The 54,653-nt window shown below is 74.2% G+C and carries 54 protein-coding genes (1 of these 54 cut by a window edge); 34 read left to right on the top strand and 20 right to left on the bottom strand.

The features are described 5' to 3' along the window. Positions 1-432 carry the 5' portion of a sigma-70 family RNA polymerase sigma factor gene (locus ACZ3TI_RS16035; protein ID WP_465726805.1) on the bottom strand. 141 nt of this gene lie to the left of the window's left edge, so only the first 432 of its 573 coding nucleotides appear in the window; its start codon is at positions 430-432; its stop codon lies off the left edge, out of view. Between the two features lie 34 nt (positions 433-466). Continuing rightward, a complete protein-coding gene (locus ACZ3TI_RS16030) occupies positions 467-1,069 on the bottom strand; it encodes a hypothetical protein (RefSeq protein ID WP_465726804.1) in 603 nt (200 codons plus the stop codon). 183 nt (positions 1,070-1,252) lie between these two features. On the opposite strand from ACZ3TI_RS16030, the gene ACZ3TI_RS16025 reads away from it, so the two are divergent. The 6 genes from ACZ3TI_RS16025 (at position 1,253) to ACZ3TI_RS16000 (ending at position 7,546) form a co-directional block, all read left to right on the top strand. Continuing rightward, on the top strand, positions 1,253-1,642 hold the full coding sequence (locus tag ACZ3TI_RS16025) for a thioredoxin family protein (RefSeq protein ID WP_465726803.1): 390 nt from the start codon (positions 1,253-1,255) through the stop codon (positions 1,640-1,642). A gap of 172 nt (positions 1,643-1,814) precedes the next feature. Further along, on the top strand, positions 1,815-2,549 hold the full coding sequence (locus ACZ3TI_RS16020; RefSeq protein ID WP_465726802.1) for an alpha/beta fold hydrolase: 735 nt from the start codon (positions 1,815-1,817) through the stop codon (positions 2,547-2,549). Between the two features lie 247 nt (positions 2,550-2,796). Then, positions 2,797-4,239: a dihydrolipoyl dehydrogenase family protein gene (locus ACZ3TI_RS16015; protein WP_465726801.1), complete on the top strand. Its 1,443-nt coding sequence runs from the start codon at positions 2,797-2,799 to the stop codon at positions 4,237-4,239. Positions 4,240-4,369: 130 nt separating this feature from the next. Further along, complete coding sequence (locus tag ACZ3TI_RS16010; RefSeq protein WP_465726800.1) at positions 4,370-5,464, top strand: WD40/YVTN/BNR-like repeat-containing protein; 1,095 nt, start codon at positions 4,370-4,372, stop codon at positions 5,462-5,464. A gap of 206 nt (positions 5,465-5,670) precedes the next feature. After that, positions 5,671-6,426 carry a GNAT family N-acetyltransferase gene (locus ACZ3TI_RS16005; protein ID WP_465726799.1) on the top strand — a complete coding sequence of 252 codons (756 nt, stop codon included), beginning with the start codon at positions 5,671-5,673 and terminating at the stop codon, positions 6,424-6,426. Between the two features lie 82 nt (positions 6,427-6,508). After that, the gene (locus ACZ3TI_RS16000; protein WP_465726798.1) at positions 6,509-7,546 is read left to right on the top strand and encodes a LacI family DNA-binding transcriptional regulator; all 1,038 of its coding nucleotides are present in this window, start codon (positions 6,509-6,511) and stop codon (positions 7,544-7,546) included. Positions 7,547-7,787: 241 nt separating this feature from the next. Here ACZ3TI_RS16000 and ACZ3TI_RS15995 read toward each other — a convergent pair whose 3' ends face one another. Next, positions 7,788-8,306, bottom strand: a complete 519-nt coding sequence (locus ACZ3TI_RS15995; RefSeq protein ID WP_465726797.1) for a GNAT family N-acetyltransferase — start codon at positions 8,304-8,306, stop codon at positions 7,788-7,790. A gap of 88 nt (positions 8,307-8,394) precedes the next feature. Between ACZ3TI_RS15995 and ACZ3TI_RS15990 the strand changes: the two genes are divergently transcribed. Further along, positions 8,395-9,507 (top strand): hypothetical protein, encoded by a 1,113-nt coding sequence (locus ACZ3TI_RS15990; protein ID WP_465726796.1) that lies wholly within the window; start codon positions 8,395-8,397, stop codon positions 9,505-9,507. Between the two features lie 72 nt (positions 9,508-9,579). Here the strand turns inward: ACZ3TI_RS15990 and ACZ3TI_RS15985 are convergent, their stop codons facing one another. After that, a complete protein-coding gene (locus ACZ3TI_RS15985) occupies positions 9,580-9,984 on the bottom strand; it encodes a hypothetical protein (RefSeq protein WP_465726795.1) in 405 nt (134 codons plus the stop codon). A gap of 200 nt (positions 9,985-10,184) precedes the next feature. Between ACZ3TI_RS15985 and ACZ3TI_RS15980 the strand changes: the two genes are divergently transcribed. Further along, a complete protein-coding gene (locus ACZ3TI_RS15980) occupies positions 10,185-10,550 on the top strand; it encodes a YciI family protein (protein ID WP_465726794.1) in 366 nt (121 codons plus the stop codon). 157 nt (positions 10,551-10,707) lie between these two features. Continuing rightward, positions 10,708-11,958: an RNA polymerase sigma factor gene (locus ACZ3TI_RS15975; RefSeq protein WP_465726842.1), complete on the top strand. Its 1,251-nt coding sequence runs from the start codon at positions 10,708-10,710 to the stop codon at positions 11,956-11,958. On the opposite strand, the gene ACZ3TI_RS15970 is transcribed toward ACZ3TI_RS15975, so the two are convergent. Further along, on the bottom strand, positions 11,955-12,422 hold the full coding sequence (locus ACZ3TI_RS15970; protein WP_465726841.1) for a MarR family winged helix-turn-helix transcriptional regulator: 468 nt from the start codon (positions 12,420-12,422) through the stop codon (positions 11,955-11,957). The genes ACZ3TI_RS15975 and ACZ3TI_RS15970 overlap by 4 nt on opposite strands. 144 nt (positions 12,423-12,566) lie before the next feature. Between ACZ3TI_RS15970 and ACZ3TI_RS15965 the strand changes: the two genes are divergently transcribed. Next, entirely contained in the window at positions 12,567-13,349 is a 783-nt protein-coding gene (locus ACZ3TI_RS15965; protein ID WP_465726793.1) for a dioxygenase family protein, read from the top strand. A gap of 5 nt (positions 13,350-13,354) precedes the next feature. Here the strand turns inward: ACZ3TI_RS15965 and ACZ3TI_RS15960 are convergent, their stop codons facing one another. The 4 genes from ACZ3TI_RS15960 to ACZ3TI_RS15945 form a co-directional block, all read right to left on the bottom strand. Further along, positions 13,355-14,005, bottom strand: coding sequence for an NAD(P)-dependent oxidoreductase (locus ACZ3TI_RS15960; RefSeq protein ID WP_465726792.1), 651 nt, complete (start codon positions 14,003-14,005; stop codon positions 13,355-13,357). A 147-nt stretch (positions 14,006-14,152) separates the two neighbouring features. After that, positions 14,153-14,539, bottom strand: a complete 387-nt coding sequence (locus tag ACZ3TI_RS15955; protein ID WP_465726791.1) for a VOC family protein — start codon at positions 14,537-14,539, stop codon at positions 14,153-14,155. An 11-nt stretch (positions 14,540-14,550) separates the two neighbouring features. Further along, the gene (locus ACZ3TI_RS15950) at positions 14,551-15,150 is read right to left on the bottom strand and encodes a GNAT family N-acetyltransferase (RefSeq protein WP_465726790.1); all 600 of its coding nucleotides are present in this window, start codon (positions 15,148-15,150) and stop codon (positions 14,551-14,553) included. After that, positions 15,147-15,611 carry a group II truncated hemoglobin gene (locus ACZ3TI_RS15945; protein WP_465726789.1) on the bottom strand — a complete coding sequence of 155 codons (465 nt, stop codon included), beginning with the start codon at positions 15,609-15,611 and terminating at the stop codon, positions 15,147-15,149. Before ACZ3TI_RS15945 ends, ACZ3TI_RS15950 begins: the two co-directional genes overlap by 4 nt. A 124-nt stretch (positions 15,612-15,735) precedes the next feature. Here ACZ3TI_RS15945 and ACZ3TI_RS15940 point away from each other — a divergent pair, with 124 nt between their 5' ends. From ACZ3TI_RS15940 to ACZ3TI_RS15930, 3 genes are read left to right on the top strand one after another with little or no spacing between them, the layout of a single operon-like run. After that, positions 15,736-16,500 carry an SDR family NAD(P)-dependent oxidoreductase gene (locus ACZ3TI_RS15940; RefSeq protein WP_465726788.1) on the top strand — a complete coding sequence of 255 codons (765 nt, stop codon included), beginning with the start codon at positions 15,736-15,738 and terminating at the stop codon, positions 16,498-16,500. 17 nt (positions 16,501-16,517) lie between these two features. Then, complete coding sequence (locus tag ACZ3TI_RS15935) at positions 16,518-16,907, top strand: MerR family transcriptional regulator (protein WP_465726787.1); 390 nt, start codon at positions 16,518-16,520, stop codon at positions 16,905-16,907. A 51-nt stretch (positions 16,908-16,958) separates the two neighbouring features. After that, positions 16,959-18,494, top strand: coding sequence for an AMP-binding protein (locus tag ACZ3TI_RS15930; RefSeq protein WP_465726786.1), 1,536 nt, complete (start codon positions 16,959-16,961; stop codon positions 18,492-18,494). 22 nt (positions 18,495-18,516) lie between these two features. Here the strand turns inward: ACZ3TI_RS15930 and ACZ3TI_RS15925 are convergent, their stop codons facing one another. Beyond that, positions 18,517-19,446: a LuxR C-terminal-related transcriptional regulator gene (locus tag ACZ3TI_RS15925; protein ID WP_465726785.1), complete on the bottom strand. Its 930-nt coding sequence runs from the start codon at positions 19,444-19,446 to the stop codon at positions 18,517-18,519. A 146-nt stretch (positions 19,447-19,592) separates the two neighbouring features. Between ACZ3TI_RS15925 and ACZ3TI_RS15920 the strand changes: the two genes are divergently transcribed. Then, complete coding sequence (locus tag ACZ3TI_RS15920) at positions 19,593-20,402, top strand: TIGR03084 family metal-binding protein (protein ID WP_465726784.1); 810 nt, start codon at positions 19,593-19,595, stop codon at positions 20,400-20,402. A 47-nt stretch (positions 20,403-20,449) separates the two neighbouring features. Here ACZ3TI_RS15920 and ACZ3TI_RS15915 read toward each other — a convergent pair whose 3' ends face one another. Next, positions 20,450-23,671 (bottom strand): error-prone DNA polymerase, encoded by a 3,222-nt coding sequence (locus ACZ3TI_RS15915; RefSeq protein WP_465726783.1) that lies wholly within the window; start codon positions 23,669-23,671, stop codon positions 20,450-20,452. A gap of 23 nt (positions 23,672-23,694) precedes the next feature. Here ACZ3TI_RS15915 and ACZ3TI_RS15910 point away from each other — a divergent pair, with 23 nt between their 5' ends. After that, on the top strand, positions 23,695-23,904 hold the full coding sequence (locus ACZ3TI_RS15910; RefSeq protein WP_465726782.1) for a hypothetical protein: 210 nt from the start codon (positions 23,695-23,697) through the stop codon (positions 23,902-23,904). On the opposite strand, the gene ACZ3TI_RS15905 is transcribed toward ACZ3TI_RS15910, so the two are convergent. After that, positions 23,901-25,652 carry a DNA polymerase Y family protein gene (locus ACZ3TI_RS15905; protein WP_465726781.1) on the bottom strand — a complete coding sequence of 584 codons (1,752 nt, stop codon included), beginning with the start codon at positions 25,650-25,652 and terminating at the stop codon, positions 23,901-23,903. The genes ACZ3TI_RS15910 and ACZ3TI_RS15905 overlap by 4 nt on opposite strands. 1 nt (position 25,653) lies before the next feature. Next, positions 25,654-26,454, bottom strand: coding sequence for a hypothetical protein (locus ACZ3TI_RS15900; protein ID WP_465726780.1), 801 nt, complete (start codon positions 26,452-26,454; stop codon positions 25,654-25,656). Positions 26,455-26,732: 278 nt separating this feature from the next. Here ACZ3TI_RS15900 and ACZ3TI_RS15895 point away from each other — a divergent pair, with 278 nt between their 5' ends. The 7 genes from ACZ3TI_RS15895 to ACZ3TI_RS15865 all read left to right on the top strand — a co-directional run bounded on the left by ACZ3TI_RS15895 (position 26,733) and on the right by ACZ3TI_RS15865 (position 32,523). Beyond that, positions 26,733-27,401 carry an ArsR/SmtB family transcription factor gene (locus ACZ3TI_RS15895; protein ID WP_465726779.1) on the top strand — a complete coding sequence of 223 codons (669 nt, stop codon included), beginning with the start codon at positions 26,733-26,735 and terminating at the stop codon, positions 27,399-27,401. Continuing rightward, positions 27,398-28,141 (top strand): SRPBCC family protein, encoded by a 744-nt coding sequence (locus ACZ3TI_RS15890; protein WP_465726778.1) that lies wholly within the window; start codon positions 27,398-27,400, stop codon positions 28,139-28,141. Before ACZ3TI_RS15895 ends, ACZ3TI_RS15890 begins: the two co-directional genes overlap by 4 nt. 125 nt (positions 28,142-28,266) lie before the next feature. Continuing rightward, positions 28,267-28,839: a dihydrofolate reductase family protein gene (locus ACZ3TI_RS15885; protein WP_465726777.1), complete on the top strand. Its 573-nt coding sequence runs from the start codon at positions 28,267-28,269 to the stop codon at positions 28,837-28,839. Positions 28,840-28,961: 122 nt separating this feature from the next. After that, positions 28,962-29,552 carry a DinB family protein gene (locus ACZ3TI_RS15880; RefSeq protein WP_465726776.1) on the top strand — a complete coding sequence of 197 codons (591 nt, stop codon included), beginning with the start codon at positions 28,962-28,964 and terminating at the stop codon, positions 29,550-29,552. Positions 29,553-29,617: 65 nt separating this feature from the next. Beyond that, the gene (locus ACZ3TI_RS15875; RefSeq protein ID WP_465726775.1) at positions 29,618-30,106 is read left to right on the top strand and encodes an Imm21 family immunity protein; all 489 of its coding nucleotides are present in this window, start codon (positions 29,618-29,620) and stop codon (positions 30,104-30,106) included. Between the two features lie 112 nt (positions 30,107-30,218). Beyond that, the gene (locus ACZ3TI_RS15870; RefSeq protein WP_465726774.1) at positions 30,219-31,154 is read left to right on the top strand and encodes a hypothetical protein; all 936 of its coding nucleotides are present in this window, start codon (positions 30,219-30,221) and stop codon (positions 31,152-31,154) included. Between the two features lie 223 nt (positions 31,155-31,377). Beyond that, a complete protein-coding gene (locus ACZ3TI_RS15865; protein WP_465726773.1) occupies positions 31,378-32,523 on the top strand; it encodes an SUKH-4 family immunity protein in 1,146 nt (381 codons plus the stop codon). A gap of 318 nt (positions 32,524-32,841) precedes the next feature. Here the strand turns inward: ACZ3TI_RS15865 and ACZ3TI_RS15860 are convergent, their stop codons facing one another. Beyond that, a complete protein-coding gene (locus ACZ3TI_RS15860; protein WP_465726772.1) occupies positions 32,842-33,042 on the bottom strand; it encodes a hypothetical protein in 201 nt (66 codons plus the stop codon). A 119-nt stretch (positions 33,043-33,161) separates the two neighbouring features. On the opposite strand from ACZ3TI_RS15860, the gene ACZ3TI_RS15855 reads away from it, so the two are divergent. From ACZ3TI_RS15855 to ACZ3TI_RS15845, 3 genes are all read left to right on the top strand, one after another. Beyond that, positions 33,162-33,599, top strand: coding sequence for a DUF2332 family protein (locus ACZ3TI_RS15855; protein ID WP_465726771.1), 438 nt, complete (start codon positions 33,162-33,164; stop codon positions 33,597-33,599). An 82-nt stretch (positions 33,600-33,681) separates the two neighbouring features. Then, positions 33,682-34,251, top strand: a complete 570-nt coding sequence (locus ACZ3TI_RS15850) for a DUF2332 family protein (protein WP_465726770.1) — start codon at positions 33,682-33,684, stop codon at positions 34,249-34,251. Between the two features lie 191 nt (positions 34,252-34,442). Continuing rightward, positions 34,443-35,201 carry a MerR family transcriptional regulator gene (locus ACZ3TI_RS15845; protein WP_465726769.1) on the top strand — a complete coding sequence of 253 codons (759 nt, stop codon included), beginning with the start codon at positions 34,443-34,445 and terminating at the stop codon, positions 35,199-35,201. A 193-nt stretch (positions 35,202-35,394) separates the two neighbouring features. Here ACZ3TI_RS15845 and ACZ3TI_RS15840 read toward each other — a convergent pair whose 3' ends face one another. After that, positions 35,395-37,788 (bottom strand): FtsX-like permease family protein, encoded by a 2,394-nt coding sequence (locus ACZ3TI_RS15840; protein WP_465726768.1) that lies wholly within the window; start codon positions 37,786-37,788, stop codon positions 35,395-35,397. Positions 37,789-37,900: 112 nt separating this feature from the next. Beyond that, positions 37,901-38,614: an ABC transporter ATP-binding protein gene (locus tag ACZ3TI_RS15835; RefSeq protein ID WP_465726767.1), complete on the bottom strand. Its 714-nt coding sequence runs from the start codon at positions 38,612-38,614 to the stop codon at positions 37,901-37,903. A 401-nt stretch (positions 38,615-39,015) separates the two neighbouring features. On the opposite strand from ACZ3TI_RS15835, the gene ACZ3TI_RS15830 reads away from it, so the two are divergent. The 4 genes from ACZ3TI_RS15830 to ACZ3TI_RS15815 all read left to right on the top strand — a co-directional run bounded on the left by ACZ3TI_RS15830 (position 39,016) and on the right by ACZ3TI_RS15815 (position 43,643). Then, positions 39,016-40,416, top strand: a complete 1,401-nt coding sequence (locus ACZ3TI_RS15830) for a sensor histidine kinase (protein WP_465726766.1) — start codon at positions 39,016-39,018, stop codon at positions 40,414-40,416. Then, entirely contained in the window at positions 40,368-41,015 is a 648-nt protein-coding gene (locus ACZ3TI_RS15825; protein ID WP_465726765.1) for a response regulator transcription factor, read from the top strand. Before ACZ3TI_RS15830 ends, ACZ3TI_RS15825 begins: the two co-directional genes overlap by 49 nt. 344 nt (positions 41,016-41,359) lie before the next feature. Then, the gene (locus ACZ3TI_RS15820; protein ID WP_465726764.1) at positions 41,360-42,403 is read left to right on the top strand and encodes an isopenicillin N synthase family dioxygenase; all 1,044 of its coding nucleotides are present in this window, start codon (positions 41,360-41,362) and stop codon (positions 42,401-42,403) included. Positions 42,404-42,893: 490 nt separating this feature from the next. Next, positions 42,894-43,643 (top strand): MerR family transcriptional regulator, encoded by a 750-nt coding sequence (locus tag ACZ3TI_RS15815; protein ID WP_465726763.1) that lies wholly within the window; start codon positions 42,894-42,896, stop codon positions 43,641-43,643. A gap of 90 nt (positions 43,644-43,733) precedes the next feature. On the opposite strand, the gene ACZ3TI_RS15810 is transcribed toward ACZ3TI_RS15815, so the two are convergent. The 4 genes from ACZ3TI_RS15810 to ACZ3TI_RS15795 form a co-directional block, all read right to left on the bottom strand. Beyond that, on the bottom strand, positions 43,734-45,968 hold the full coding sequence (locus ACZ3TI_RS15810) for a 3-hydroxyacyl-CoA dehydrogenase NAD-binding domain-containing protein (protein WP_465726762.1): 2,235 nt from the start codon (positions 45,966-45,968) through the stop codon (positions 43,734-43,736). Positions 45,969-46,000: 32 nt separating this feature from the next. Next, positions 46,001-47,215: an acetyl-CoA C-acetyltransferase gene (locus ACZ3TI_RS15805; protein WP_465726761.1), complete on the bottom strand. Its 1,215-nt coding sequence runs from the start codon at positions 47,213-47,215 to the stop codon at positions 46,001-46,003. A gap of 92 nt (positions 47,216-47,307) precedes the next feature. After that, complete coding sequence (locus tag ACZ3TI_RS15800) at positions 47,308-48,450, bottom strand: acyl-CoA dehydrogenase family protein (RefSeq protein ID WP_465726760.1); 1,143 nt, start codon at positions 48,448-48,450, stop codon at positions 47,308-47,310. Positions 48,451-48,452: 2 nt separating this feature from the next. Next, positions 48,453-49,640 carry a CaiB/BaiF CoA transferase family protein gene (locus ACZ3TI_RS15795; protein WP_465726840.1) on the bottom strand — a complete coding sequence of 396 codons (1,188 nt, stop codon included), beginning with the start codon at positions 49,638-49,640 and terminating at the stop codon, positions 48,453-48,455. Positions 49,641-49,905: 265 nt separating this feature from the next. Here ACZ3TI_RS15795 and ACZ3TI_RS15790 point away from each other — a divergent pair, with 265 nt between their 5' ends. The 5 genes from ACZ3TI_RS15790 (at position 49,906) to ACZ3TI_RS15770 (ending at position 54,388) form a co-directional block, all read left to right on the top strand. Further along, positions 49,906-50,439: a GNAT family N-acetyltransferase gene (locus ACZ3TI_RS15790; RefSeq protein WP_465726759.1), complete on the top strand. Its 534-nt coding sequence runs from the start codon at positions 49,906-49,908 to the stop codon at positions 50,437-50,439. A gap of 88 nt (positions 50,440-50,527) precedes the next feature. Then, on the top strand, positions 50,528-51,550 hold the full coding sequence (locus tag ACZ3TI_RS15785) for a hypothetical protein (protein ID WP_465726758.1): 1,023 nt from the start codon (positions 50,528-50,530) through the stop codon (positions 51,548-51,550). Further along, positions 51,547-52,818 carry a sensor histidine kinase gene (locus ACZ3TI_RS15780; protein ID WP_465726757.1) on the top strand — a complete coding sequence of 424 codons (1,272 nt, stop codon included), beginning with the start codon at positions 51,547-51,549 and terminating at the stop codon, positions 52,816-52,818. Before ACZ3TI_RS15785 ends, ACZ3TI_RS15780 begins: the two co-directional genes overlap by 4 nt. 76 nt (positions 52,819-52,894) lie before the next feature. After that, complete coding sequence (locus tag ACZ3TI_RS15775; protein ID WP_465726756.1) at positions 52,895-53,584, top strand: response regulator transcription factor; 690 nt, start codon at positions 52,895-52,897, stop codon at positions 53,582-53,584. 153 nt (positions 53,585-53,737) lie between these two features. Beyond that, positions 53,738-54,388 (top strand): Pr6Pr family membrane protein, encoded by a 651-nt coding sequence (locus ACZ3TI_RS15770; RefSeq protein WP_465726755.1) that lies wholly within the window; start codon positions 53,738-53,740, stop codon positions 54,386-54,388. The last annotated feature ends 265 nt before the right edge of the window (positions 54,389-54,653 follow it).

Below are 54,653 nucleotides of genomic sequence, written 5' to 3'. Positions count from 1 at the left end.
GATGATCTCGCGGTGCGTCACCGAGAGGTCGCCGAGCGCGTCCGCGACGGTCATCATCCGCAGTGCCCGGTCGAGTTCGTCCTCGGCGGGCAGCGCCTCCAGGACCGCCGCGTCCACCTCGCGCGGCCTGGCCAGGGCGCTGCGGTGCCCGTCGATCACGATCCGCCGGGCGACGGTGACCAGCCAGGGCCGCAGCGAGCCCGCCGCCGGGTCGAGCCGGTGGATGTTGCGCCAGGCGCGGACCAGGGTCTCCTGGACCACGTCCTCGGCCCGCTGTCGGTCGCCGGCGACCAGGTGGAGCACGAAGCCGAACAGCGGACCGGCGTGCTCGCGGTACAGGGCGCGCATCAACTCCTCGTCCGACGCCCCCGTGCCGTGGTCGGCCGTGCCGCCGACGGGGTGCTCCTCGGTCACCGTTTCATCGTTGCGCACCCGGGGCCTCCCGGTCGAGGGCGGTCGGCACCGGTCAGTAGCCCGGGGTGCTGGGCATCGGGGTCGCGGGGCTGGGGGTGGCGGGGCTGGGGGTGGCGGGGCTGGGGGTGGAGTTCGTGGTGCCCGCCTTGTCGCCGCTCGGGGTCACCGCGAACCAGGTGCCGCCCACGCCCTGGCCCTTGGTGTCGCCGGGCTTGGTGTCCGGCGAGTAGCGGTAGACCGGCCAGCCGTTGACAGTGACCTGCTTGGTGCCGTCGGAGCGGGTGACGCTGCCGACCAGCTTGCTGTCGATGCCCTTGGCCGTGACGTCGCCGTTGACGTGCTCGGGCGGCCAGATGGCGGCGCAGCTGCCGTTGCAGGAGGACTCCGGCGGGTTGTTCCGGTCCTGGTCGAAGCGGTAGAGCGTGAAGCCCGCGCTGTCGGTGACGATCGTGCCCAGCTTGGGATCGGTGGCGGTCTGCAGGGTGGCGCTCGCCGGTGCGCTCGGGCTGCTCGGGCTGCTCGACATGCTCGGCGCGCCGTAGTTGCCCCCGGACGACCCGCAGCCGGCGACCAGGGCGGCCGCCGCGATGCCGGAGGCAGCCAGCACGGCGGCCTGGCGGGTGCGGGTCCGGTGGGTACGGGGCATTCTGCGCATGGGGTGCCTCCCACAGTCTCAACGGCTGGACACCCTTCTGTACGGGCGGCGGCCGCCGGCTGCTCAATCCCGGCGCCGGACACCCGCGGCGTGCCGGACACCCCCGGAATACGGCGCCGATCAGCACCGTTGTCGCGGGCACATGGCCTCTACCGCCACCTCCGGAAGGGAAGGAATCGCGAGATGAGCAGCACGGTCGAGCTGACCAAGGAGAACTTCGACGACATCGTCCCCGGCCCGGAGGGCAAGGACTTCGTCTTCATCGACTTCTGGGCCGGCTGGTGCGGTCCCTGCCGCCAGTTCGCCCCGGTCTACGAGAAGGCGGCCGAGCGCCACTCGGACCTGGTCTTCGCCAAGGTGGACACCGAGGCGCAGCAGGAGCTGGCCGCCGCGTTCGACATCCAGTCGATCCCGACGCTGGCGATCATCCGTGAGGGCGTGCTCGTCTTCTCGCAGGCCGGCGCGCTGCCGGAGGCGGTGTTCGAGGACCTGATCGGCCAGGCCCGCAACCTCGACATGGCCGAGGTGAAGCGCAAGGTCGCCGAGGAGCAGGCGGCCGAGGGCCAGGCCTGAGCCGACGCGCCCGCGGCACACGGCCGTGTCGCGGGCGCCGGGGGGGGTGTCAGGGGATGTCGGGGCGTGTCGGCGGGGGATCGGACACGCCGTTGATCTCGGCGACGTGCGTGCGCCCCCTTTCCTAGAGTCGTCGGTGACAGCGGCCCCACCGACGAAGGAGCGTTCCACCATGAGCACGTTCGTACTGGTCCCCGGGTTCTGGCTCGGCGCCTGGGCCTGGGACGAGGTGGCCGCCCCGCTGCGCGCCGCCGGGCACCGCGTGTATCCCGTGACCCTGCCCGGGGTGGCCGAACGGGCGGGCGAGCCGGGCGAGTTCGGCCTGGAGGAGCACACCGCCGACCTGGCCGACCTGCTGGTCCGGGAGGACCTGTGGGAGGTCGTGCTGGTCGCCCACAGCGGCGCCTGTGCCGCGGTGGGCGGGCTCGCCGACCGGATGCCGGAGCGGATCCGCCGGGTGGTCTACCTGGACAGCGGCCCCATGGTCGACGACTCCGCGGTGTTCGACCTCTGGCCGCCCGACTACCAGCAGATGGCCGAGTCCTCGGTGGTCGACGGGCGGCTCCCGATGCCGTCCTGGGAGTACCTGGGCGCGCACGGCGCCAGTGTGGAGGGCATGGACGGGGACACCCTCGCACGGGTCCGCTCCCTCGCCACCCCGCACCCGGCCGGGGTGTACCGGGACAAGCTGCGGCTGACCGGTGCCGGGGCCGCGCTGCCGCACGCGCTGGTGTCCTGCTCCTTCCCGCTCTCCCAGGTCCGCGAGCTGATCGCGGCCGGCCACCCGTACTTCGCCGGACTGGACGGGCCGAACTGGGAGCTGCGCGAACTGCCCACCGGGCACTGGCCGATGTTCTCCCGCCCGGCCGACACGGCGGCGGTGCTCGCGGAGCTCGCCGCGAGCTGAGCCCGCGCGCACCGGGGTCCGGCCTGTCCCCCGCGCGCACCGGGTGTGTCCCCTGCGCGTCTTGGGCGTGTCCGTCCGTCGCGCGGGGGCGCCCGGCCCGGCAGGATGGGCCCCACGCCGTGGCCGAGCGGAGAGCGGGACTCCACGGGCGCGCAGTCCAGCCGGCTCGCCCGACCGCTCGACGGCCGCGAGCGCACGCCCGCCACCCGCGCCCCGGGGTGGCCATCGAGACGACGGAGGACCGGGCATGACCAGCACCGCCGAGGAGTACGACGTCATCGTCCTGGGAGCCGGCCCGACCGGCGAGAACGTGGCGGACCGGACGGCCGCCGCGGGCCTGCGCACGGTGATCGTGGAGGCCGAGCTGGTCGGCGGCGAGTGCTCGTACTGGGCCTGCATGCCGAGCAAGGCGCTGCTGCGCCCGATGGCCGCGCTGGCCGACGCCCGCGCGGTGGCCGGCTCCCGGGAGGCGGTCGGCGACGGCCGGTTGGACCCGGCCGCGGTGCTCGCCCGCCGGGACTCCTTCACCTCGCACTGGAGCGACGACGGACAGGTGAAGTGGCTGCGCGACACCGGCATCGAGCTGGTCCGCGGCCACGGGCGCCTGGCCGGCGAACGGACGGTGACGGTGGAGGCCGAGGACGGCAGCGAGCGGGTGCTCACGGCCCGGCACGCCGTCGCGGTGTGCACCGGCAGCCGCCCGGTGCTGCCCGGGCACGTGCCGGGGCTGGCCGACGCCCACACCTGGACCAACCGGGAGGCGACCGGCGCCCCGGCCGTGCCCGGGCGGCTGGCGGTGGTCGGCGGCGGCGTGGTCGGGGTGGAGATGGCCACCGCCTGGCGGGCGCTGGGCTCCGAGGTGGTGCTGCTGGTGCGCGGCGAGGGGCTGCTGCCGCGGATGGAGCCCTTCGCCGGCGAGCTGGTCGCCGAGGGCCTGCGGGACGCCGGGGTGGACGTCCGCTTCGGCACCGAGGTCACCGCGCTGGAGCGGGCGGACGGCTCCGGGCCGGTGACCCTCACCCTCGGGGACGGTGCGACGCTGACCGCCGACGAGGTGCTGTACGCGACCGGCCGGGCCCCGCGCACCGCCGACATCGGCCTGGAGCAGGTCGGGCTGAAGCCGGGCGACTGGCTGGACGTGGACGACAGCTGCACGGTGCTCGGCGTGGACGGCGGGTGGCTGTACGCCGCCGGCGACGTCAACCACCGGGCCCTGCTCACCCACCAGGGCAAGTACCAGGCCCGGATCACGGGCGCGACGATCACCGCCCGTGCCCAGGGGCGCCCGCTGGACACCGCGCGCTGGGGCGCGCACGCCGCGTCCGCCGACCTGGCGGGCGCGCCGCAGGTGGTCTTCACGCAACCGGAGGTCGCCGCCGTCGGCCTGACCCTGGCCGCCGCCGAGGAGGCCGGGTTGCGGGTCAAGAGCGTCGACCACGACCTCGGCGCCGTGGCCGGGGCCTCGCTGTACGGCGACCACTACCGCGGCCGGGCCCGGGTGGTCTTCGACCTGGACCGCCAGGTGCTGGTCGGCGCCTGCCTGGTCGGCCCCGGGGTCGCCGAACTGCTGCACTCGGCGACCGTCGCGGTGGTCGGCGAGGTGCCGATCGACCGGCTCTGGCACGCGGTGCCCGCGTACCCGACGATCAGCGAGGTCTGGCTGCGGCTGCTGGAGGGCTGCCGGGGGTAGCGCCCCGGGCCCGGGCGGACGGCCGCCCGGGTGAACGGCGCGGCGAGATGTGACCACCGGTGGACGGCGGGACACTGGCAGTCGGGGGCCGTTCCCGGGGGGCCGTGCTCGTGATCAGGTGGTGTGAGGCATGACCGAGGTGTTGTTGGCCGTCGGAACCGAGAAGGGCCTCTTTCTCGGCCGCAGCCGCGACCGGCTGACGTGGGAGTTCAGCGGGCCGCACTTCCCGATGAACGCGATCTACTCCGTCTCCATCGACCGCCGCGAAGGCCGGACCAGGATCCTGGCCGGCGCCGACAGCAGCCACTGGGGGCCCTCGGTCTGGCGCTCCGACGACCTCGGCGCGACCTGGTACGAGCCGCCGCAGCCCGCCGTCCGCTTCCCCGAGTCCACCGGGGCCTCGCTCACCCGGGTCTGGCAGCTGCAGCCCGCCGGTGCGGAGGCCCCCGGCGTGGTCTACGCCGGCACCGAGCCCGCCGCGCTGTTCCGCTCCACCGACGGCGGCGAGACCTTCGCCCTGGTCGAGTCGCTCTGGGAGCACCCGCAGCGGCCGCAGTGGGGCGCCGGCTACGGCGGCCAGGGCCTGCACACCATCCTCACCGACCCGCGCGACCCGCAGCGGCTGCTGGTCGCCGTCTCCAGCGGCGGCGTCTACCGCAGCAAGGACGGCGGCGACAGCTGGGAGCCCTCCAACACCGGGCTGCGCGCCGAGTTCTTCCCGCAGGAGAGCCAGTACCCCGAGTTCGGCCAGTGCGTGCACAAGGTCGCCCCGGACCCGGTCCACCCCGACCGGCTCTACCTGCAGAACCACGGCGGCGTCTACCGCAGCGACGACTGGGGCGGCAGCTGGCACTCGATCGTCGACGGGCTGCCCGCCGAGTTCGGCTTCGCCGTCGCCGCCCACCCGCGCCGGGGCGACACCGCCTACCTCTTCCCGCTCGGCGGCGCCGACGACCGGATCCCGCCCGGCCGCAAGTGCCGGGTCTTCCGCACCACCGACGGCGGCACCAGCTGGCAGCAGCTCGCCGAGGGCCTGCCCGGCGAGGACCACTACGGCATCGTGCTGCGCGACGCCCTGCGCACCGACGACGCCGACCCGGCCGGCATCTACTTCGGCAACCGGACGGGCGACGTGTACGGCAGCCGGGACGAGGGCGAGAGCTGGTCGCTGCTGAAGTCCCACCTGCCGGACGTGCTCTGCGTCCGCGCGGCGGTGGTGGCCTGAGCCGCCGCCCGGCACTTCCGGAAGATCCACGGGCCGGCACGCGCTGCCACCGGGCCGGAACCGCTGCCACCGAGTCAGCGCCCGTCGCCGGAAAACCGGTTGCCCCGGGCGCCGTGTTCTGGTGAGCATGAGCCGCCGACGAACGATCCCGTGCGACCGCGCGCGGACTCGTACGGACTCGTGCGGACTCTCGGAAGGGGTGGGCCATGGCGGAAGCCGACTGGGTGGTCAGGTACGACGGTGAGGGTGCGCCGGTGCTGCGCTACCAGCCGGGCGAGCGGGAGGGCCGGCCCTGGGCCGACCTGCTGGAGGTGCTGGACGAATCGGCGGACGCGGCCGGGTACATCCGGGCCGAACTGCCCGGCTGGGTGGTCTCCGGCAGCCCCGAGCTCGGGCAGCGGCTGGTGGCCGGCGGCGCGCGGGTGCTGCGGCACGCCCACACCTTCCGACGGGACCTGCGCGCCGATCCCCCGCCCGCCGACTGGGCCGGGGGGCCGCTGCGCGAGGGGCTGCGGGCGGTGCCCTGCGACCGGGCGCCCGAGGAGCTGTTCGAGGCCTGGCGGGCCGCCTTCGGGCCCGGGCACGTCGACCACTTCCCGGGAGACGACGCTCAGGCGCTGTCCGAGCGGCTCGTACCGCTGCACGCCGGGAAGGCCATCGGCCCGGTCCTGCCGTCCAGCGTGCTCGCCGTGGACGCCGAGGACCGCGTGGTCGCCGGGGTGGTCCTGACCGACCGCGACGGCCTGCCGTGGGTCGCCGACGTCTTCCGCCACCCCCGACGCGGCTACCGCGGCCTCGGCGCCGACCTGCTGCGCCACGCCGTCGCGGACGCCGCCGCACGCGGGCTGGCCGACGTCCACCTGGTGGTCTCCGAGGGCAACCCGGCCCGCCGCGTCTACGAGGCACTGGGCTTCCGGCTCCGGGACACCTCGCTGACGGTGATCGTGCCGGACGCCGGCTGAGCGCCGTGTCGTCCACCGCTCCGGAGCCCGCCCGGCGCACGGGAAAGCGGCTGGTCGGAGGCGGTGTGTAGGCTCAATGGTCATGGCAAGGGTGACACGGGACGATGTGGCGCGGGCGGCGGGGACGTCCACGGCGGTCGTGAGTTATGTGATCAACGACGGGCCGCGGCCGGTGGCGCCGGCGACCCGGGCGCGGGTGCTCGCGGCGGTCGAGGAGCTCGGCTACCGGCCCAACCGGGTCGCCCAGGCGATGGCGCGACGGCGGACCAACCTGCTCGGAATGGTCGTGCCGGACGCCCGGCAGCCGTTCTTCGCCGGGCTCGCGCACGCCGTCGAGCAGGCCGCCACCGAGCACGGCCGACTGCTGCTGATCGGCAACTCCGACTACGCCGACGAGCGTGAGGCGCACTACATCCGCGCCTTCCTCGGGATGCAGGTGGACGGCCTGATCCTGGTCACCCAGGACCCGGCCACCCCCGGGCTGACCGGCTTCGACGTGGCCGACGGCACCCCGGTCGTGCTGCTGCACCACCGTGCGGAGAGCGCCAACGGCGTCGCCGTGGTCGCGGACGACGAGGGCGGCGCCCGCGAGGTGGTGCACCACCTGCTCGGACACGGGCACGCCGAGGTGCACTGCTTCGGCGGCACCCTGGCGCTCAGCCCGCACGACCCGGTCACCGCGCGGACGGCCGGCTGGGCCGCCGCGCTGGAGGAGGCCGGGCTGGCCACCGAGGGGCGGCTCACCCCGGCCCCGTTCGACCGCGTCCGGGCGCACGCCGAGGCGCTCGCCCTGCTGGCCCGGCCCGACCGGCCGTCCGCCGTGTTCTGCGCGACGGACGACCAGGCGATCGGCCTGCTGCGGGCCGCCGACGACCTGGGCATCCGGGTGCCGGACGGCCTCGCGGTGGCCGGCTTCGACGACATCGCCGAGGCGGTGATCGCCGGCCCCGCGCTGACCACCGTCACCACCGCGCAGGACGAGATGGCCCGCGCGGCGCTGGAACTCGTCCTCGGCGGGGCCGAGCTCCGCGCCGCCGGTGCCCGGACCTTCCCGGCCCGGCTGGTGGTGCGGCGCTCCTGCGGCTGCCCGGCGCCGGGGGTGACCGGCGGCCGGGGATGACCGGCGGCCGGTGACCGGCGGCCGGTGACCGGCGGCCAGGGGTGACCGGCGGCCAGGGATCGGCGGAGGAACGCCAGCTACTGCTCGGTACGCGGGGGAGAACGCCAGGGGATCAGTTCCGGCCGATCATGTGGCCGTGAGATGCCTGTACAGCTCTGGGCGGGTGGACGACAAGATGTCTGTACACCCTTGCACCCTTTGCGCCCGTGCACCACCCCGCCGCGCACCGCCCGAACGGCCGTCAGCCCTCGACCAGTTCGTCCGCGAGCAGGTCCATCAGCAGGTTGTCGTGCCAGGTGCCGTCCGACCCGCGCTCGTACTGGCGCATGGTGCCGACCGTACGGAAGCCGACCTTGGTGTAGCAGCGGATCGCGGCGAGGTTGTCCGCGGCCGGGTCGATCACCAGCCGGTGGTAGTGGTGGTCGTGCACCAGGTGCCGGGCCATGGTGCGCACCGCGTCGGTGCCCAGGCCCAGGCCGTGCACCGACGGGTCGAGGTAGAGGTCCATCCCGGCGTGCCGGTACTCGTCGTCGTTGTTGGCGTACCACTGGATGGCGCCCACGACCTGGCCGCCCAGGTCGATCGCGAAGGTCTCGGTGTCGGGAGATTCCAGGTCGTTGGCGACCTCGGCGGGCAGGTCGTCGCCGCCCCGCCAGCGGGCGAACACCTCGGGCGTGCCTCGGATGGCCGCCAGGGCCGGGATGTCGTCGGTGGTGGCCGGTCGCAGCGTGACCAAAGCGCCGTGCAGAATCGTCCCCATATGGGGCATGTTGGCACGGAAACCCGGCCCCGGCGAGCGCTTTGACCGCATTGCCCGCACCAGCCACGACCAGGGATGATGCTCCGACGTGACGTACCTCATCTTCGGCCTGCTGGCCTGCATCGTCTACGCCGCCGTCGTCATGTTCCGCAGGAAGAAGGCCTGGCGCTGGGCGCAGACCGACTTCGACGCGCCCGCGTACGGACTGGCCCCCCGCGACCGGCTCGACCCGGGCCGCGCCGGTCCGCCGCCGCCCCCGCACCGCCGCCAGGAGTCCCAGGCGATAGCCGACGCAGCCTGGGCCGGGAACTGGAAGCCGGCCGCCGCCCACATCGAGGCCGCCGGGCAGGACTGGGACGAGCGCTGGTCGCGGCTCGAACTCCTGGACTCCGTCGCCGACCGGGACGAGAGCTGGCTGAAGGCCTGGCGCGCCGCCGACCCGGGCAACTGCGACGCGGCCACCCTGGAGGTCGTCCGGATGGTGCACGCGGCCTGGGCGGTCCGCGGCTCCGGGTTCGCGGACGAGGTGCCCGAGGAGGACATGCGGGCCTTCCGGGCCATGCTGCCCGCGGCCATCGAGGCCGCGAAGCGGGCCTCCCTGCTGGACCCGGCCAACCCGGCCCCCTGGGTGGTGATGGTGACCGCCGCACGCGGTGCGCGGTACACGCCCAAGCAGTTCGAGGAGCTGTGGCGCGGGCTGGTCGAGCGGGCGCCGTTCCACTACGCGGGCCACTGGCAGGCCCTGCAGTACTGGTGCGCCAAGTGGTTCGGCTCGGACAAGAAGATGCTGGCCTTCGCCAAGCGGGCGATGCGGAAGGCTCCGGCCGGGAGCCCGCTCCCCGGCCTCTACCTGCACGCGCTGAGCGAGCTGGACCAGCGCGGCACCCTCGGCACGACGCTGGACGGCGAGCTGGGCAGGCAGCCGGTGCGCAAGGTCGCGGCCGCGCTGGCGCAGGTCCGCCCGGACGACGAGCGGCTGCCGGTGCTGCGGCACCTGCTCGCGTACTACGCGGGCGCGGCCGGGCTGCACCGCATCGCGCTGGAGCAGTTCCGGGCGATCGGTCCGTGGTGCGGCTGCCCGCCGTGGACCTCCGCGAAGGACCCGGCGGAGGCCTTCGACCTCGCCCGCGGCGCCGCCGTACGGCTCTCCCGCGCCCGGCCGCTGCCGCCGGAGCTGCGGCCGAAGGCGGGGCTACAGTAGAGCGGTAGGGCTGCCGGGTGACCGGGTGGCCGGGCGGCGCGTACGCCGTGGGAGCGGCGGGCCGGTCTGCGATCAGGCTCCGCCGAACCCCAGCGCCCGACGGACGTACCGCACGTTCCCGGAGGCGCAGCCGATCAGGACCCGGTGCTCCCCTTCCCGGCACTCGAACACGGTCCAGCGCTTCTCGATGGTCTTCGGGTCGTCCGCGTGCCGCTTCCGGACCTCGACCAGCTCCAGGCCGCTCGGGAGGTACCGGGCCTGCGCGGTGTGCCCGCGGAGCGGCGAGATCGCCAGCGCGGTGAGCGAGGCGTGCAGGTACTCCGACGTCGCACGGCAGTACGGCCGGGCGCCGGTGACGCAGCCCTCGAAGACCACCACCCCCCCGTCCTCGAAGGCGTCGCGCTCCTTCTTCTCCTCCGACCTGGGCTCAGCGAGTTCCAGCAGGTCGGCGACCGCCTCCAGAATGTCCACGAGCATCCGTGTCTCCCCTCCACCGCTCACGTGGGCACCATTCGATCACGTACCGACCGGGCGGCACTCCCCGGGTACGGCCCCCGGCACCGCCCCCGGAAGCGGTCGGAAGAATTCTTCGCGGTGGGTGTCGATCCGGCGCCGACCCGTTCGACGCACGGGTGAGAGGCGGGGAGAGGCCCCGCCCGATCAACCGAGGAGTCACCATGCCGCGCTTCATGACGCTGATCCGGATCGACGAGCAGGCCCGCGAGGGCTGGGAGCCGGACCCGGAGTTCGAACAGCGGATGGGGGCCCTGTTCGAGGAGATCACCAAGGCCGGGGTGATGCTGGAGACCGCCGGGCTGACGCCGACCTCCCAGGGCACCCGGCTGAGCTGGAACGAGGGGAAGGTCGGCTGCACCGACGGGCCGTTCACCGAGACCAAGGAGGTCGTCGGCGGCTACGCGATCCTGCAGTGCAAGGACCAGGCCGAGGCCCTGGAGTGGACCCGGCGCTTCCTGCAGACCCACCCGGCGGGCTGGAGCGTCGAGGCGGAGGTCCGGCAGATCGAGGAGATGCCGCAGCCGTAGCGGTGGGTGCGTTTGCCTCGCCCGCCGCCGACTGCTCTGATGGGTCGCCGTGACGGACAGCACTGCGGCGAACGGAACGGCGGCGGGCGGGACGGCGGAGGACCGGGCGGTGGCGACGGACCGAACGGCGGAGGACCGGGCGGCGAAGGACCGGGCGGTGGAGGACCGGGCGGTGGCGGCCGTCGAGACGGTGTTCCGGATCGAGTCCGCCCGGATCATCGCCGGGGTGGCCCGGATCGTCCGGGACGTCGGCATCGCCGAGGAGCTGGCGCAGGACGCGCTGGTGGCCGCGCTGGAGCGGTGGCCGCGGGAGGGCGTCCCGGACAATCCGGGCGCCTGGCTGACGGCCACCGCCAAACACCGGGCGATCGACCTGGTCCGCCGCCGGGAGGTCTACGCCCGCAAGCTCGCCGAGGTGGGTCGGTCCGCGCAGGACGTGCCGGCGGTGGAGCCGGCCGAGCCGGACGGCATCGACGACGACCTGCTGCGGCTGATCTTCACCGCCTGCCACCCGGTGCTGTCGGCGGAGGCGAGGATCGCGCTCACCCTCCGGCTGCTCGGTGGCCTGACCACCCCGGAGATCGCCCGCGCCTTCCTGGTGCCCGAGCCGACGGTGGCGCAGCGGATCGTCCGGGCGAAGCGGGCGCTGGCGAAGGCGGCGGTGCCGTTCGAGGTGCCGTACGGGGAGGACCGGGCGCGGCGGCTGTCGTCGGTGCTGGAGGTCATCTACCTGATCTTCAACGAGGGGTACTCGGCGACCGCGGGGGACGACCTGCTCCGCCCCGGGCTCTGCGAGGACGCGCTGCGGCTGGCCCGGGTGCTGGCCGCGCTGATGCCGGCCGAGCCGGAGGTACACGGGCTGGCGGCGCTGCTGGAGTTCCAGGCCTCGCGCACGGCCACCCGGACCGGGCCGGACGGTCGGCCGGTGCTGCTGGCGGACCAGAACCGGGCCCGCTGGGACGGGCTGCTGATCCGGCGCGGCTTCGACGCCCTGCAGCGGGCGGGCACCGGCCCGTACTCGGTGCAGGCGGCGATCGCCGCCTGCCACGCGAAGGCGCGGCGCTACGCGGACACCGACTGGGCGACCATCGCCGCGCTGTACGAGCGGCTGCTGGCGCTGTCGCCGTCCCCGGTGGTGGCGCTGAACCGGGCGGTGGCCGTCTCGATGGCGCAGGGCCCGGCGGCCGCACTGGAGTTGGTGGACGCCCTGGCGGCGGAGCCCGCCCTGCGCGGCTACCACCTGCTGCCGAGCGTGCGGGGCGATCTGCTGGCCCGGCTGGGGCGGGCGGACGAGGCCCGGGCGGAGTTCGAGCGGGCGGCGGAGCTGACCCGCAACGAGCGGGAGCGGGAGCTGCTGCGGGAGCGGGCGGCGGGCCTCGGAAAGACTGACGGCCAGGGGGTCGGCTAGGGGGTCTCGTCCAGGCGCAGTCGGGCGCTGACCGCGCCGAGGCCCTCGGCGAGGACGGCCAGCTGTTCGCGGGTGAGCACGTCGATCAGCAGCTCGCGGACCAGGGCGACGTGGCCGGGCGCGGCCTGGCGCAGCATCTCCCGTCCCTGGTCGGTGAGTTCGGCGAAGACGCCGCGCACGTCGCTGGGACAGGAGCGGCGGGCGACCAGGCCCATCCGCTCCAGTTGGGTGACCTGGTAGGTCAGTCCGCTCTTGGAGGTGACCAGCTTGTCGGCGAGCTCGGTCATCCGCAGCGAGTCGCCGGGGGCTGCGGACAGGTGCACCAGGATCTCGTACTGCTGGTGCGAGAGGCCGGAGTCCTCCTTGAGCTGGCGCTCCAGCCGGCGGTTCAGCAGGTTGCTCGCGACGACGAAGCCCCGCCAGGCGGCCATCTCGTCCGGGTCCAGCCAGCGGGGTTCGTTCAGTGAGGACATGGGTGAAGCCTACTCCTGTTGTTCAAATTCGAACGAAGGTGTACCGTCGACCGGAGTAGACGTTCAAATTTGAACTACTGTGGAAACCGGCGTGGCAACCAGCCACCCTCACGATTCGGTCCCGAGGAGGACGCCATGAGCGCCGCGGCCCCCGAGCGCATGCCCGCCCTGTACCTGTCGCACGGCGCTCCGCCGCTGGCCGACGACCCCGTCTGGCCGGGCGAGCTGGCCGCCTGGTCCGCCGACCTGCCGCGGCCCAAGGCCGTGCTGATGGTCTCCGCCCACTGGGAGGAGGCCCCGCTCGCCCTCGGCGCCGTGACCACCGTCCCGCTGGTCTACGACTTCTGGGGCTTCCCCGAGCACTACTACCGGGTCCAGTACGCCGCCCCCGGCGCGCCGGAGCTCGCCGAGCGCGTGCGCAAGCTGCTGCGCGCCCCCGGCACGCCGGTCCAGGACATCCCCGACCGCGGACTCGACCACGGCGCGTACGTCCCGCTGGTGGAGATGTACCCGGAGGCCGACATCCCGGTGCTCCAGGTCTCGCTGCCCACACTCGACCCGCAGCGGTTGCTGGAGATCGGCCGCAAGCTCGCCCCGCTGCGCGAGGAGGGCGTGCTGATCGTCGGCAGCGGCTTCTTCACCCACAACCTGCGGGCGCTCAGCCGCGACGGCCGGGTCACCTCGGTGATGGCCGAGTTCGACGACTGGGGCCGGCGCGCCCTGGAGGCCCACGACCTGGACGCGCTGCTCGACTTCGAGCACAAGGCCCCCGCCGGGCGCCTCGCCCACCCGCGCACCGAGCACTTCGCCCCGCTGTTCGTCACCCTCGGGGCCGGCGAGGCCGACCTGGGCACCCAGCGCAGCGTCATCGACGGGTTCTGGATGGGGCTGGCCAAGCGCTCGATCCAGCTGGGCTGAGCGCGTCACTGCAGCGAGCAGCAGGTGAACCGCTCGCCGATGTGCTCGGGCTGCTCGATCTCGTCCACCAGGGCGACCGCGTAGTCCGGCACCGAGATCCGGCTGCGCCCCTCGGCGTCGGTCAGCAGCTGCTCCAGGCCGGTGCGGTAGTGGCCGGTCCGCTCCCCCGGGCCGATCTCGGCGGCCGGGCTGAGCACCGTCCAGCGCAGGTCGGAGACCGTCCGGTAGTAGTCCAGCGCCGCGCCGTGCGCGTGCATGATCTGCAGGACCGCCTCCGGCAGCCCCGGGGTGTCCCAGACCCGCACGCCCGGCGCGGTCTCCAGGCTGCCCGCCCCGCCGACCACGATCAGCCGGGGCGCCGCGCCGCCGAGCCCGCGCAGGCCCTCGACCAGGGAGCGGGCGGCTGGCTCGATCAGCGCCAGGTGGCCCGGCCCGTCGCCGCCGCCGACGGCGCTCACCAGGACGTCCCGGCCCGCCGCGACCCGGGCGACGTCCGCCGGGTCCAACACGTCCCCGCGCTCCACGGCGGCGGCTCCGCCCCGGTAGCGTCCCGGGTCGCGGACCACGGCGGTGACCTCGTGTCCGCGCGCCGCCGCCTCCGCGACGACCGCGCTGCCGATGCTGCCGTTGGCGCCGATGACGGCGATCCTGGCCATGGGGTACCTGCCTGGTTGCTCGCGGGGGAGAGTCGGCCTCAGACAGGGTCGATTATCGGACGGATGCCGAACGGCCGCCCGCGCACGTCCTCGTGGGAGTGGCGGGCGGCCAGGGGTGGCACCCGGGCGAGCGGTGGACCGGGACGGTTACGCCTGCTCGGTGGCGGCGCGCTCGGCCTTGCTGCGCTCCACGCAGAACTCGTTGCCCTCCGGGTCCGCCAGGGTGATCCAGCCCGTGCCGTCCGGGCGGCGGTGGTCGGCCAGCACCGTGGCGCCCAGGGCGACCAGGCGCTCCGCCTCCTCGTCCCGGCTGCGGTCCTGCGGCTGCAGGTCGAGGTGCACCCGGTTCTTCACCGCCTTGCCCTCGGGCACCCGGATGAACAGCAGCGAGGCGCCGGCGGACTCCACCAGGACCTCGTCGTCACCCGGGTTGTCGTCCTCCCCCAGGGTGCCTTCCAGCGCCCCGACCCAGAAGCCGGCCAGGGCGTACGGGTCGGCGCAATCGATCGTCACATGTCGCACCAGAGAAGCCATGGGGCTTACTCTCACCTGTGCCCTTCGGATCCGTCCAGCCTTTTCCTGGAGTGCCGGTGACCGTCCAGCGGGTACGGCGGGAAGGCCGGGACGATCTCGGTGAACGCGTAGCCGCTCTTCTCCGCGACCCGGCAGGAGGCGTGGTTGTCGCCCTCGTGCAGCAGGTCGAGCCGCCGCAGGCCGTCGGCGGCGAAGGTGAAGGTGGCGAAGGCCCAGGCGGTGAGGGCCTCCACCGCGCGCGGCGCCACGCCCCTCCCCCGGGCGGGGGCCGCCGTCCAGTAGCCGACCTCGGCGGTCTCCCCGCCCGGGGTGCCGCGTTTGAGCACCACGTTGCCGACCAGCTCGCCCGCGACATCCCCGGCGCCCCCGGCCTCATCGGCGTCCCCGGCGTCGGCGGCCGCCAGGACGGCGAAGGAGTACCGGGTGCCGGCCGACCAGCCCTCGTGCTGCAGGGCGATCCAGTGCGCGGCCTGCCCGACGTCCGTCACGGGGGTGCGGGTGAAGCGGCGCAGGGTCTCGTCCCGGTACGCCTCGACCAGGGCGGGCACGTCGGCCTCCTCGAAGGGGCGCAGGACGAGGCCGTCGGCCGCCGGGAGCACGGTGACGGTCACTTCTCCAGCCCCTCCCAGCCCCAGCGCGGGGTCGGGCCGGGCTCGCCGAGGTCGGTGCCGGCGGGGGAGGCGGAGACGTCCTCGGCGATCTTCGTGCCCCAGTCGAAGTACTCCAGCACCCGGTGGCGCAGCAGCTCGTCCTCCGGCAGCTCCTGGCGGACGGCCTCGCCCATCAGCTCCATCCAGCGCAGCCGCTGCTCCTCGGTGATCGCCAGTCCCACGTGGGCGCGCAACAGGGCCTGGTGGCCGCCGAGTTCGTCGGTGAAGACGGTCGGGCCGCCGAAGATCTCGGCCAGCCAGACGGCGACGTGCTCGATGTGGGTGGGGGTGAAGTCGGCGAAGACCGGGGCGAGCAGCGGGTCGGCGAGGACGCCCCGGTAGAAGGTGTGGCTGAGGCGGCGCAGCGCGTCGATGCCGCCGACGGCCTGGTAGAGGGTGGCGTAGGGCTGTCGGTCACTCATGAGTGCTCTCCCCGTCAGTGGTTCGCGGTGGCGGTTCCTGTGGTCCGCTCGTGTGGCCCGCATTCTGCCAAGCGGGAGGCCGTCTTGACCCTGACGCTGACGGCAGGGTCGGAGAGTCGGCGGCATGAGCAACGAGAGCAGTTCGCAGGGGCGGGTCGTGGTGGTCACCGGGGCCGGGACGGGCATCGGACGGGAGACCGCGCGGGCCTTCGCGGCCGAGGGGGCGCGGGTGCTGGCGGTCGGCCGGCGGCCGGAGCCGCTGGCGGAGACGGCGGCCGCGCACCCGTCGCTGATCCGGCCGCTGGCCGCCGACATCACCGGGCCGGGCGCGCCGGAGACGATCGTCGGGGCCGCGCTGGAGCGGTTCGGGCGCCTGGACGTGCTGGTCAACAACGCCGGGATCGTCCGGAGCGGCCAGGGCCTCGGCGGCTACGACCGGGCGGGGATCGAGGAGTTGCTGGGCACCAACCTGGTCGCCCCGGTCCTGCTCGGGCAGGCCGCGCTGCCGGCGCTGAGCGACACCCGGGGCGTGATCGTCAACGTCAGCACCGCCGTGGGGCAGCGCGGCTGGCCGTCCAACTCGGTGTACGCGGCGAGCAAGGCCGCGCTGGAGACGGTGACCCGCAGCTGGGCGGTGGAGCTGGCGCCGCGCGGCATCCGGGTGGCGGCGGTGGCCCCCGGGGCGATCGCCACCCCGATCGCCGACCACTCCGGGTACGACCCCGAGCAGCGGGCGGCGATCCGGAAGTGGCAGATCGAGCACACCCCGCTGGGCCGGGTCGGCCGACCGGCGGAGGTGGCCTGGGCGATCACGCAACTCGCCTCGCCGCAGGCTTCGTTCGTGACCGGCGTAGTGTGGTCCGTCGACGGGGGCGCGCTGGTGAGCTGAGGACGGGGGCCGGGCGGGTGCGGATCGGCGAGCTGGCGCGGGCGACGGGCGCGACCGTCCGGGCGCTGCGGCACTACGAGCAGGCGGGGCTGATCGGCTCCGAACGCGAGCCGAACGGCTACCGGGACTACGACGGGTCGGCGGTGGTCCGGGTGCGCAACATCCGTGCGCTGGTGGGCGCCGGGCTCACCCTGGACGACCTCCGGCCGCTGCTGGGCTGTCTGGACGGGGACGTGCTGGCGAACCGGCCGTCCGAGCGGGTACTGGCGATCGTCCGGGAGCGGCTGGCGGTGCTGGAGCGCCGGATCGCCGCCCAGACGGAGGCCCGCGACCGGCTGGCGGCGGCACTCGCGGCAGCGCTCACCGCGCCCGGAGGCGCCACCGATGGGGATACTGCGGAAGGGTGACACCCCCGATCGGGGGTGTGCAGGGGGCTGACGGGAGAGGACAGTGGGCGCATGCAGATTCCACTCTCCGTGATGGACTTCCTCGACCGGGCCGAGCTGGTCTACGGCGACCGGGTCGGCATCGTCGACGAACCGGTGCAGCCGGCCGAATCCTGGGGCGAGCTCAGCTACCGCCGAATCGCCGAACTCGCCCGCGCCCAGGCCGCCGGCCTGGACCGGCTCGGCGTCGGGCCGGGCGAACGGGTCGCGATGGTCTCCCACAACTCGGCGAGACTGCTCACCTCCTTCTTCGGGGTGAGCGGCCACGGCCGGGTGCTGGTGCCGGTGAACTTCCGGCTGAAGGCCGAGGAGGTGTCGTACATCGTCGAGCAGAGCGGCGCCTCCGTGCTGCTGGTCGACCCCGAACTCGCCGACGCGCTCAGCGGGGTGGTGGCCAAGCACAAGTTCGTGATCGGCGCGGACAGCGACGCCCTGCTCTACGACTTCGACAACTCCCCACGCCGGTACGCGGTCTCCGAGAACGACACCGCCACCATCAACTACACCAGCGGAACCACCGCCCGCCCCAAGGGCGTTCAGCTCACCCACCGCAACGTCTGGCTGAACGCGACGCTGATGGCGCTGCACTTCGGCGCGAACGACCGGGACGTCTACCTGCACACCCTGCCGATGTTCCACGCCAACGGCTGGGGCCTGCCGTACTCCCTGACCGGGCTCGGCGCCCAGCACATCGTGCTGCGCAAGGTGGACGGCGCGGAGATCCTGCGCCGGGTCGAACGGCACGGGGTGACCTTCCTGTGCGGCGCGCCCGCCGTGGTCCAGATGGTGCTCGACGCGGCCGCCGACTGGGACGGCCCGATCCCCGGCCGGGACCGGGTGCGGATGATCGTGGCCGGCGCCCCGCCGCCCACCTCGGTGGTGCAGCAGGTCGAGGAGCAGCTGGGCTGGGAGTTCATGCAGATCTACGGCCTGACCGAGACCGCCCCGGTCGTGACGGTGAACCGCTCCCGGGCCGAGTGGGACGCGCTGCCCGCCGCCGAGCGGGCCGAGAAGCTGGTGCAGGCCGGCGCGCCCGCGCTCGGCACCCGGCTGCGGGTGGACGACTCCGGCGAGGTGCTGGTGCGCTCCAACACCGTGCTGGACGGCTACTGGCAGCAGCCGGAGGCGACCGCCGAGGCGCTGCGGGACGAGTGGTTCCACACCGGCGACGGCGGCACCATCGCGGACGGCCAACTGTCCATCTCGGACCGGAAGAAGGACGTCATCATCAGTGGCGGGGAGAACGTCTCCTCGATCGAGGTGGAGGACTGTCTGTACAGCCACCCGGCGGTCGCCGAGGCGGCGGTGATCGGGGTGCCCGACGAGAAGTGGGGCGAGACGGTGAAGGCGCTGGTGGTCCTCCGGGACGGCCACGGGACGGTCACCGAGGCGGAGTTGATCGCACATTGCAAGCAGCGGCTGGCCGGCTACAAGTCGCCCACCTCGGTGGAGTTCCGGGACGCGCTGCCGCGCACCGCCACCGGCAAGCTGCAGAAGTTCCGGCTGCGCGAGCCGTACTGGACCGGGCGGGAGCGCCGGGTCAACTGACGCCGCCCAGCCGGTTTCGGGCTCAGCCGACCAGTCCCGACTCCCGTGCCGCGACGGCGAGTTCGGTCCGGTTGCGGACACCGAGCTTGTGCATCGCGGACTTGAGGTAGCCGGTCACGGTGTTGCAGGTCAGGCCCAGTCTGGCGGCGATCTCCGGGTTGGTCCGGCCGGTCGCCGCCCAGCGCAGCACCTCGTGCTCGCGCGGCGTCAACGGCCGGGTCAACCGCGGAGTCGGCGGCAGGGGCGGCGGGGTCAGCGCCGGGGTCGACGGCCGTACGGGGGCGGCCGGTCGGCCCTGCTCCGGGCGGGGTGCCTCGCGGCTCCAGGCGGCGGCCCCGGCGAGTGCGCGGGTGGCGGCCCGGGCCAGCGTACCGACGGCGGAGATCCGGACGTCCCCGAACGGCACGACGGCGCGCAACGAGGCGTACACCACGCCGTGCACGGTGCCGCCCTCCATCAGCGGGACGGTCAGCATCGCGTACAGGTCGTCGGCGGCCACCGCGGCGTCGTAGTGGTGCGAAATGGTCGTCGCCGCACGGTAGTCGGGCACCCAGGTGGGCACGCGTTCGGCGAGTGCCCGTCCCCCGAGTCCGTGGCCGGCCGGGACGGTCACGTTGTGCAGCAGGTCCGCCCGGGTGCCGGCCCAGTGCCGCAGCACCATGCCCTCGTCGCGCCTGGCCGCCCGGCCGCGCCCGGGCAGCGGCTCCGGCACGCCCACCAGCCCGACGTCCACGCCGCACTCGGCGACCACCCGGCGCGCGAGGTCGCCGAGCACGGCGTCCCGCACCAGCTCGGCGGCCCGCAGGGCGACTTCGGCCTCGTCGAGTCGCGCGGCGTCGTCGGTTCGCGCGGCGTCGTCGGGTCGCGCGGTGCGGTCCGGTCTCGCGGTATCGGCGGGTCGCGCGGCGCGGTGGCCGGCTCGCGCAGCTTGGGGGGTGTCCGCGCTTTTCATCGCGCGATTCTCACACGCGGTCGGGCCGGTGGCGAGAGTCGTGACATGCGTCTTTCGTGGAGTGGTGGGCGCCGGTGACGGGGCGGGCGTAGGGTGCGGCCGTGACTACCGGCGGGTAGTGATCGTCTCGATCGGAGGGGAAGCCGATGACGGACCCGAACAGTGTCCTTGCCGGGCTGTTGGAGGACCTGCGGGCCGAAAGCGCGGTCCTGGACGGGCTGGTGACCGGTCTGCCGGCAGAGGGCTGGACCAGGTCGACGCCCGCCGAGGGCTGGATGATCGCGCACCAGATCGCTCACCTCGCCTGGACCGACGACTGGACGGCACTGGCCGCACGCGACCCGGAGGGCTTCGGCGTGGCGCTCGGCGACCGCTTCGGCGAGCTGGTGGCCGCCGGCGCCGACCCGGTCGAGGAGGGTGCGCGGGACGGTGCGGCCGCCGAGCCGGTGGCACTGCTCGCCCGCTGGCGGGCCGGGCGGGAGGAGGTGCTGGCGGCGCTGGCCGCCGCGCCGGCCGATGTGCGGCTGCCCTGGTTCGGCCCGCCGATGAAGCCCGCGTCGATGGCGACCGCCCGGCTGATGGAGACCTGGGCGCACGGCCAGGACGTCGCCGACGCGCTCGGCGTCACCCGCGAGCCCACCGCCCGGCTGCGGCACATCGCCCACCTGGGGCTGCGCACCCTGGGCTTCGCCTTCGGCGCGCACGGCCTGCCCGCGCCGGAGCGCCCGGTCCGGCTCGAACTGACCCCCCCCGACGGCGGGCTGTGGGCCTTCGGCCCGGCCGACGCCGAGGACGTGGTGACCGGCCCGGCCCTGGACTTCTGCCTCCTGGTGACCCAGCGCCGCCACCGGGACGACCTCGCCCTCACCGCCACCGGCCCGGTCGCCACCGTCTGGCTCCCGATCGCCCAGGCCTTCGCCGGAGCCCCGGGCAAGGGACGGCAGCCGCAGGCGTAGTACCGGGCCCCGGGCACCCGATCGGCCCCGGGTCCGGCCTTTCCCGCTCAGAGGCCGATCCGCAGCGGGGTGAGCCGGGTGGCGATCAGGTTGGTGGCGCCGCGGTCGCGCTCGATGTGGCCGTGGACCAGCAGTCCGGCCCGGTCCAGGGCGGTGCGGCGCTGGGACTCCCAGACCGGGCGGTTGCAGATCACGTTGATCAGGCCGGTCTCGTCCTCCAGACTGAGGAAGAGCACCCCGCCGGCCGTCGGCGGCCGCTGCCGGTGGGTGACCAGGCCGCCGACCACCACTGCCGTTCCCGGTGGCACGTCCGGGAGTTGGGCGGCACAGAGCGCGCCGCCGCGTTCCAGCTGGACCCGCAGGTGCTGCAGCGGATGGCTGGTGGCGGAGGTGCCGGTGGCCCACAGGTCGGCGATGGTCTCCTCGACCGGGCTCATCCCGGGCAGGTCCGGCGCCTCGGTGCCGGGCGTGGTGCCGGGGATCAGTTCGACCGATATCCCCGCGAACGCCCCTGCCGCCCACAGTGCCTGACGTCTCGTCAGTCCGAAGCAGTCGAAAGCGCCCGCGGTCGCCAGCGCCTCCAGGACGGGCGCGGGCAGACCGGTGCGGCGGGCGAAGTCCTCCAGGTCGGCGTACGGCTGCCCGGCCACGATCGCCTCGGCCTGCGGGGTACCGATGCCGCGGACGGTCTCCAGGCCGAGCCGGATGGCCGGCTGCGGACGTCCTGCGGTTAGCGGCGGTTTCGGGGTCGGCCCCCGGTACGGCTCCAGGGTGGGGCGCGCCCCGCTGGCGTTGACGTCCACCCCGCGCACCCGCACGCCGTGCCGCCGGACGTCCGCGACCAAGCTGAGCGGCGAATAGAAGCCCATCGGCTGGTTGGCCAGCAGGGCGCAGGTGAAGGCCGCCGGGAAGTGGTACTTGAGCCAGGCACTGGCGTACACCAGGTAGGCGAAGCTGATCGCGTGGCTCTCCGGGAAGCCGTAGCTGGAGAAGGCCTCGATCTTGCCGTAGACGTCCTCGGCGACCTCCGGCGGGATGCCGCGTTCGGCCATCCCGCCCAGTAGCCGCTCGCGCAGCCGGGCGACCCGCTCGTGCGAGCGCTTGGCGCCCATCGCCTGCCGCAGCTGGTCGGCCTCGGCGGGGCTGAACCCGGCGCAGTCGATGGCGAGTTGCATCATCTGCTCCTGGAACAGCGGCACCCCGAGGGTCTTGCCGAGCGCGTTCTCCATCAGCGGGTGCGGGCAGCCGGCCGGTTCGACCCCGGCGCGGCGGCGCAGGTACGGGTGGACGGAGCCGCCCTGGATCGGGCCCGGGCGGATCAGCGCGACCTCGACCACCAGGTCGTAGAAGTGGTCGGGCTTGAGCCGGGGCAGGGTCGCCATCTGCGCGCGGGACTCGACCTGGAACACGCCGACGGTGTCGGCCCGGCGCAGCATCGCGTACACACCCTTGTCGTCGTCCGGGATGGTGGCCAGGTCGTAGCGCAGGCCGTGGTGCTCGGCGACCAGCACGCAGGCGTCGTGCAGCGCGGCGAGCATGCCGAGGCCGAGCAGGTCGATCTTCACCAGTCCGGCGCCGGCGGTGGACTCCTTGTCCCACTGCAGGACGGAGCGCCCGGGCATCCGGGCCCACTCGGTCGGGCAGATCTCGCCGATCGGCTCCCTGGTGAGCACCATGCCGCCCGAGTGGATGCCCAGGTGGCGCGGCAGACCGTGGAGTTGGGAGGCGAGCGAGAGCACGTCGGCCGGGATGACGGCGTCCGCGCCGGGGGCGGAGCGGAAGTCGGTCTGCCGACTGAACGCGTCCACCTGCCCCTGCGGGTAGCCGAGCACCCGGGCGGCGTCGCGGATCGCCAGCCGGGGCCGGTAGGTGATCACATTGGCGACCTGGGCGGCATGCTCGCGCCCGTAGCGGCCGTAGACGTACTGGATGACCTCCTCGCGGCGGCGGTTCTCGATGTCCAGGTCGATGTCGGGCGGCCCGTCCCGGGCGGTGGAGAGGAAGCGTTCGAACAGCAGCCTGTAGTGGATCGGGTCGACGGCGGTGATCCCGAGGGCGTAGCAGACCGCGGAGTTGGCCGCCGAGCCTCGGCCCTGGCACCAGATGTCCTGGCTGCGGCAGAAGTCCACGATGTCGTGCACGATCAGGAAGTAGCCGGCCAGGTCGAGGTCCTCGATCACGTCCAGCTCCTTGGCGAGCTGGCGGCGGGCGGCGGCGTTGCCGGAGCCGAAGCGGGCGGGGCCGCCGGCCGCGACCAGCGCGCGCAGGTGGCTGATCTCGGTCTCGCCCTCGGGGACGGGGAAGCCCGGCAGCTCCGGGTCCAGCTTGGCGAAGTCGAAGGCGCAGGCGCGGCCGAGCTCGACGGTGGCCCGCTGCACGCCCGGGAAGCGGGCCAGCCGGCCGGCCATCTCGCGGCCCGAGCGCAGGTGCGCGGTGCCCGCAGCCCGGGTCCAGCCGACCGCGTCCTGCAGGGTGCGGCGCTCGTGCAGCGCGGCGAGGCTCTGCGCGAGGCGCCCCTGGGCGGGGCCGGCGTGGTGGGCGTTGGTGGAGGCGACGACGGGCAAGCCCGCTTCGGCGGCGAGAGCAGCCAGGGCGTCGTTGCGCCGGTCGTCGCCGGGCAGCCACTGGTCGATCAGTTCGACGTACACGTTCTCGCGGCCGAACGCCTCGGTGAGGGTGCGCAGTTGCCGCTCGGCCGTGCCGTCCGCGAGGCCCGCCGGGACCCGGCCGAGGCGGCAGCCGGTGAGCACCGCCCAGTGGCCGCCGTGCGCCCCGGCCAGCGCCGCGAGGTCGTACACCGGGCGGCCCTTCGCACCGCCGGCCAGCTGGGCAGCGGCGATCGCGGCGGAGAGGCGGCGGTAGCCGGCCGGGTCGCGGGCGAGGACCAACAGGTGCTCTGCACCGCTGGAGTGACGGATCGTCAGCTCTGCGCCGAACACCGTGGCCACCCCGGCGCCCCGGGCCGCCTCGGCGAGCCGGACGGCGCCGTACAGGCCGTCGTGGTCGGTGATCGCGAGGGTCTCCACACCCAGCCGGGCCGCCTCGGCGACCAGGTCCTCCGGGTCGCTGGCGCCGTCCAGGAAGCTGAAGGCGGAGTGGACGTGCAGCTCGGCCCAGGGCTCGGCGGCCGGCTCCGGGACGGGGAGCTCCTCCGCGGGCTCCGCCGGGGCACGGCGGTGCAGCGGGACGACCGTACGGTCCGGCGCCGCGCCGGTCAGCCGGCGGTGCAGCTCGCTCCAGGGGAGGGTGGGGTGGCTGGTGAAGCCCATCGGGGGTTGCCTTCGTCGTTCTCGTGCTCGTCCTGCTCCCCCCTTTTTTCGGGACTCTCTTCGGGTCCTTCTTCCCGGCCTTCCTCCGGTCCTTCTTCCGGCTCTTCTTCCGGCTCTTCTTCCGGGTCTTCTTCCGGGTCTTCTTCCGGGTCTTCTTCCGGGTCTTCTTCCGGGTCTTCTTCCGGGTCTTCTTCCGGGTCTTCTTCCGGGTCCCGGGGCTCCGGGACCGCTAGTCGTAGCCGGCCTCCAGGTACCACGCACCCCCCTCCACGGTGAGCAGCAGCGCCCTGCCGTCGCCCACCACGACCTGGAACCGCGCCCGGCGGCGGGCGAGCGACTGGTCCCACCAGTACTCGACCGCCGGCCAGGGACCGGTCCAGCCCTCCACCGGCTCCTCCCGCCCCCGGACCACGACCAGCGCCGGCCGGGCCGACACCCCCGCCCGGCCGTCCACCGTGACCGGCTGCCCGGCCTCGTCCAGCACCCGCACCGGCGCGGGCTCCCGCAGCACCACGGCCGGCCACACCTCCGGCAACCGCCCCGGCCAGGGCGCGTCGGCCGGCACCGCCGCCTCGTACGGCTCGCCCCACGGCACCTTGACCGCTTGCTCGCCCGGGCCGCGCCCGCCGGCCGGCTCGATCCGGCGCAGCCCGGCGTGCCCGAGCACCGCCTGCACCCGGGCGACCGCGCGCTCCACCCGGTCGTCGGCGACGGCCTGGCCCCACAGGGCCAGCTGGCGGCCCTGGTCCGGGGAGAGCCCGTCGGGGGCCAGCCGGAGCAGGATGAAGCCTTCTTGGGGGCCGGCTTGGGCGTCGGGTCGGTCGCCGACTCGGGCATGGGGTCGGTTGCCGGCTCGGGCGTCGGCGAAGGTGCCCATGCCCTGCCAGGCCTGGAGCTGCCAGCGGACCCGCTCGGCCAGCGCCGTCGCCGACAGCCGGCCCTCGTGCCGCCACAGCCGGGAGGCCGTCCGACCGTCCGCGCAGGCCACCTCGACGGCCACCCGGCGGCAGGTCAGCCCTGCCCCGGCCAGTCGCCGGTGCAGCGCCTCGGCGAGCGTGCGGGCGACGAACACCAGCGGCTCGGCCAGCGGCTCCGGCGGGTCGAAGCGCTGTTCGACGGCGAGGTCGGGCTCCTGGTCGCGCGGCACCAGCGGACGCGGCTGCAGCCCGCGGGCCAGCCGGTGCGCGACCGTTCCGGACGGGCCGAAGCGATCCCCGACCGCCTCGGGCGGCAACGCGGCGAAGGCCCCGACGGTGGGCAGACCGAGCCGCCCGAGCAGCTCGGCCAGCGCCTCGTCGCCCAGCGCGCTCACCGGGTACGGGGCGAGGAACTCCGCCGTCCGGCCCGCCGGGACCAGCACCCCGGCGCGGGCCGCGAGCACGGCGGCGAACAGGCCGTCGGCGACGCCGACTTGGGCGTGGGGGGTGGTCGGCAATACCGCGTCGGGGGCGCCGGGAGTCTCAAGGGTTTCCGGGGTTTCGGGGGCTGCCGGGGCTACTGGGGCTTCGGGGGTCACCGCGCCGGGGACGGCGTCCGGGACGGGTGGCTGCTCGAGGGCGTCCGCCACCGCCGTACGGACCTTGGCGGCCAGAGCCTCCTCGCCGCCGAAGTAGCGGCCCGGGCCCTTCACCGGGATCGCACACAGGCCGGGGCGGATCACCTCGACCCGGGGCGTGAACGCCTCCACTGCCGCGACCACCGGCTCGAAGCGGCGGGTCTCCGCCTCCGGGTCGCGGTCACGCAGCTCCAACTCCGGGCAGAGCCGCTGGGCCAGCTTGAGCCGCTGCCCCTGCCGCACCCCTGCCGCCCGGGCACCCGCCGAGCAGGCGAGGATCCGCCCGCCCTCGGTCACCGCCACCGGATCGTCGCCGGTGACGGCCACCACCGGCCAGTCCGGGCACCAGACCACCAGCACCCGGGGGGTGCGGTCCTCAGCGGTCCGGGGTGCCTCGCTGCCGGGCGTCTCGTTGTTGCCGGGCATGTCAGACCACCGCCGCGACGCGTGCTGCCGCCGGTGCCGCTACGGGCTGCGGCCATTCCCGGACGGACCGCTCCCGGACGGGCCGATCCTGGACAGGCCGCTCCCGGACGGGCTGATCCTGGAGCGGGCGCACCTCGCCGTGCTCGTCCGGCAGCCAGAGCCGGGCCGTCCGACCGCGCACCGCCGAGCCGCGCCCCTCGGCCACCACCTCCACCTGCCGGCCGGCGAGCTGCCCGTAGCCGTCGCCCAGCCCGAACCAGCGCCCGGACCGCACCCCCAGCCGCAGCGTCGCGCCCGGCCAGGGCCCGGCCACCAGTAGCACGCAGCCGCTGCGCCGCAGCACCGCCGCCAGCCGGGCGGCCAGCTTCGGCGGCACCGGCCCGTCCGGGCGCAGCATGACCAGTTCGACCGCGCCGGCCAGCACCGACACCACCTCGGCCCAGTGCGGCCCCGGGTCGTCCGCGACCAGCAGTCGGCGCAGGTCCAGCCCGTAGCCCTCGGCGGCAGCCAGCCCGAGGTCCGGTAGCCCGACCGCCGCCGCCCAGCCGCCCTCGGTCTCCCGCACCCCGGCGGCGAGCGCCAGCAGCAGCCCGGTGTCCCCGCCCGCCACCGACACCGCGCTCCCGCGCCGCAGCCCGCCCTCCGGCAGCACCTCCCGCAGCGCGGGAGGCACCGGCAGCAGGCCCCGGGCCTTCGGCTGTCCGGCCGTCCGGTCGTTCGGCCGTCCGTCCAGCTGTCCGTCCAGCCGTCCGTTCGACTGCCCGTCGCCCGGCTCCCCCGGCACGGCAGCCGGGAGCACCACCGGCCGGAGCAGGGGACGCGGGGGCCGCTCAGCGGTGGATTCGAAAACAGATTCGAAAACGGGCACAGCCCCAGGATCGAACATCCGTTCGTAAATATTCAAGTCCGACTCAGCAGCCCCATCCGTCACTCTCCGTGCCGCCGCCGAGAGGCGATGGCCGCCACCGAACAACGAACCCGACCTGGGCAAACCCGCGAGAGGGAAAACGTTGGGCCGACCGGGCTACCGACAGATCTTTTTTCCTTGACAAATTTTTTTGTCGGATGGATCCTGGAGGAGTGCTGGACGTCGCTGTGATCGAAGAACCCGCTGCGGCCGAGGCGTCCCTGGACCCGATCCGGGCCCGCATCCTCGCCGCCCTGGCCGAACCCGGGTCGGCCGCCATGCTGGCCGGCCGCCTGGGGCTGCCCCGACAGAAGGTCAACTACCACCTGAAGGAACTGGAGCGGCACGGACTCGTCGAACTCGCCGAGGAGCGCCGCAAGGGCAACGTCACCGAACGGGTGTACCGCGCCACCGCGGCCTCGTACGTGATCTCCCCCAGCGTCCTGGCCGCCGTCAGCCCGGATCCCTCCCGCTCCCCCGACCAGCTCTCCGCCCGCTGGCTGCTGGCCCTGGGCTCCCGGCTGGTGCAGGAGGTCGGAAGTCTGCTGACCGGTGCCGCCCGGGCCCGGCAGCGGGTCGCCACCTTCGGCATCGACGCGCAGGTGCGGTTCGCCTCCGCGGCCGACCGGACGGCCTTCGCCGAGGAGCTGTCCCAGGCCGTGGCGACTCTCGTCAGCCGCTACCACGACGAGTCCGCCCCCGGGGGCCGCAGCCATCGGGTGGTCGTCGGGCTCCACCAGATCCCCACGGCAGCACCGCCCGCAGCCGACTCCGGAGCGCCACAGGCCGGAGCCGACACGGAACAGAGCCCAGCCGAACCGAACCAGGAGAACCCGCGATGACTCACCCGTTCGAGATCGAGCTGGAGACCTCCCTCCCCGCGACCCCGGAGGAGGTCTGGGAGGCGATCGCCACCGGACCGGGCATCGACTCCTGGTTCATGGGCCGCAACGAGCTGGACCCGCGCGAGGGCGGCACCGCCGTCATGGAGACCGGCGGCCACCGCGAGGAGGCGCTGATCACCGCCTACGAGCCCGGCAAGCGCCTGGCCACCCGCACCGCCACCGCCGAGGACGGCCGGTTCATGGCCTTCGAGTACCTGATCGAGGGTCGGGACGGCGGCTCCACCGTGCTCCGCGTCGTCCACAGCGGCCTGCTCGGCGACGACTGGCAGGACGAGTACGACGCGCTGCGCCGCGGCTGGCCCTTCCACCTGCACACGCTCCGCGAGTACCTCACCCACTTCCCCGGGCGCACCGCCGTCCCCGTCTTCGCCGCGGCACCGTCCGGGGGCCTTCCGCAGCCGGAGATCCGGTCGGCCCTCGCCCGGGCGCTGTCCCTGCCGCTCCCCGTCACGGTGGGCGCGCGGGCCCACGCCGAGCCGTCCGGACTGCCGCCGCTGGAGGGCGAGGTGGTCTGGGCGGACGACGAGCGCTTCGAAGTCCGCACCGCCGACGGGCTCTACGCCTTCCACCACGGTTCGGGCGTGGTGCTGATGTTCCACCACCTCTTCGGCCCGACGCCGGACGGGGCCGGGGCCGAAGCCGCCTGGCAGCGGTGGCTGACCGGGCTCCTCGCCTGAGCCTCCGAGTCCCTGCGCCTCTGCGCCCTTGCGCCCCTGAACTCCCGAACGGCCTGAACGACCCGAACGGCCTGAACGGCCTGGCCCGAATTCACACACGAGAACGAGAAACAGAGGAACCACCGATGCGCACCCTGATCAGCACCGCCTTCATCTCGCTCGACGGCGTTGTCGACTCCCCCGGCGGCGAGCCCGGCTACCGGAACTCCGGATGGACCTTCAAGGACATCGAATTCGTCCCCGAGGCGTTCGAGATCAAGGGCCGGGAGCAGGAGGAGGCCGCCGCCATGCTGCTGGGCCGGGTCAGCTACCAGGCGTTCAGCGCGGTGTGGCCCGACATGGCGGACTTCGCCCGCTACAAGACGCTGCCGAAGTACGTCGTCTCCACCACCCTCGCCGAGGACGACCTGGTGTCGAACTGGGGCGAGACCACCATCCTGCGCTCGCTCGACGAGGTCGCCGCCCTGAAGGAGACCGAGGGCGGCCCGATCATCGTCCACGGCAGCGCCGCCCTGAACCAGGCCCTCTCGGACGCCGGCCTGGTCGACCGCTACCACCTGCTCGTCTTCCCCCTGCTGCTCGGCGCGGGCAAGCGCCTGTTCAGCACCACGGACAAGGACGCCCAGAAGCTGGAGCTGGTCGAGCACGAGGTCTACGGCAACGGCCTGCAGAAGCAGGTCTTCGACGTGGTCCGCTGATCACCGTCGCGAGGCCGGGCAAGGGAATTGACGTGCAGTCAACTCAACTCACCTGCCCGGCAAGCCTCGTTCCGGGTCCGGAAATCGATGGACAGGTCTCCTCCGGTCACCAGACTGATCCCATGACTGTGACGGATGACAAGACCGATCTGCGGGTCTACCTCCAGGACGCCCGCGATGTCCTGCTGTGGAAGCTCGAGGGCCTCTCCGAGTACGACCTGCGCCGCCCGCTCACCCCCACCGGGACCAACCTGCTCGGGCTGGTCAAGCACCTCACCGGAGCCGAGGCGATGTACTTCGGCACCACCTTCGGGCGGCCCTTCCCGGAGCCGACCCCGCTGTGGTTCATCGGCGACACCGAGCCGAACGGCGACCTGTGGGCGCGGGCGGAGGAGAGCACCGAGGAGATCGTCGGGCGCTACCGGCGGGTCTGGGCGCACTCCGACGCCACCATCGAGGCCCTGCCGCTGCACGCGACCGGCCGGCTGCCGTTCGGCGACCGCCCCGAGCAGACCCTGCACCGGGTCCTCGTCCACATGATCGCCGAGAGCCACCGTCACGCCGGCCACGCCGACCTGGTCCGCGAGCTCGTGGACGGCGCCGTCGGCCAGCGCCCGGACGGCATCAACACCGCCGAGGGCGACGCCGACTGGTGGCGCGCCCACCACGACCGCGTGGAGCAGGCGGCCCGGAAGGCCGGCGGGCTCGCCTGACCTGCGTTCTCGCCCCGCCCGCCCGACCTGCGGGGGGTGCCCGCCCGTGCCGGTACGGTGCCCGGATGGACCTGATGGAGTGGATCGATTCCGAAGGCGGGCCGCTCGTGCTCGTCCCCGAGTCGGCGCTGGACGCGTGGACCGGCTGCGAGGGCGCGGACTACGACCGGGCCTGCGGGGTCCACGACCACGTCGGGCTGCTGGAGGTCGGCGGGGCGCAGGCGCTCGTCCTCGGTGAGGAGCCGATGTCGACGGCCTATCTGCCGGAACAGGGGCTGCTGCTGCGGTGGCTGGCGGCGGAATCGGAGGAGGCGATCCTCGCCGCCGTGCCACGGGCACGGCAGCTCGCCGAATGGGGGCCGGAGTCGGCCTGGGAGGTGCCGCACGGCCCGGTGTACCTGTTCGACGCCGGGTGGACGGGCCTGGAGTCCGCCGTCGAGGGCAGGCTCCGCCTCGACCTGCCCGCCGGACGCCACCGCGTCCGCGCCGCCCATGTGGAGCCGGACGAGGAGACCGTGGTCGTCCTCGTCCGGCTGGAGGCGGTCGGCGACTGACCGGAGAAATCGGCGGCTGACCGGACAAGAGGGACGCCCCTCGGCCGGGATGGTGGACCCCGGCCGAGGCGCGACTCCGGGCCTCCCCGCAGACGTTTGTAGGGTGGCGGGCATGACGGGTGCGGAGCAGGGTGTGCGGATGGCCGTCCAGTGCCGGGACTGCGGGGGCACCGCCGTCCGGAGCGCCGGGCAGTACCTCGCGTACGGGCAGCTGTGCTGGGACGCGGAGCGGTGCTGCCCTCAGTGCGATGCCTACCTGTGCGAGCAATCGGGACCGGAGGCGGCACCGGAGGACGTCCGCGAGGCACTGCTGACCACCCACGGACCGGGCCGGCTCCGGCTCACCGAGCCGCTCGCCTCGCCGGTGGCGGCACTGCGGGCGATCCGGGAGAGCACGGAGGCTTCGCTGCCGCAGGCACGTGAACTCCTGGCGGAGCTCAGGGACTTCGGGTTGAGCGGGACGACCGTCGAGATGGCGTACTGGCGGGAACGGCTGGCCGAGCGGGGCGTCGCGGCGGAGGTGACGGGCGGCTTCGGGCGGGCGTACCGGTACGTGGGGCCGCCGGAGCTGCGGGAGGCCGGCGGTCCGGCCGGTCAACCGGTGCGCACGGCAGGCGAGTTCACCGCCTGGGCGGACGCGCGGACGGCGGAGGAGTGGGCGGAGCCGTTCACCTTCGTGGTCGACCTGGGCGGCGCACTGCGGCTCGCCCCGCGTCGCAGCGAACATGTCGCCTGCGCGGGCGGGGAGCTGGTACTGAGCGCCGGGGAGATCGGGTTCCGGCGGTCGGGCGGGGGCTGGGAGGTCGAGACGGTCAGCAACCACTCCACCGGCTACTGCCCCGACCCCGCCTCCTGGCCCGCCGTGACCGCCGCCCTCGCCCACATCGGCCTGCCGCACCCCGACGCCTTCACGTACGCGGCAGTCTTCCGCCGCTGCCCCCGGTGCGCCGTGAACAACCTCGTCCGCGAGGAGCACTACGCCTGCGCCTTCTGCGACGCGGACCTGCCCGAGCAGTGGAACGTCGACCCGGCGACGGCAGAGGTGTAGGCGCCGGACGCCGGACCGGGGGCACGGCGATGCCGGGCCAGGGACACGGCGATGCCGGGCTGGAGCACGGCGATGCCGGACCCGGGCGACGACACCGAACTCCCGCCCACCACCCACACCCCCACCTCCTCCCCCCGCCGAACCCGCGCGGCGATGTCCTGCCGGGCCGCTAGGGTCTGGGGACAGGGCCGGGGAAGGGCGGGGATATGTGGGGTGTGAGCAGGTGACGGGTTCGCCGGTTGGGGTGGTGCACGCGGGGAGCCGGGAGTTCCTGGCGCGGGAGGGCTTGCCGGCTGCGGGAGCCTTCCTGGAGTTCGGGGTGCTGCGGCCGTTCCCGGCGGACGCGGGGCGGCTGTTCCCGGCGGACGCGGGGCGGCTGTTCGTCCTCGGGGAGACGGATTACTGCGCGCCGTTCGCCGCCGTCGGCAACCTGGTGCTGCTGGACGGGGCGACCGGTGAGGTGTTCCTGGACAACGGCGGCCCGCGCCGGGATCCGCTGGCCTCCGACCTGGCCTCGCTGGCCGGGCTGGTGCGGGAGGTGGAGGCCGTCGCCGAGGCCGCCCGGCGGCCGGAGGCCCTGGAGGGGCGGCGCGGTCCGACGGTGGTGGCGGAGGTCATGGCGCGGTCCGAACGGCGGATGCGGGAGATCGATCCCGCCCTGTTCGCGGACGGCTCCACGCCGCCCGCGCACTGGGGCACCGCGCTGCTGATACACGCGCTGGGCTGGGGCGCGCTGCCGGGCGGTCCGGACGGTCCCGCGTACGAGGTCGGTCCGGAGCTGGTGGCGGAGCTCGCGGCCCTGACGGACGAGGACGACGGCCCCGGCCGGGTGCACCGGTTCCGACCCGAGTGCCTGCCCGCCGCGCTGGTGCACGAGCCGACCCGGCAGCTGCTGACCGAGGTCGGACTGCCCTTGGGCGGGGCGATGTTCGGGATGTGCGAGGAGCCGCTGGTCACCCTGGGCGAGGCCTACCCGGAGTACTTCGACGGCGAGGAGGATCGCCCGTACCAGCGGGACTTCATCGCCCTCGGTGACTGGCCGACGGACCTCACGATCGCCCTCGACGGCGTCACCGGCCGGCTGGAGCTGCCGGACTGGTATGACGACGGCCAGCCCGAGGCCTACCTGAACCGCGACCTGTCCGCCCTGCTCTACGCCCTGTGGACGTACGAGCGGCTGCGCGCCGAGTGGGAGCGCTGGGACTACGGCCGGGGCCACGACACCTGGGCGGTGTTCGACCCGCAGTCGCTGCTGAGCACGGTGGTGGACCGGCTGGTGGAGGCCGTCGACCCGGAGGCCTTCGCCTCCCCCGGCTGTTCCTGGCGGCTGCTCGCCGAGGACGGGCACATGGGCGGCATGCTCGGGTGACGCCGCCCGGCCGGCGCGGGTGGGGTGACGCCGCCCGGCCCGGGTGGGGTGACGCCGCCTGCCGGAGTGCGGTCCGTGGACGGGAACCCGGTGGTCGGCAGTGCGCGGCGGGTGCGGACCGGCGAGAGGAACAGCGGCAGGAAGGCCGTCGTCAGGACGACTCCGCCGAGCCAGAGCGTGGGGCGCGGGCCAAGGAGTTCGCCGAGGAGTTCGCCGAGGAGTTCGCCGAGCAGCCTGGAGAGCGCGGAGCCGATCGCCGGCGCGCCGGTGAGCAGGAAGCGGAAGGTGGCGTTCATCCGGCCGAGCAGCGCGTCCGGGTCATCCGCCGGCGCAGGCGACCCCGAGGACGGTGACGGCGACCAGGCCGAGCGGGTCGGCGCCGGAGAGTGGGTTCGGCGGGCCGACAGTCGGGAGTGCGAGGGCGCTCAGCCCGGCGGCTGCGGTGAGCTGGGCTGCGGAGAGGGCGAGTGGGCCGGTGGCGCTGCCGTCCTGGTGTGCGCCCGTGAACGCCCGCGCCATGGAGGCGAAGGCGATCGCGTAGCAGGCCGCCGCGCCGAGACGGCCGGGGGCGGAACGGAGCAGACGTAGGCTGGGTCGATTCGATCATCCGCCTGGACATCCGGAAGGACATCCGAGAGGTGCACAGCGATACGGGGAACCTCTGCCGCGCGTTCGCGGAGCGGGAGGCTCGCGGCAACTCGGCGATCTACCAGGACCTGGACGAACATGTCGCCGAGGACGGCCGGTTGTGCGAGCTGCTGGACGGGCTGCCGAGCCTCAAGCGGCAGCCGAACCTGTTGTTCGGCGCCGTCCGCCACCTGGGCGGGCCGGTGACGGAGGGCTGGCCGGCCTTCCGCGACTGGGTGACGGCCCACTGGGACGAGGCGTCGGCGACCATGCTGGAGCGTCTGACGCAGACCAACGAGTCGGGTCGCTGCGCCACACTGCTGCCGCTGCTGGCCACGCTGCCGCAGCCGCTCGCGCTGATCGAGGTGGGGGCCTCGGCCGGGCTCTGCCTGTACCCGGACCGGTACCGCTACCGGTACCGGCGGGCGGGCGGGCGACGTCGACCGTAGGCGTAGTGCGGATGGCTCAGGCCATGCAGGCGGCTCAGGCCATGCAGGCGGCTCAGGCCATGCGGGCGGTGCGGGCATCCCGGTGGCCGAGTTCGGCGCTGCGGAGAGCCCGGTGACGCTGGACTGCGCGGTGAGTGGTCCGGTACCGCTCACCGCGGCCCTGCGGGAGCGGTTGCCGGAGGTGGTGTGGCGGGCCGGGATCGACCTCAACCCACTGGACGTCCGGGCCGAGGACGACATGCGCTGGCTGGAGTCGCTGGTCTGGCCGGAGCAGACCCACCGGCTGGACCGGCTGCGCGGCGCCGTCCGGGTCGCCCGGGCTGAACCGCCGCTGCTGGTGCGCGGCGATCTCAACGCGACGGTACGGGAGTTGGTGGCGCAGGTGCCGGCGGCGGCGACGCCGGTCGTGTTCCACAGCGCCGTCCTCGCGTACCTGCAGCCCGAGGGGCGGGAGGAGTTCGCGGCGACCATGCGTGAGCTGCCCGGGCACTGGATCTCCAACGAGGCGGTCTCCGTGCTGCCGACCGTCGCCCGGCGCCTGCCCCGCCCGGCCCCGGCCGGATCCGGGCTGTTCGCCCTCGCCCTGGACGAACGGCCGGTGGCCTTCACCGGGCCGCACGGGCAGTCCCTGGACTGGTTCGCCGAGGCGTAGCCGCCGGGGCAGCGGCAGGTGGGCCCGGACGGGCGGCCCCGAACGGACGGGCCCGGGCAGACAGGCTCCGCCGGTGGGTCGGAGTTCGGGCTTGAAGCTGCCGCAGCGGCAGCTTCTACCGTCGTGGCCAGGGCCGGAGGAACCGGCCCCGGTACGACGAACGTGGGGACTCGGAAGCGAGGGAGGCGGCCATGGCCTGGCCGATTGCGGAGGTCGCCCGGATGTCCGGGGTGACCGCCCGGACGCTGCGGCACTACGACGAGATCGGGCTGCTGCCACCGGCCGGGATCGGCTCCAACGGCCGCCGCTACTACGAGGAGCGGCAGTTGCTGCAGTTGCAGCAGATCCTCGTGCTGCGGGCGCTGGGCGTGGGGCTGACCGAGATCGCCCGGATCCTGGGCGACCAGGTGGACGAGCTCGACGCCCTGCGGGGCCACTACCGGCAACTGGTCGCCGAGCGCGACCGGTTGGACGCCCTGGCCGCCACCGTTTCCCGCACGATCGCCGACCTGGAACGCTCCCGGAAGGACGGCACGCCCATGACCATCAACCGCCCCGAGAACCTGTTCGAGGGCATCCAGCCCGCCGATGTCGACGCGAGCCTGCGCGACTTCCCGGAGCACGCCGAGGCGGCCCGGCAGGCGACCGCCGCGATGAGCCCGGACGAGGTCGAGGCCGGGCAGCGCGAGCGGACCGCGCGCATGATCCGCCTGGCCGAGCTGATGGCGGGCGGCCTCCCAGCCGGCGCCGAGCCCGTCCAGAGCGTGATCGACGAGGAGTACCGGCTGCTCGGCACCATCCGGTCCGTCCCGGTGGAGGAGTACCTCGCGATCGCGCGCTCCTGCACCGAGAACGAGCAGTGGAGCGCCGTGTACGAGGCCATCGCCCCGGGCCTGGCCGCGTACCAGCGAGCCGCCATGGAGGCGTACGCAGCGGCACGGCTGTCCTGACGGACGCCGGTTGCCGGGTACCGGCTGACGGCTGACGGCTGACGGCTGACGGCTGACGGCGACCGTTGCCGCAGGTCCCTGGCGTCCGAGCCCTTGGCTTCTGCGCCGCTGGACGGGCCGCTCCCGCGCGGGGAGGGGCGGCCCCGTCCACCGGCCTGCCGAGGGCGGCTCCGGCAGGGCCCCTCCCCTGCCGTCACTCCGTCCGCAGTGCGGTGGCCGTCCTGGTCCGGGCCGCCCAGGTGGCCGGTAGAACGGCGCCGAGCAGGGCCAGGACCAGGCCGCCGAGTATCAGCGGACCCACCACCGCCGGGTCGAACACACCGAGATCCGCGTCGGGCACCCCGATTCCGGCGGCGCGGGCCATCGCGGGCATCACCTGGTGGTGCACCGCGATCCCGATCGGCACCCCGATCAGCCCGGCCACCAGACCGCTGCCGCAGACCGAGGTGAGCACCATGCCGACGGTCTGCCGGGGCGACATCCCGAGCGCCTTGAGCACCCCGAGGTCGTGCACCCGCTCCCGGGTGTCCAGCAGCACCGTGTTGAGCACCCCGAGCCCCGCGACCACGGTGAGCAGCAGCGTGAGCGTCCCCGCCAGGGTGTTCATCGCCAGCATCACGATGTTGATCTGCTGCTCCCCCAGCTCGGCGCTCAACCCGAGGGGCTGGACCACGCGGTCGAGCGCGTCGGCGTACGCCTTCGCGTCGGTGCCGGGGGTGAGGTCGATGTGGAAGGAGATCGCCTCGGCGGCCACGGCGCCGCCGATCGGGGCCAGTGCGGCCCGGTCCAGGAAGACGACGTCGCTCGTGGCCAGGACCTCACCGGTGATCTTCGCCGGGGTGGTGCGCCCGTGGTCGGTGAGGGTCACGGTGTCGCCGACCTTCGCCTGGTTGGCACGGAGATAGGCGGTGCCCACCACAACCTCGCCGGGGCCGCTGAACCAGCGACCGGAGACCAGCTGGTAGCCGCTCCACGAGGCGTCGCCGCTGAATGCGACCACCTCGGAGCGGCCGGTGTTCCCGGCCACGGCCGCCGGTGTCGGGGCGCTGCTGTACCAGGCGCGGGTGCCCTGGCCGGCGCCGATCGCCTGGGCCACGGCCGTCTCGTCCAGGTGCTCGGCCGGCCTGGTGGTGCCCTCGATCGGGACCTGGACCATGACCTTGCTCGTGCGCCCGGCCTCCAGGCCGTCCTGGAGCAGGCCGAGCGAGAGCGTCAGACCGACGCAGAGGGTGACCCCGGCCGTACCGAGCACCACCGCGGCCCCCGTGGTCGCCGAGCGGCCCGGCCGGTTGAGCGGGCTCGCCAGGCCGAGGCTCAGCGAGCGCGGCACCGGCAGTCGACCGATGCCGTTCCGCACCCTCGCGAGGAGGCCCGCCGCCCCGCCCCGGCCCTGGGCACCCCGGCCGGCGGCCTGCCTGGCGCCCGGCGCCGTCCGGCCGACCGCGAGCGCCTCCACCGTGCGCAGCCGCCCGGCCCGCAGCGCCGGCACCAGCGCGGTGCCCGTCACGGCGGCCAGCGCCACCGCCGGAACGGCGAGGTCCACCCAGAGCGGGATGCCGAGCAGACCTCCCCGCAGCGCCTTGCGGGCGATGCCGAGGACCGGTACGGAGAGCAGGTTGCCGCCGAGCACCCCGAGCGCCGTGCCGATCCCGGCGGGGATCAGCGCCTGGCCGACGTAGGCGCGCGCCACCTGGGCCGGGGTGAAGCCCAGGGACTTGAGGATGCCGATCCGCCGGGTGGCGGCGGTGACGGCGCCGCTGACCACGACGCCGATGATCAGCACCGACATGGCCAGGCCGAGCACCCCGAAGGCCGTGACGAACGGGACGAAGGTCGAGGCCGTCCGGTCGGCCTCCGCCTGGGCGGGTCGGTAGGACGTCGCTCTGGTGAGCGCACCGGCCGGCACCGCGGCGGCGAGCGCGGCGTGGTCGGCCTCCACCTCGGCGTCGGTGCCGGCCCGGGCGAAGCGGTAGAGGTACTGGACGGCGGGCGTCGTGCCGGGCGCGGTCAACCCGGCGACCTGCTCGGGGGCGATCCAGCCGTCCGCGCTCCAGGAGACGGAGGCCGCCAGGCCGACCACCTTGAGCGTCGGGTGCCCGGGCAGGTCCGGGAACCGCATGCTGTCGCCGACGGCCAGCGGCGAGTGGCCGTCCAGGAACACCACCTCGCCGGGGCCCGCGACCCAGCGGCCCATGGTGATCCGCAGGCCGTCCATCGGACCGTCCTGGGCCCGGCCTACCAGCGTCATCGGCGGGAGCAGGCTGTCGGGCGGCGGGAGCTCGGTGTCCTCGCCCGAACGCGGCTGGACGGTGACCGCCGGGTACGGGCCGGCCGAGGCCGTCACACCGGGCGCGTGGGCGGCCGCGGCGAGCTGGGCGGGGCTCGCCCTGTCCGGGTCGTACAGCGCGTTGAGGTGCGCGCCGTGCTGGTCGGCGAAGGAGCGCTGGTACGGGCCCTGGGCGGCGACCAGCAGCCCGACCGCGAGGATGCACGCCGTCACGGACATCATCGTGGTGAGCACGATGACCAGGGTCTGGACCCGCTTGCGGCCCACCCCGGCCCGGACCACCTTGCCGAGGGCACTCATGCGTCCACCTCCTCTCGCTCGACAGGGGCGTTCGCACGCCGCCGGTGTCTTCCCGGGCCCCGCTCGCTCCACGTGCTCCACCCGTTCCGCCTGCTCTGCTTGCTCCGCTCGCTCACCGCGTGCCCCCGGGGGCCGCCACGGCCGCGGTGTCCCGGACCAGTCGGCCGTCCAGCAGCTCGATCGTCCGGTCGGCGCAGGCCTCGGCGAGCGTGGTGTCATGGGTGACCAGCAGCACCGTCTGGCCCTCCGCGTTGAGCCCGCGCAGCAGGTCGCGGACGTCGGCGGCCGAGGCGGTGTCCAGCGCCCCGGTGGGTTCGTCGGCCAGCAACACCGGCGGGCGGTTCATCAACGCCCGGGCCACCGCGACCCGTTGGCGCTCGCCGCCGGAGAGGCGACCGGGGAAGGCCCTGGCGTGCCGGGCCACACCCAGCCGTTCCAGCAGCTCTCCGGCCCGGGCGCGGGCCTGCTCCCGCCGCACCCCGGCGAGCTGGGCCGGGAGCAGCACGTTGTCCTCGACGTTCAGGTCGTCCAGCAGGTTGAAGAACTGGAACACCATGCCGATCCGCCGCCGCCGGTACTCGGCCAGCGCGGCCTCGCCGAGCTCGTGGACGGCCACGCCGTCCACCTCCACCGCGCCCTCGCTCGGGCGGTCGAGGCCGGCGATCAGGTTCAGCAGGGTGGACTTGCCGCTGCCCGAGCGGCCGAGCACCGCCAGCGCCTCGCCGGCCCGTACCTCCAGGTCGAGCCCGGCCAGGGCGGGGATAGCGGCGTCGGACCGGTCGTACGTCTTGCTGACGCCGCGGATCCGGATGATCGGCGCGTTCACGGGCCCTCCACGGTTCGGGGATCCGGCTCCGGGAGGACCCGGACCGGCTGACGGGACATCACGCTACGAACCGGCGCAGGGGTGGTGACAGCCGTCTAAGCGGCGTCTGCGAGGTGTATCCAGATACACCCCGAACTGGGTGTTCAGGCCTAGAGCACCGGCCGTCGCTGCGGGGCAGACTGAGCCTGCGAAAGATCGGAACCGGGGCCCGCAGGGGCTCCGGGGCCACGGGCTTCGAGGCCCCCGACAGGGGCTCCGGGACGGCGAGGGGGCGCCTCATGGGTGCGGAAACGAGTACGGACGTGCGTGCGGCAGTGCGTACTGAGGGTCCTGCGGAAACGCGTGCAAACGCGTGGACGGGAGCGGCGGGTCGGGTCGCCCGGCGGGTGGGCCGGGCCTGCGTGGACGGCGTGCGCGCCTGGTACGTGGTGACACTGGCCGTGACGGGTCTGATCTCCCTGCTGGCCGGGCCGATCCTGCTGGTCGCCGCGCTGTTCGGCCCGGACGAGGCCGGGCCGTTCGGGCCGGGCGGCCCGTTCTTCCTCCTGCCGCCGCTGGGGCCGGTCGCCCTCTGGGCGCTGTGCTGGGCCACCGGCGGTGGTGGCCGGGCGGTCGGGGCCGCCCTGTTCGCGCCGGGCGCGCTCGCGGTGACGGCGACGCACCTGTACGGCGGCGCCGCGCCCGGCGGCCGGTCGGGCTCGCTCTGGTTGGCACCCTCGCTGCTGGTGCTCGGGTTGTTCGGCGCGCGCTGGATCGCGACGGAGAGCAGGCGGACGGTCGGGAAGTGGAGCGGGCGGCCGGTCCCGGTGCCGTACCGGCGCCCGGCCGGCGCCGCCGGTCCCTGGCAGCGGCTGCGGGCCGGCGGCTGGCTGACCGACCCGGCGACCTGGCGGGACTCGGCCTGGGCCCTGCTCACCGGCTTCGTGGTGCTGCTCACCGCGGCGATCGTCCTGTTCACCCCGATCGCTCTGGAGGTCTTCGGTCGGAACGGCTCGTTCTTCCCGCTGGGCATGGTCTACGGGATGGGTCTGTGCGCCGCCCCGGCGGCCGCCCTGTGGGCCGCCCCGCCGGTGCTGCGGATCCACGAGAAGGCCGCCCGGACTCTGCTCGGGCCCTCCCGGCAGGCCCGACTCGCCCACCAGGTCAGCCACCTGACTCGGACCAGGGCGGACACCATCGACGCCGGGGCCGCCGAGCTGCGCCGGATCGAGCGGGACCTCCACGACGGAGCGCAGGCCCGACTGGTGGCCCTCGGCATGCTGCTGACCGTCGCCGAGCAGCTCAAGGACGACCCGGACGCCCTGGGCCCGCTGCTCGCCGAGGCCCGGGCGTCCTCGGTGAAGGCACTGGCCGAGCTGCGGGACCTGGTCCGCGGTATCCACCCCCCGGTGCTCGCCGACCGCGGGCTCGCCGACGCGGTACAGGCGACCGCACTGGACCTGCCGCTGCCGGTCACCTTCGCCGCTGCCCTGCCCGGCCGGGCACCGGCCCCGGTGGAGTCGGCCGCCTACTTCGCGGTCACCGAACTGCTGGCCAACGTGGTGAAGCACGCCGGTGCCTCGCACGTGTGGATCGAGATAGGGCACAGTGACGGGCTGCTGCGGATATCGGTCACCGACGACGGGCGCGGAGGCGCCGACCCGTCCCGGGGCACCGGCCTCAGCGGAACCGAACGCCGACTGGCCGCCTTCGACGGGGTGCTGGCGATCAGCAGCCCGTCCGGTGGTCCGACCATCGTGAACCTGGAGATCCCGTGCGCGTTGTCATCGCCGAAGACCTCTTCCTCCTCCGGGACGGCCTGACCCGGCTGCTGGAGGCCAACGACATGAAGGTCACCGCGGCGGTCGAGACCGGCGACCAGCTGCTCGCCGCGGTGGCCGCCGACCGGCCGGACATCGCCGTGGTCGACGTCAGGCTGCCACCGAGCTTCACCGACGAGGGGTTGCGGGCAGCGCTGGCCGCCCGCCGGGCCCACCCGGGCCTGCCCGTCCTGGTGCTGTCGCAGTTCGTGGAGCAGCTGTACGCCCGTGAGCTGCTGGCCGGCAGCACCGGCGGGATCGGCTACCTGCTCAAGGACCGGGTGATGGACGGCACCCAGTTCATCGACGCCGTCCGGCGGGTCGCCCAGGGCGGTACCGCGATGGATCCGGAGGTGATCACCCGGCTGCTCACCCACAACTCCTCGGCCGGCCCGGTCTCCACCCTCTCCCCGCGCGAGCGGCAGGTGCTGGGGCTGATGGCGGAGGGCCGTTCCAACGCCGCCATCGCCCAGCAGCTGGTGATCACCGAACGGGCGGTCGCCAAGCACACCGCGTCGATCTTCGTCCGGCTCGACCTCCAGCCCTCCGACGACGACAACCGCCGGGTCCTGGCCGTCCTCGCCTACCTCAACAACTCCTGAAAGGAGCCGCCGATCGCCGCACGTGGGCAGCCGCCCGACCATCGCCTGAAGGACCACCGACAAGTGGCGAGTGACCCTCCGCTGCAGGGGGCTCGCCCGCCGCCGAACCGGTCATCTAGGCTGGTGACGTGCTCATCCTTGTTCGCCGCCGCCACGTGGACCTGCTCCGCGTGACCACCATGTCCTGTCGACGCTCCGGCTGAACCTCGCTCCAACCCCTCAGCGACGGCCCACCCGGCCGTCCCCCGCCTCCCGGCTCCCTGAGCACCCGCCGCACCAGGCGTTGCTCCGGCGCCCCGGTCACCACCGGGCCGGGCCGGGACGAGACCCAGCGGATGTCACACATGACGCAGCAGCACACGCCCATATCCGAAACCGGCACCGGCTCCACCCCCGCGGACGCCCTCCCGGTGATCGACCTCTCGCTCGCCGACGGTAGCCCGCAGGACCGCCGCCGCCTGCACGACGAACTCCGCGACGCCGCCACCGGCGTCGGCTTCTTCCAGCTCGTCGGCCACGGCGTCACCCCGGAGGAAACGGCCGCGCTCACCCAGGCCATGCGCGCCTTCTTCGCCCTCCCCGAAGCCGACCGGCTCGCCGTGAGCAACCTCAACTCCCCGCACTACCGGGGCTACACCCGCACCGGCGACGAGCGGACCGGCGGCAGCCAGGACTGGCGCGACCAGCTGGACATCGGCGCCGAGCTGCCCCCGCACGTCCCCGGCACCGGCGAGCCCCCGTACTGGTGGCTGGAGGGCCCCAACCAGTGGCCCGAGGCGCTCCCCGAGCTGCGCACCGCCGCGCTCGGCTGGATCGACCGCCTCGGTGCCGTCGCCCAGCGGCTGCTGCACGAACTCCTCACCGCGATCGGCGCCCGCCCCGACTTCTACGACGAGGCCTTCGCGGGCCACCCCCACCTGCGCCTGAAGCTGGTCCGCTACCCCGGCACCGCCCCTGACGGTGCCGGGCAGGGCGTCGGCGCCCACAAGGACTACGGCTTCATCACCCTGCTGCTCCAGGACACCGTGGGCGGTCTCCAGGTCGAGCGCGAGGACGGCACTTTCCTGGACGTCCCGCCGCTCGACGGCGCCTTCGTCGTCAACCTCGGCGAGCTGCTGGAGGTGGCCACCGACGGCTACCTCAAGGCCACCAGCCACCGCGTGGTCAGCCCGCCCGGAGCCCGCGAGCGCTACTCCGTCCCGTTCTTCTACAACCCGCGCCTCGACGCCCACATCGCACCACTGGACTTCCCGCTCGCCCACCACGCCCCCGGCGCCACCGAGGACCCGGACAACCCGCTCTTCGCCGACTTCGGCCTCAACGAGTGGAAGGGCTACACCCGAGCCCACCCCGAAGTCACCCGCCGCCACCACGCCGCCCTGGCCTGACCCCCAGGGCCGCCGGGAGCCCGGGGCCCCGGAGCGCAGACGGCCGGAGGCCAGGCCGCCGGCGCCCGGGTGGACCCGGTTCGGCCCCAACGAGCCGATGGGCTACACCCGGGCCCACCCCGAGCCCACAGCCCCCGCCCCCACGCCCCTGCCCCGAACCGGACTCCCCGGCCGAAGGGCAGGGGCGTCGGCGTAGCAGCCCACAGCGGGCTCCTCCTCCCCGCCCCCCTCAACCCGCACCCCTCCACCCGCACGCGCCCTGGCGACGCGGCCCGATACCCGACCACGACCACGACCACGACTGCCACCGCCACCGCCACCACCACCACCACCGCCACCGACCCGCGTGGCACACATCCCCCGACTCCCCAGGCCCACCACCGACTGCCCGCGCACGAGCCGCCCGCGCAGCCCACCGGTGGACCGGTGACGGCTGCACTGTCACACTGCTGCTGTCACAGCAGGAGTGTGCCGGTGCGGGAGGCAGCAGATGGGGGAGCGCGGCGCCGTGGTGGGCGGGGTGCGGCTGACGGTGGACGAGTTGGCGGCGCGGGCCGGGGTGACGGTGCGGACGGTGCGGTTCTACGGGACGAAGGGGCTGCTGCCGCCGCCGGAGCTGGGACCTCGCCGGGTGGGGTTGTACGGGGCGGCGCACCTGGACCGGCTGGAGCTGATCGAGGAGCTGCAGCGGCAGGGGCTGACGCTGGCGGCGATCGAGCGGTACATGGCGCGGCTGCCGGAGGACAGCACGCCGCTGGACCTGGCGATCCACCGGGCGCTGGTGGCGTCCTGGACACCCGAGGCCCTCGAAGAGCTGGGGCGAGCGCAGCTTGAGCGGCGGGCCGGGCGGGGGCTGTCGGAGGAGCAGGTCGAGCGGCTGGCGGCGATGGGGGCGCTGGAGCGGACCGACGACCCGGGGGTGTTCCGGGTCGATCCGGGCCTGCTGCCGCTCGGCGTACGGATCCTGGACGTGCCGATCCCGCTGGAGACGCTGCTCGCCGCCCGGGCAGTGGTGCTGGAGCACAGCCGGGCGACGGCACGGGAGTTGCAGCGGCTGTTCCGCGAGACGGTCTGGAAGCCGTACCGGGAGAGCGAGCCGGCGCCGGATGAGCTGGCCCGGATGAAGGCGCTGACGGACCACATCCAGCCGATGGTGGCGCAGGCCCTGGTCACGGCGTTCCAGCGCTCGCTCCGGGAGGAACTGGGCGAGGAGCTGGGCGAGGAGCTGGGCGGGGAGTAAGGGGGACGGGTGGGGCCGCGCCACGCACGGCCCCACCCGTCCCCCGCCCCCGACCGCCCGACCGCCGTCACCCCATACCGGCGACGAGGGTCAGTCCGTGAACGTCCGCCCCTCCGCCGCGATCCGCTCCAGCAGCGCCGGCGGTGCGAACCGCTCGCCGTACGCGGCGGCGAGTTCGCGGGCGCGGGCCGCGAAGCCGGCCGGGCCGCCCTCGTAGCCGTTGATGTACTGGAACACGCCGCCGGTCCAGGCCGGGAAGCCGATGCCGAGGATCGAGCCGACGTTGGCGTCGGCGACGGAGGTCAGCACGCCCTCCTCGAGGCAGCGCACCGAGTCCAGCGCCTCGCTGAACAGCATCCGCTCCTTGAGGTCCTCGAACGGCACCTCGGCGCCACCCGAAACGGAGCCCGAGCCGGGGCCCGAAACGGAGCCCGAGCCGGCACCCGAGGCACCACCGGACCCGGCGAAGTGCTCCAGCAGCCCCGGCCAGAGCCGCCCGCGCCTGCCGTCCTCGCCGTACTCGTAGAAGCCCGCGCCGCCGCTGCGCCCCGGGCGGCCGAACTCGTCGACCATCCGGTCGATCACGGCGTCCGCCGGGTGGGACGTCCAGGTGCCGCCGGCGGCCTCGACCGAGCGCCGGTACTCGTCGCGGATCTTGCGCGGCAGGGTGAGGGTGAGTTCGTCCATCAGGGAGAGCACCTTCGCGGGGTAGCCGGCCTGGGCGGCGGCCTGCTCGATGCTGGCCGGGTGGATGCCCTCGCCGACCATGGCGACGCCCTCGTTGAGGAACTGGCCGATGACCCGCGAGGTGAAGAAGCCGCGCGAGTCGTTGACCACGATCGGGGTCTTGTCGATCTGCCGGACCAGGTCGAAGGCGCGGGCGAGCGCCTCGTCGCCGGTCTGCGGGCCGCGGATGATCTCGACCAGCCGCATCTTGTCGACCGGCGAGAAGAAGTGCAGGCCGATGAAGTCGCCGGTGCGCTCGACGCCTTCGGCGAGCAGGCCGATCGGCAGGGTGGAGGTGTTGGAGCAGAGCAGCGCGTCGGGGGCGACGACGCCCTCGATCTCCTGGAACACCTTGTGCTTGAGCTCGGTGTTCTCGAAGACCGCCTCGATCACCGCGTCGCAGCCGGCCAGGTCGGCGGGGTCGCCGGTGGGGGTGATCCGGGCGAGCAGCTCGTCGCGCTTGGCCTCGGTGGAGCGGCCGCGCGCGACGGCCTTGTTCAGCAGCCCTTCCGAGTAGGCCTTTCCGCGTTCGGCGGCCTCGGTGCTCACGTCCTTGAGCACGACCTCGATGCCGGCCTTGGCGCAGGCGTAGGCGATGCCCGCGCCCATCATCCCGGCGCCGAGCACGGCGACCTTGCGGACCAGCCGCTTCTCGACCTCCTTGGGGCGCCCGGCACCGGAGTTGACGGCCTGCATGTCGAAGAACAGCGCCTGGATCATGTTCTTGCTGGTCTGGCCGCAGGCGAGCTCGGTGAAGTAGCGGGCCTCGATCGCCATCGCGGTGTCGACGTCCACCTGGGCGCTCTCCACCGCGGCGGCCAGGATGTTGCGCGGGGCCGGGTAGGGCGCGCCGTTCAGCTGCTTGCGCAGGTTGGCGGGGAAGGCGGGCAGGTTGGCGGCGAAGGCCGGGTTCGACGGGGTGCCGCCGGGGATCTTGTGGCCCTTGACGTCCCAGGGCTGGACGGCGGTCGGGTTGGCCTCGATCCAGGCGCGCGCCCGGGAGGTCAGCTCGTCCGGGGTGTCCACCACTTCGTGCACCAGTCCGTGCTCCAGCGCCTGCGCCGGGCGGTACTGGCGGCCCTGCAGCAGGAACTTCAGCAGGGCATCGGTGATGCCGAACAGCCGCACCGTGCGGACCACTCCGCCGCCGCCGGGCAGCAGGCCGAGGGTGACCTCGGGCAGGCCGATCCGGCTCGCCGGGGTGTCCAGCGCGATCCGGTGGTGGCAGGCGAGGGCGATCTCCAGGCCGCCGCCGAGCGCGCTGCCGTTGACGGCGGCGACGACCGGCTTGCCGAGGGTCTCCAGCGTGCGCAGCGAGCGCTTGATCCGCATGGACTTCTCGAAGACGGCCTCGGCGTCCTCGGGGCGGGCGGCGGAGAGCATCCGAAGGTCTCCCCCGGCGAAGAAGGTCTTCTTGCCGGAGGTGATCACGACGCCGCGCAGCGAGTCGCCGAGTTCGGCCAGCCGCCCGACCACGGTCTCGAAGTCGGCGGTGAAGGCCTCGTTCATGGTGTTGACGGACTGGGTGGGGTCGTCGAGGACGAGGGTGACCACGCCGTCCTGGTCCTGCTCCCAGCGGATGGTGGTGGTGTCGCTCATGGGTTCACGGTCTCCAGATCGCGGGGAGGGGGTCAGACGCGCTCGACGATGGTGGCGATGCCCATGCCGCCGCCCACGCAGAGGGTGATCAGGCCGTAGCGCAGGTCGCGCCGCTCCAGCTCGTCGATGACGGTGCCGAGCAGCATCGCGCCGGTGGCGCCGAGGGGGTGGCCGAGGGCGATCGCGCCGCCGTTGACGTTCACCTGGTCGGGGCGGAAGCCGAGTTCGCGGATGAAGCGGAGCGCGACGGCCGCGAAGGCCTCGTTGATCTCGACCAGGTCGATGTCGGCGGCGGTGAGCCCGGCCTTGGCGAGCGCCTTGCGGGTGGCCGGGGCGGGGCCGGTGAGCATGATGGTCGGCTCGGAGCCGGAGACGGCGGCGGAGACGATCCGGGCGCGCGGGCGCAGCCCGTACCGCTCGCCGATCTCGCGGTTGCCGATGGCGACGAGGGCGGCGCCGTCCACGATGCCGGAGGAGTTGCCCGCGTGGTGGACGTGGTCGATGGCCTCCACCCAGTGGTACTTCTGCAGCGCGACGGCGTCGAAGCCGCCGGCCTCGCCGATCTGGGCGAAGGAGGGCTTGAGGCCGGCCAGGGTCTCGACGGTGGTGCCGGGGCGGATGAACTCGTCGCGCTCCAGCACGACCAGGCCGTTGCGGTCGCGCACCGGGACCACCGAGCGGTCGAACAGGCCGTCCGCCTGGGCCTTGGCGGCGCGGGCCTGGGACTCGGCGGCGAAGGCGTCCACGTCGGTGCGGGACAGGCCCTCGATGGTGGCGATCAGGTCGGCGCCGATGCCCTGCGGGACGAAGTTGGTCTCGTACGCGGTCATCGGGTCGGCGAACCAGGCGCCGCCGTCGGAGGCCATCTTCACCCGGGACATCGACTCCACGCCGCCGGCCAGGATCAGGTCCTCCCAGCCCGAACGGACCTTGGCGGCAGCCAGGTTGACGGCTTCCAGGCCGGAGGCGCAGAAGCGGTTCTCCTGGACGCCGGCGACGGTGTCGGGCAGGCCGGCCGCGACAGCGGCGATCCGGGCGATGTCGGAGCCCTGGTCGCCGATCGGGCTGACCACGCCGAGCACGATGTCGTCGATCGCCGCCGGGTCCAACTCCGGGAATCGGCGGCGCAGTTCGTGGATCAGGCCGACGACCAGGTCGATCGGCTTGGTGCCGTGCAGCGAGCCGTTGGCCTTGCCCCGGCCGCGCGGGGTGCGGATCGCGTCGTAGACGTACGCTTCGGTGGTCACGATGGGAATGCCTTTCGGGGCGGGGGGCTTGGCTTGGCGGAGGTTCAGCCGAGGATTCGGCGGAGCGGCCGGCCGAGGATCCGGCGGAGCGGTCAGCCGAGGATGGAGCGGCCCACGATCTCCTTCATGATCTCGGTGGTACCGCCGTAGATGGTCTGGATGCGGCCGTCGGTGAACGCCCGGGCGACCGGGAACTCGCTCATGTAGCCGTAGCCGCCGTGCAGTTGGAGGCACCGGTCGGCGGTGCGCTTCTGCAGTTCGGTGGCCCACCACTTGGCCATCGAGGCGTCGGCCGGGGTGAGCGCGTAGCGGTTGTGCTCGGTGATGCAGCGGTCGACGAAGGCCCGGGTGACGGCGCACTCGGTGGCGAGTTCGGCGATCTCGAAGCGGACGTGCTGCAGCTTGGCGAGCGGCCGGCCGAAGGCCTCGCGCTGCTTGACGTAGTCGGTGGTGATCTCGACCAGGTACTCGGCGCCGGCGATCGCCGCGGCCGCGATGGTGAGCCGCTCCTGGGCAAGGTTCTGCATCAGGTGGACGAAGCCGCCGTTGAGCTCGCCGATCAGGTTCTCCTTCGGCACCCGGACGTCCTCGAAGAACAACTCGGCGGTGTCCTGGGCCTTCTGGCCGATCTTGTCGAGGTTGCGGCCGCGCTCGAAGCCGGGCGTGCCGCGCTCGACGGCCAGCAGGCTCAGCCCGTGCGCGCCGCCCTCGGGGGTGGTGCGGGCGACCACGATGACCAGGTCGGCGAGGATGCCGTTGGAGATGAAGGTCTTGGCGCCGTTGAGCAGGAAGTGGTCGCCCCGGTCGACCGCCTGGGTGCGGATGCCCTGCAGGTCGGAGCCGGTGCCGGGCTCGGTCATCGCGATCGCGGTGATCAGCTCGCCGGAGCAGAAGCCGGGCAGCCAGCGGCGCTTCTGCTCCTCGGTGGCGAGCGAGGTCAGATAGGGGCCGATGATGTCGTTGTGCAGGCCGATCGCCAGCCCGGAGGCCCCGGCCCGGGCGAACTCCTCGGCCAGCACGGCGGCGTAGCGGAAGTCCGGGGTGCCGCCACCGCCGTACTCCTCGGGGACGGCGAGGCCGAGCAGGCCTTGGCGGCCCGCCGCGATCCAGGCGGAGCGGTCGACGATGCCGGCCTTCTCCCAGCGGTCGTAGTGCGGCAGCACCTCCTTGGCGAGGAAGGCCCGCACGGTGGCCCGGAAGTCGTCGTGCTGCTCGGTGAAGATCTCGCGCTGCAACGCTACTCTCCTTGCTCTGACGCGGAGTTGTGTGCCACGGGCCTGCCCGCCGCGGACCCGGCCGCCACGGGGTCACCCGCAGTGGGCTCGTCCGCCGCGGAGCCGAGGGAAGGGACGTCCCAGTCCCGGGCCACCTCGGCGGTGTCCGCGCCCGGCCGGGCCGGCGGGCGGCGCAGCGCGCCGGGCGTGGCGGAGAACCGGGGGGCGGGGGCGGGCTGGGTGACGCCGTCCGCCTCGACGTACGTGGCGCGCGCCGACAGGTGTTCGTCCGCAGCCGCCTGCCGCATCGTCAGCACCGGTTCCACGCAGGCGTCGGAGCCCGCGAAGACGGCTTCCCACGCGGCCCTGGTCCGGGTGGCGAAGCGGGCGGCGATCAGGGCGCGCAGTTCGGGCCAGCGGGCGAGGTCGTACTGGCCGGGCGCGTCCGGGCCGAGCTCCAGCAGCCGGGCGAACTCGGCGTAGAAGCGCGGCTCCAGCGCGCCGACGGCCAGGTGCCCGCCGTCGGACGTCCGGTAGACGGCGTAGAACGGGGCGCCGCCGTCCAGCAGGTTGACGCCCCGGCGGTCCTGCCAGTGGCCGGCCGCGAGCAGACCCCACAGCATGCTGCCGAGGTGCGCCGCGCCGTCCACGATCGCGGCGTCCACCACCTGGCCCGCACCGGTGGCCCGGGCGTGGTGCAGCCCGGCGAGCAGGCCGACGACGAGGTAGAGCGAGCCGCCCGCGTAGTCGCCGAGCAGGTTGGCCGGGATCCCGGGCGCCTCGTCGGCGCCCCCCGGTGCCGCGACCAGCCCCAACACCCCGGCGACCGCCGCGTACCCGAGGTCGTGCCCGGCGGTCGCGGCCCGCGGGCCCTGCTGCCCCCACCCGGTCATCCGCCCGTACACCAGTGCCGGATTGCGCGCCAGGCACGCCTCTGGACCGACCCCGAGCCGCTCCGCGACGCCCGGCCGGTAGCCCTCGATCAGCAGGTCGGCCCGTTCGACCAGGTCCAGCACCAGCCCGGGCCCCTCGGGCGACTTCAGGTCGACCAGCACCGAGCGCTTGTTGCGGTTGCTGAGGTCGTACGCCGGATCGGGCCCGAGCGGCGACGGCTCCGGCCGGTCCACCCGCACCACGTCCGCCCCGAGGTCCCCCAGCAGCATCGCCGCGAACGGCCCCGGTCCGATCCCGGCGAGCTCCACCACCCGCACACCCGCCAACGGCCCGCAGGCCGAAGAAGCCGGGCCGCCACCGTCCGGTGGACTGCTTGTGTCACGCACTGGCCGCAGAACCCTTCGGGGTTTGACAGTAAAGCTGTAACACTCGGGATGATAGGCAAGCGACCCGCCGGTAACAAGACCTCGACACCGGTCCGCCCCGACGCCGGGGGGCGCGGTCGGGAAAATGTCCGGGCGCCCGTCGACGTAATGACCTAACCTACGATCCGGCCATTACGACAGACAACGGGGATCCATCATGACCACTGCCCAGCACACCGCCCGCACGGTCGTCGCCGTCTCCGAGCGGCTGGTGCTCACGCGGCCGCAGGAGGGCGACGTCGAGGCGATGTTCGCCATTCACGGGGATCCGGAGACCAACCGGTACAACCCGAACGGTCCGCAGCGGGACCGCGCCGAGGCGCAGGCGGCGCTGGACGGGTTCGTGGCGGACTGGGTGCGGGACGGAATCGGGTACTGCGCCGTGTCGACCCGGGAGGAGCCCGAGGTGGTCATCGGGTACGCCGGGCTCTACCTGCACACGCTGGACGGGGAACGGGTGTTCAACCTCTACTACCGGTTCCGGCCGTCCGCCTGGGGCAAGGGGTACGCGGCGGAGGCGGCCCGGGCGGCGATGGCGGAGGGGCGGCCGCGGTTCCCCGGGATCCCCGTGGTGGCCCTGATCTGGGCCGACAACCTGCCCTCGCGCCGGCTCGCCGAGCGGCTCGGGCTGGTGGCGGACCCGGACGGGCGGGTCGACGAGGAGGACCGGCTGATCCACCGCATGGCCTGACGGCGGGCGGAGAAGATCCCCCGCCGGGGGGAGGGGGATCGCGCGCCGGGCGGAGGTGCCGGGGCGGGCCGCGGGCGACCGTGGGGGCATGCGAATCAACGGGAGTTCGGTACAGGCCGGAGCGGCCTGGACCGCGGTGGCCGTGACGGCGCCGTATCTGACGCTCAAGATGCTGTGGCTGACCGGCCACCCGGTGGGAACGGACGATCCCGCCGGGATGGACAAGCTGTGGCTGCTGAACCTGATCACCGTCGGGATGGACGCGATCGCCATCGCCCTGGCGCTGTCCTTCGCCCGGCCGTGGGGCCGGCGGGCGCCGGCCGGGCTGGTGGCCTTCCCGATGTGGGTGGCGACCGGCTTCCTCGGCACGATCCTGGTCGCGGTGCCGCTGTGGCTGCTCTCCCTGCTGCTGCTCGGGCCGGAGCAGCAGACGGATCAGAAGGGCGCCGGCGGGGTCGGCGGCTGGGTCTTCACCGTGGTGTACGGCGGGTTCATCGTGCAGGGCATCGCGATCATCACCGCCTTCGTGCCGTACGCCCGGCGCCGCTGGGCCGGGCTGCTGCGGGACCGGATCGGCGACCTGCCCCGCTCCGCGACGCTGACCGTGCAGCGCAGCCTCGCCGGCGTCGCCGCCCTGCTCGCCGTGGGAGTGGCGACGGGCCGGGCGTACTGGGCGCTCGGCGGCACCGCCGGACTGCCGCAGAAGATGGCGGAGGAACACAACCGGGGCATCGCCGTGATGGACGGGGTGTCCGCGGTGATGGCGGTGGCCGCCACGGCGGCGTTGCTGATGGTGGTGTTCCGCGTCCGGCCGCAGCGTCGGCTCATCGCACCGCTGGTGGTGACCTGGACGGCGGCCGGCTCGCTGTTCAGCTGGGGCAGCTGGCAGCTGGTGGCCTTCGGCTCGACGTCGACCCGGGTACCGGACCTGACGATGGCGGTGCCCGGGCTGCTCACCCTGGTGCAGGCGGCCCAGGTGGTGACCGGGGTCCTCATCCTGGCTGTGGGCTCGATCGCACTCACCGAGCGAGCGGCCCGGGTCGCACCGGCAGCCGGAGCGCCCGGACCGGCGGCCCGGACGGGCGCGACTGCCGTAGAGTCGCCCAGGTGATCACGGGGGTGGGCAGGCAACTGCGGCGTGCGGCGGGGGCGGTGCTCGGGCGGCGGGCCCGGCTGCGCTGGGTGCACCTGGTGCTGGGCGGGGCCCTGCTGATGCCGTACTGGATGCTGTCGGTGGTGCTGTTCGGGGCGCTCAACCCGGACCTGCCGCCCGCCCGCCAACTGCTGCTGTACCTCCTCTCGTTGTCGACCTCGCTGCCGATGGCCGCCGTCACCGCGCTGGTGCCGACCGTGCGGGCGCTGGAGGGCGCGGCGGCGCGGGCGCTGTGCGTGGTGGCGCGGCCGGAGGAGCTGGCCACCCGGCCGGCCCGCTCGTGGGCGGCACGGCGGCGCACCGCGCTCTGGTACGTGCTGCACGTCCTCTTCGGCGGGGTGGTCGCCGGGATGACGCTGGCCGGGATGCCGTTCGCGGTGGTGCTGCTGTTCGGCTTCGCCGGGACCGAGGAGTTCGTCCGGATGTGGGAGAGGCACTTCCCCGGCTGGATGTTCACCGGCGTCACCCTCGGCCTCGCCGTCCTGCTCCTGATCGTCGGCACCAACGCGGTGTGCGGCGCCCTGCTCGCCCGCTGGGCGCCCGCCCTGCTCGGCCCGACCCCGGAGGAGCGGCTCGCCACCGCCGAGCGCCGGGCCACCGTCCTCGCCCAGCGCAACCGGCTGGCCCGCGAACTGCACGACTCGGTCGGGCACGCGCTCAGCGCGGTCGGCATCCAGGCCTCGGCGGCCGCCCGGGTGCTGCGCACCAACCCCGACTTCGCCGCCGAGGCGCTGCAGGCGATCGAGGAGACCGCGCGGGCGGCCGTCGCCGAACTGGACACCGTGCTCGGCCTGCTACGCGAGGAGGACCCGGACGCCGTCGGACCGGGCGGGCCCACCCTCGCCGGACTGGACGACCTGCTGCGCCAACTCGCCCGCACCGGGGTGACGGTGGACGCCGAACTGGACCCCGGCCTGGCCGGCCTGCCCGACCCGGTCTCCCGCGAGGCGTACCGGATCGTCCAGGAGGGCCTGACCAATGTGCTGCGGCACGCCGGTCCCGCCCCCGCCGGGCTGCGGGTCGGGCTGAGCGGGAGCCGGCTGGAGATCGAGCTGACCAACCCGCTGGGCCCCGCCCGTCCGAGCCGCCCCGGCGGCGGGCGCGGACTGCGCGGGATCGGGGAGCGCGCGACGGCCCTGCGTGGCGGCAGCACGGCGGGACCCAGCGCGGACGGGACGACGTGGCGGCTGGCCGTCTGGCTGCCGGTGGGAGGAACCGCACGGTGAACGACCGCACGGTGGACGACCGCACGGTGAACGACCGCACGGTGGACGAGGGAAACGGTATGACGGGGGAAACGGCATGACGAGCAGCACCGACGGACGCGGCGACGGCATCCGCGTGGTGATCGCGGACGACGAGCGGCTGGTGCGGATGGGCCTGCGGGTGGTGATCGACGCCGAGCCGGACCTCATCGTGGTCGGTGAGGCCGCCGACGGCGCCGAGGTCGTCCCGCTGGTGCGCGAACTGCGGCCCGACGTCGTGCTGATGGACGTCCGGATGCCCGGCATCAACGGGATCCGGGCCACCGAGCAGCTGGTCGGCACCATGGCCGAGCCGCCGCGGATCCTGGTGGTCACCACCTTCGAGCACGACGACCACGTGTACGACGCGCTGCGCGCCGGCGCGGCCGGGTTCCTGCTGAAGCGGGCGCGGGCGGAGGAGATGGTGCAGGCGGTGCGGCTGGTCGCACGCGGGGACTCGCTGCTCTTCCCGGCGGCCGTCCGCGAACTCGCGCTGCGCCACGGCGCGGACCGCCGCCGGGAGGCCGCGGTCGCCCGCAGGCCGATCGGGCGGCTGACCGAGCGGGAGGGGCAGGTGCTGCGGCTGATGGCCACCGGGCTCAACAACGGGGAGATCGCCGCGCGGCTGGTGGTGAGTCAGGAGACGGTGAAGACGCACGTCGGCAGCGTGCTCGCCAAGCTCGGCGCGCGGGACCGCACCCAGGCGGTCATCGCCGCGTACGAGTCGGGGTTCGTGCTGCCGGGCTGAGCACGGCAGGAGGCCTCGGAGGTTCCGGGAGTCGCACGCGGGGATTCCGGAGACGCACACGGGTTCCACCTCGTCGGTACCGGCGAGTAGAGTGCGAGTTTCCCCTGAACCGTCCGATACCTCCCGTATCGCCTGGAACGAACTGGTGGCCGCATGACAGTCCGGACCCGCCCCGCGCTGTGGTGGCGCATGGGAATCGTGCTCTCGGCGGGCCTCGGCCTGACCCTCGGGACGGCACCGCTGGTGTACTTCACCGTGCAGAGCAACGTGATCGTGCTCGGCTACTTCATCGGAGCGGTGTACTGGATGAACCGGCGCGGCACCGTGGACGCGCCCGCGCCCCGGCTGCGCGGCGCCGCCACGCTGTACATCCTGATCACCGGGCTGGTCTCGCACGTCCTGCTGCAACACGGCGCCAACCCGCTGCCCGGGCTGGTCAGCGGGCCGGACAGGCTGGCGCACTGGTCGTCGTTCTTCCTGCACTACGTCACGCCGGTGATGGTGATCGTCGACTGGCTGGTGCTGAAGCCGCGCAACGCGGCCGCCTGGAAGGACATACCGCTCTGGCTCGCCTTCCCGCTCGGCTACGCGGCGATCGTGCTCGCCCGCAACGCGCTGTTCGACGACTACCCGACTCCCTACCCGTACTTCTTCTTCGACCCGACCACCAAGGGCTACGGCTACGTCTGGGGCCAGATCGCCCAGCTGACCGTCGAGTTCGTCCTGCTCGCCGCCCTCGTCGTCGGGCTGGACCGGCTCGGGACGCTGATCGCGGGCAGGCTGCGGCCCGCGCCCCAGGCGTAGGCGACCACGCCGGCGCGGCAGTCGCGGGCGGCGCGGGCGGCGCGGGCGGCGCAGGCGGCGCAGGCGGCGCAGGCGGCGCGGGCGGCGCGGGCGGCGCGGGCGGCGCGGGCGGCGCGGGCGGCGCGGGCGGCGCGGGCGGCGCGGGCGGCGCGGGCGGCGCGGGCGGCGCGGGCGGCGCGGGCGGCGCGGGCGGCGCGGGCGGCGCGGGCGGCGCGGGCGGCGCGGGCGGCGCGGGCGGCGCGGGCGGCGCGGGCGGCGCGGGCGG

This window comes from Kitasatospora sp. NPDC023120 (assembly GCF_055560835.1).
This window is presented reverse-complemented; position numbering and strand designations above follow the sequence as displayed.

Coding starts and splice junctions, on each gene's coding strand:
- ACZ3TI_RS16000 (WP_465726798.1), top strand. CDS start 6,509: ATGGCAAGGGTGACACGGGACGATGTGGCGCGGGCGGCGGGGACGTCC.
- ACZ3TI_RS16025 (WP_465726803.1), top strand. CDS start 1,253: ATGAGCAGCACGGTCGAGCTGACCAAGGAGAACTTCGACGACATCGTC.
- ACZ3TI_RS15775 (WP_465726756.1), top strand. CDS start 52,895: ATGACGAGCAGCACCGACGGACGCGGCGACGGCATCCGCGTGGTGATC.
- ACZ3TI_RS15890 (WP_465726778.1), top strand. CDS start 27,398: ATGACTCACCCGTTCGAGATCGAGCTGGAGACCTCCCTCCCCGCGACC.
- ACZ3TI_RS15815 (WP_465726763.1), top strand. CDS start 42,894: ATGGGGGAGCGCGGCGCCGTGGTGGGCGGGGTGCGGCTGACGGTGGAC.
- ACZ3TI_RS15905 (WP_465726781.1), bottom strand. CDS start 25,652: ATGCCCGGCAACAACGAGACGCCCGGCAGCGAGGCACCCCGGACCGCT.
- ACZ3TI_RS15955 (WP_465726791.1), bottom strand. CDS start 14,539: ATGGCTTCTCTGGTGCGACATGTGACGATCGATTGCGCCGACCCGTAC.
- ACZ3TI_RS16030 (WP_465726804.1), bottom strand. CDS start 1,069: ATGCGCAGAATGCCCCGTACCCACCGGACCCGCACCCGCCAGGCCGCC.
- ACZ3TI_RS15875 (WP_465726775.1), top strand. CDS start 29,618: ATGGACCTGATGGAGTGGATCGATTCCGAAGGCGGGCCGCTCGTGCTC.
- ACZ3TI_RS15845 (WP_465726769.1), top strand. CDS start 34,443: ATGGCCTGGCCGATTGCGGAGGTCGCCCGGATGTCCGGGGTGACCGCC.
- ACZ3TI_RS15840 (WP_465726768.1), bottom strand. CDS start 37,788: ATGAGTGCCCTCGGCAAGGTGGTCCGGGCCGGGGTGGGCCGCAAGCGG.
- ACZ3TI_RS15925 (WP_465726785.1), bottom strand. CDS start 19,446: ATGAAAAGCGCGGACACCCCCCAAGCTGCGCGAGCCGGCCACCGCGCC.
- ACZ3TI_RS15960 (WP_465726792.1), bottom strand. CDS start 14,005: ATGGCCAGGATCGCCGTCATCGGCGCCAACGGCAGCATCGGCAGCGCG.
- ACZ3TI_RS16005 (WP_465726799.1), top strand. CDS start 5,671: ATGGCGGAAGCCGACTGGGTGGTCAGGTACGACGGTGAGGGTGCGCCG.
- ACZ3TI_RS15770 (WP_465726755.1), top strand. CDS start 53,738: ATGACAGTCCGGACCCGCCCCGCGCTGTGGTGGCGCATGGGAATCGTG.
- ACZ3TI_RS15860 (WP_465726772.1), bottom strand. CDS start 33,042: ATGGCGCGGGCGTTCACGGGCGCACACCAGGACGGCAGCGCCACCGGC.
- ACZ3TI_RS15945 (WP_465726789.1), bottom strand. CDS start 15,611: ATGAGTGACCGACAGCCCTACGCCACCCTCTACCAGGCCGTCGGCGGC.
- ACZ3TI_RS15870 (WP_465726774.1), top strand. CDS start 30,219: ATGACGGGTGCGGAGCAGGGTGTGCGGATGGCCGTCCAGTGCCGGGAC.
- ACZ3TI_RS15820 (WP_465726764.1), top strand. CDS start 41,360: ATGACGCAGCAGCACACGCCCATATCCGAAACCGGCACCGGCTCCACC.
- ACZ3TI_RS15920 (WP_465726784.1), top strand. CDS start 19,593: ATGACGGACCCGAACAGTGTCCTTGCCGGGCTGTTGGAGGACCTGCGG.
- ACZ3TI_RS16010 (WP_465726800.1), top strand. CDS start 4,370: ATGACCGAGGTGTTGTTGGCCGTCGGAACCGAGAAGGGCCTCTTTCTC.
- ACZ3TI_RS16020 (WP_465726802.1), top strand. CDS start 1,815: ATGAGCACGTTCGTACTGGTCCCCGGGTTCTGGCTCGGCGCCTGGGCC.
- ACZ3TI_RS15995 (WP_465726797.1), bottom strand. CDS start 8,306: ATGGGGACGATTCTGCACGGCGCTTTGGTCACGCTGCGACCGGCCACC.
- ACZ3TI_RS15940 (WP_465726788.1), top strand. CDS start 15,736: ATGAGCAACGAGAGCAGTTCGCAGGGGCGGGTCGTGGTGGTCACCGGG.
- ACZ3TI_RS15790 (WP_465726759.1), top strand. CDS start 49,906: ATGACCACTGCCCAGCACACCGCCCGCACGGTCGTCGCCGTCTCCGAG.
- ACZ3TI_RS15915 (WP_465726783.1), bottom strand. CDS start 23,671: ATGGGCTTCACCAGCCACCCCACCCTCCCCTGGAGCGAGCTGCACCGC.
- ACZ3TI_RS15810 (WP_465726762.1), bottom strand. CDS start 45,968: ATGAGCGACACCACCACCATCCGCTGGGAGCAGGACCAGGACGGCGTG.
- ACZ3TI_RS15785 (WP_465726758.1), top strand. CDS start 50,528: ATGCGAATCAACGGGAGTTCGGTACAGGCCGGAGCGGCCTGGACCGCG.
- ACZ3TI_RS16015 (WP_465726801.1), top strand. CDS start 2,797: ATGACCAGCACCGCCGAGGAGTACGACGTCATCGTCCTGGGAGCCGGC.
- ACZ3TI_RS15930 (WP_465726786.1), top strand. CDS start 16,959: ATGCAGATTCCACTCTCCGTGATGGACTTCCTCGACCGGGCCGAGCTG.
- ACZ3TI_RS15985 (WP_465726795.1), bottom strand. CDS start 9,984: ATGCTCGTGGACATTCTGGAGGCGGTCGCCGACCTGCTGGAACTCGCT.
- ACZ3TI_RS15965 (WP_465726793.1), top strand. CDS start 12,567: ATGAGCGCCGCGGCCCCCGAGCGCATGCCCGCCCTGTACCTGTCGCAC.
- ACZ3TI_RS15885 (WP_465726777.1), top strand. CDS start 28,267: ATGCGCACCCTGATCAGCACCGCCTTCATCTCGCTCGACGGCGTTGTC.
- ACZ3TI_RS15880 (WP_465726776.1), top strand. CDS start 28,962: ATGACTGTGACGGATGACAAGACCGATCTGCGGGTCTACCTCCAGGAC.
- ACZ3TI_RS15980 (WP_465726794.1), top strand. CDS start 10,185: ATGCCGCGCTTCATGACGCTGATCCGGATCGACGAGCAGGCCCGCGAG.